Source organism: Streptomyces sp. NPDC045778, from assembly GCF_056431945.1.
Window position 1 is genome coordinate 56,244 of record NZ_JBWKJZ010000012.1, and the last position, 56,744, is coordinate 112,987.

46 protein-coding genes (2 of these 46 cut by a window edge) are annotated in these 56,744 nt (G+C 73.7%); 27 read left to right on the forward strand and 19 right to left on the reverse strand.

Translation table 11 applies throughout. The annotated features are described in order from the left end of the window. Positions 1-554: the start of a DUF2252 domain-containing protein gene (locus AC07GB_RS17370; protein ID WP_478846188.1), read on the reverse strand. It extends 787 nt beyond the left edge of the window; the window shows 554 of its 1,341 coding nt (coding positions 1-554); its start codon is at positions 552-554; its stop codon lies off the left edge, out of view. 89 nt (positions 555-643) lie between these two features. Continuing rightward, positions 644-1,009 (reverse strand): hypothetical protein, encoded by a 366-nt coding sequence (locus AC07GB_RS17375; protein WP_478846190.1) that lies wholly within the window; start codon positions 1,007-1,009, stop codon positions 644-646. A gap of 161 nt (positions 1,010-1,170) precedes the next feature. Here AC07GB_RS17375 and AC07GB_RS17380 point away from each other — a divergent pair, with 161 nt between their 5' ends. The 5 genes from AC07GB_RS17380 (at position 1,171) to AC07GB_RS17400 (ending at position 5,421) form a co-directional block, all read left to right on the forward strand. Next, positions 1,171-1,539: an arsenate reductase family protein gene (locus AC07GB_RS17380; protein WP_478846192.1), complete on the forward strand. Its 369-nt coding sequence runs from the start codon at positions 1,171-1,173 to the stop codon at positions 1,537-1,539. Between the two features lie 151 nt (positions 1,540-1,690). Further along, positions 1,691-2,161 carry a hypothetical protein gene (locus AC07GB_RS17385; protein ID WP_478846194.1) on the forward strand — a complete coding sequence of 157 codons (471 nt, stop codon included), beginning with the start codon at positions 1,691-1,693 and terminating at the stop codon, positions 2,159-2,161. A 179-nt stretch (positions 2,162-2,340) separates the two neighbouring features. Next, positions 2,341-3,369, forward strand: coding sequence for a glutamine synthetase (gene glnII, locus AC07GB_RS17390; protein WP_478846195.1), 1,029 nt, complete (start codon positions 2,341-2,343; stop codon positions 3,367-3,369). Between the two features lie 374 nt (positions 3,370-3,743). Beyond that, positions 3,744-4,346, forward strand: coding sequence for a winged helix-turn-helix domain-containing protein (locus tag AC07GB_RS17395; RefSeq protein WP_478846197.1), 603 nt, complete (start codon positions 3,744-3,746; stop codon positions 4,344-4,346). A 91-nt stretch (positions 4,347-4,437) separates the two neighbouring features. Beyond that, positions 4,438-5,421 (forward strand): NAD-dependent epimerase/dehydratase family protein, encoded by a 984-nt coding sequence (locus tag AC07GB_RS17400; protein ID WP_478846199.1) that lies wholly within the window; start codon positions 4,438-4,440, stop codon positions 5,419-5,421. A 32-nt stretch (positions 5,422-5,453) separates the two neighbouring features. On the opposite strand, the gene AC07GB_RS17405 is transcribed toward AC07GB_RS17400, so the two are convergent. Then, complete coding sequence (locus AC07GB_RS17405) at positions 5,454-7,637, reverse strand: MMPL family transporter (RefSeq protein WP_478846201.1); 2,184 nt, start codon at positions 7,635-7,637, stop codon at positions 5,454-5,456. Between the two features lie 290 nt (positions 7,638-7,927). On the opposite strand from AC07GB_RS17405, the gene AC07GB_RS17410 reads away from it, so the two are divergent. The 3 genes from AC07GB_RS17410 (at position 7,928) to AC07GB_RS17420 (ending at position 11,391) form a co-directional block, all read left to right on the forward strand. Then, entirely contained in the window at positions 7,928-9,205 is a 1,278-nt protein-coding gene (locus AC07GB_RS17410) for a sensor histidine kinase (protein ID WP_478846203.1), read from the forward strand. Next, the gene (locus tag AC07GB_RS17415; RefSeq protein ID WP_478846205.1) at positions 9,190-9,840 is read left to right on the forward strand and encodes a LuxR C-terminal-related transcriptional regulator; all 651 of its coding nucleotides are present in this window, start codon (positions 9,190-9,192) and stop codon (positions 9,838-9,840) included. The genes AC07GB_RS17410 and AC07GB_RS17415 overlap by 16 nt, the downstream gene beginning before the upstream one ends. 75 nt (positions 9,841-9,915) lie before the next feature. Next, positions 9,916-11,391, forward strand: coding sequence for a DUF1996 domain-containing protein (locus AC07GB_RS17420; RefSeq protein ID WP_478846207.1), 1,476 nt, complete (start codon positions 9,916-9,918; stop codon positions 11,389-11,391). Between the two features lie 80 nt (positions 11,392-11,471). Here AC07GB_RS17420 and AC07GB_RS17425 read toward each other — a convergent pair whose 3' ends face one another. Next, positions 11,472-11,891: a hypothetical protein gene (locus AC07GB_RS17425; RefSeq protein WP_478846209.1), complete on the reverse strand. Its 420-nt coding sequence runs from the start codon at positions 11,889-11,891 to the stop codon at positions 11,472-11,474. 112 nt (positions 11,892-12,003) lie between these two features. Between AC07GB_RS17425 and AC07GB_RS17430 the strand changes: the two genes are divergently transcribed. The 5 genes from AC07GB_RS17430 to AC07GB_RS17450 all read left to right on the forward strand — a co-directional run bounded on the left by AC07GB_RS17430 (position 12,004) and on the right by AC07GB_RS17450 (position 20,229). Further along, positions 12,004-15,132: an alpha-N-acetylglucosaminidase gene (locus AC07GB_RS17430; protein ID WP_478846211.1), complete on the forward strand. Its 3,129-nt coding sequence runs from the start codon at positions 12,004-12,006 to the stop codon at positions 15,130-15,132. A gap of 239 nt (positions 15,133-15,371) precedes the next feature. Next, positions 15,372-17,318 (forward strand): hypothetical protein, encoded by a 1,947-nt coding sequence (locus tag AC07GB_RS17435; RefSeq protein ID WP_478846213.1) that lies wholly within the window; start codon positions 15,372-15,374, stop codon positions 17,316-17,318. 129 nt (positions 17,319-17,447) lie between these two features. Beyond that, complete coding sequence (locus tag AC07GB_RS17440; RefSeq protein WP_478846215.1) at positions 17,448-18,362, forward strand: metal-dependent hydrolase; 915 nt, start codon at positions 17,448-17,450, stop codon at positions 18,360-18,362. A gap of 2 nt (positions 18,363-18,364) precedes the next feature. After that, positions 18,365-19,447 (forward strand): PDR/VanB family oxidoreductase, encoded by a 1,083-nt coding sequence (locus AC07GB_RS17445; protein ID WP_478846217.1) that lies wholly within the window; start codon positions 18,365-18,367, stop codon positions 19,445-19,447. Between the two features lie 74 nt (positions 19,448-19,521). Then, on the forward strand, positions 19,522-20,229 hold the full coding sequence (locus AC07GB_RS17450; RefSeq protein ID WP_478846219.1) for a TetR/AcrR family transcriptional regulator: 708 nt from the start codon (positions 19,522-19,524) through the stop codon (positions 20,227-20,229). Between the two features lie 23 nt (positions 20,230-20,252). Here the strand turns inward: AC07GB_RS17450 and AC07GB_RS17455 are convergent, their stop codons facing one another. Beyond that, entirely contained in the window at positions 20,253-22,061 is a 1,809-nt protein-coding gene (locus tag AC07GB_RS17455) for a SpoIIE family protein phosphatase (RefSeq protein WP_478846221.1), read from the reverse strand. 261 nt (positions 22,062-22,322) lie between these two features. Between AC07GB_RS17455 and AC07GB_RS17460 the strand changes: the two genes are divergently transcribed. From AC07GB_RS17460 to AC07GB_RS17470, 3 genes are all read left to right on the forward strand, one after another. After that, positions 22,323-24,029, forward strand: coding sequence for a glycoside hydrolase family 13 protein (locus tag AC07GB_RS17460; RefSeq protein WP_478846223.1), 1,707 nt, complete (start codon positions 22,323-22,325; stop codon positions 24,027-24,029). Between the two features lie 25 nt (positions 24,030-24,054). Beyond that, positions 24,055-25,152, forward strand: coding sequence for a LacI family DNA-binding transcriptional regulator (locus AC07GB_RS17465; protein WP_478846225.1), 1,098 nt, complete (start codon positions 24,055-24,057; stop codon positions 25,150-25,152). A gap of 75 nt (positions 25,153-25,227) precedes the next feature. Next, positions 25,228-26,079: a phosphatase PAP2 family protein gene (locus tag AC07GB_RS17470; protein ID WP_478846227.1), complete on the forward strand. Its 852-nt coding sequence runs from the start codon at positions 25,228-25,230 to the stop codon at positions 26,077-26,079. Positions 26,080-26,089: 10 nt separating this feature from the next. Here AC07GB_RS17470 and AC07GB_RS17475 read toward each other — a convergent pair whose 3' ends face one another. Further along, on the reverse strand, positions 26,090-29,098 hold the full coding sequence (locus tag AC07GB_RS17475; protein WP_478846229.1) for a bifunctional [glutamine synthetase] adenylyltransferase/[glutamine synthetase]-adenylyl-L-tyrosine phosphorylase: 3,009 nt from the start codon (positions 29,096-29,098) through the stop codon (positions 26,090-26,092). 267 nt (positions 29,099-29,365) lie between these two features. Here AC07GB_RS17475 and AC07GB_RS17480 point away from each other — a divergent pair, with 267 nt between their 5' ends. Both AC07GB_RS17480 and AC07GB_RS17485 read left to right on the forward strand, forming a co-directional pair. Then, positions 29,366-29,800, forward strand: a complete 435-nt coding sequence (locus AC07GB_RS17480) for a VOC family protein (RefSeq protein ID WP_478846231.1) — start codon at positions 29,366-29,368, stop codon at positions 29,798-29,800. An 84-nt stretch (positions 29,801-29,884) separates the two neighbouring features. Further along, positions 29,885-30,307 (forward strand): VOC family protein, encoded by a 423-nt coding sequence (locus tag AC07GB_RS17485; RefSeq protein WP_478846233.1) that lies wholly within the window; start codon positions 29,885-29,887, stop codon positions 30,305-30,307. Here AC07GB_RS17485 and aac(3) read toward each other — a convergent pair. From aac(3) to glnA, 3 genes are all read right to left on the reverse strand, one after another. Further along, the gene (gene aac(3) / locus AC07GB_RS17490; RefSeq protein ID WP_478846235.1) at positions 30,300-31,148 is read right to left on the reverse strand and encodes an aminoglycoside 3-N-acetyltransferase; all 849 of its coding nucleotides are present in this window, start codon (positions 31,146-31,148) and stop codon (positions 30,300-30,302) included. The two genes, AC07GB_RS17485 and aac(3), sit on opposite strands and share 8 nt — an antisense overlap. Positions 31,149-31,318: 170 nt before the next feature. Beyond that, on the reverse strand, positions 31,319-31,792 hold the full coding sequence (locus AC07GB_RS17495; RefSeq protein WP_478846237.1) for a F0F1 ATP synthase subunit B family protein: 474 nt from the start codon (positions 31,790-31,792) through the stop codon (positions 31,319-31,321). Between the two features lie 75 nt (positions 31,793-31,867). After that, the gene (glnA, locus tag AC07GB_RS17500; RefSeq protein ID WP_478846494.1) at positions 31,868-33,229 is read right to left on the reverse strand and encodes a type I glutamate--ammonia ligase; all 1,362 of its coding nucleotides are present in this window, start codon (positions 33,227-33,229) and stop codon (positions 31,868-31,870) included. Positions 33,230-33,541: 312 nt separating this feature from the next. Here glnA and AC07GB_RS17505 point away from each other — a divergent pair, with 312 nt between their 5' ends. Continuing rightward, complete coding sequence (locus AC07GB_RS17505; protein ID WP_478846239.1) at positions 33,542-34,834, forward strand: globin domain-containing protein; 1,293 nt, start codon at positions 33,542-33,544, stop codon at positions 34,832-34,834. On the opposite strand, the gene AC07GB_RS17510 is transcribed toward AC07GB_RS17505, so the two are convergent. Beyond that, entirely contained in the window at positions 34,729-35,199 is a 471-nt protein-coding gene (locus AC07GB_RS17510; protein ID WP_478846241.1) for an Rrf2 family transcriptional regulator, read from the reverse strand. The two genes, AC07GB_RS17505 and AC07GB_RS17510, sit on opposite strands and share 106 nt — an antisense overlap. Positions 35,200-35,540: 341 nt before the next feature. Here AC07GB_RS17510 and AC07GB_RS17515 point away from each other — a divergent pair, with 341 nt between their 5' ends. Together AC07GB_RS17515 and AC07GB_RS17520 are read left to right on the forward strand one after the other, a co-directional pair. Next, entirely contained in the window at positions 35,541-36,215 is a 675-nt protein-coding gene (locus AC07GB_RS17515) for a DUF3105 domain-containing protein (protein ID WP_478846243.1), read from the forward strand. Then, the gene (locus AC07GB_RS17520; RefSeq protein ID WP_478846245.1) at positions 36,215-36,850 is read left to right on the forward strand and encodes a DUF305 domain-containing protein; all 636 of its coding nucleotides are present in this window, start codon (positions 36,215-36,217) and stop codon (positions 36,848-36,850) included. The genes AC07GB_RS17515 and AC07GB_RS17520 overlap by 1 nt, the downstream gene beginning before the upstream one ends. Positions 36,851-36,867: 17 nt before the next feature. Here AC07GB_RS17520 and AC07GB_RS17525 read toward each other — a convergent pair whose 3' ends face one another. The 4 genes from AC07GB_RS17525 to gadC are packed head-to-tail and all read right to left on the reverse strand — an operon-like array spanning position 36,868 to position 40,418. Further along, positions 36,868-37,296, reverse strand: a complete 429-nt coding sequence (locus AC07GB_RS17525; protein ID WP_478846246.1) for a DUF5990 family protein — start codon at positions 37,294-37,296, stop codon at positions 36,868-36,870. Positions 37,297-37,355: 59 nt separating this feature from the next. Next, complete coding sequence (locus AC07GB_RS17530) at positions 37,356-38,183, reverse strand: alpha/beta fold hydrolase (protein WP_478846248.1); 828 nt, start codon at positions 38,181-38,183, stop codon at positions 37,356-37,358. Then, positions 38,153-38,875, reverse strand: coding sequence for a DUF998 domain-containing protein (locus tag AC07GB_RS17535; RefSeq protein WP_478846250.1), 723 nt, complete (start codon positions 38,873-38,875; stop codon positions 38,153-38,155). The genes AC07GB_RS17530 and AC07GB_RS17535 overlap by 31 nt, the downstream gene beginning before the upstream one ends. A 13-nt stretch (positions 38,876-38,888) precedes the next feature. Next, the gene (gene gadC / locus AC07GB_RS17540; RefSeq protein WP_478846252.1) at positions 38,889-40,418 is read right to left on the reverse strand and encodes a glutamate/gamma-aminobutyrate antiporter GadC; all 1,530 of its coding nucleotides are present in this window, start codon (positions 40,416-40,418) and stop codon (positions 38,889-38,891) included. A gap of 70 nt (positions 40,419-40,488) precedes the next feature. Here gadC and AC07GB_RS17545 point away from each other — a divergent pair, with 70 nt between their 5' ends. From AC07GB_RS17545 to AC07GB_RS17555, 3 genes are all read left to right on the forward strand, one after another. Then, entirely contained in the window at positions 40,489-41,097 is a 609-nt protein-coding gene (locus tag AC07GB_RS17545; RefSeq protein WP_478846254.1) for a hypothetical protein, read from the forward strand. 128 nt (positions 41,098-41,225) lie between these two features. After that, positions 41,226-42,869, forward strand: coding sequence for a multicopper oxidase family protein (locus tag AC07GB_RS17550; protein ID WP_478846256.1), 1,644 nt, complete (start codon positions 41,226-41,228; stop codon positions 42,867-42,869). Between the two features lie 91 nt (positions 42,870-42,960). Continuing rightward, positions 42,961-44,715, forward strand: coding sequence for an NAD+ synthase (locus AC07GB_RS17555; protein WP_478846258.1), 1,755 nt, complete (start codon positions 42,961-42,963; stop codon positions 44,713-44,715). 580 nt (positions 44,716-45,295) lie between these two features. On the opposite strand, the gene AC07GB_RS17560 is transcribed toward AC07GB_RS17555, so the two are convergent. The 4 genes from AC07GB_RS17560 to AC07GB_RS17575 form a co-directional block, all read right to left on the reverse strand. Further along, complete coding sequence (locus tag AC07GB_RS17560; RefSeq protein ID WP_478846260.1) at positions 45,296-46,513, reverse strand: MFS transporter; 1,218 nt, start codon at positions 46,511-46,513, stop codon at positions 45,296-45,298. Positions 46,514-46,682: 169 nt separating this feature from the next. Then, positions 46,683-47,705 (reverse strand): endonuclease/exonuclease/phosphatase family protein, encoded by a 1,023-nt coding sequence (locus tag AC07GB_RS17565; protein ID WP_478846262.1) that lies wholly within the window; start codon positions 47,703-47,705, stop codon positions 46,683-46,685. A gap of 241 nt (positions 47,706-47,946) precedes the next feature. Continuing rightward, positions 47,947-48,552 (reverse strand): TetR/AcrR family transcriptional regulator, encoded by a 606-nt coding sequence (locus tag AC07GB_RS17570; RefSeq protein WP_478846264.1) that lies wholly within the window; start codon positions 48,550-48,552, stop codon positions 47,947-47,949. A gap of 171 nt (positions 48,553-48,723) precedes the next feature. Beyond that, positions 48,724-50,328, reverse strand: coding sequence for an MFS transporter (locus AC07GB_RS17575; protein ID WP_478846266.1), 1,605 nt, complete (start codon positions 50,326-50,328; stop codon positions 48,724-48,726). A gap of 218 nt (positions 50,329-50,546) precedes the next feature. On the opposite strand from AC07GB_RS17575, the gene panB reads away from it, so the two are divergent. The 3 genes from panB (at position 50,547) to AC07GB_RS17590 (ending at position 53,600) form a co-directional block, all read left to right on the forward strand. Then, positions 50,547-51,428 carry a 3-methyl-2-oxobutanoate hydroxymethyltransferase gene (gene panB / locus AC07GB_RS17580; protein WP_478846268.1) on the forward strand — a complete coding sequence of 294 codons (882 nt, stop codon included), beginning with the start codon at positions 50,547-50,549 and terminating at the stop codon, positions 51,426-51,428. Between the two features lie 283 nt (positions 51,429-51,711). Then, the gene (locus tag AC07GB_RS17585; protein WP_478846270.1) at positions 51,712-52,749 is read left to right on the forward strand and encodes an ATP-binding cassette domain-containing protein; all 1,038 of its coding nucleotides are present in this window, start codon (positions 51,712-51,714) and stop codon (positions 52,747-52,749) included. Further along, on the forward strand, positions 52,746-53,600 hold the full coding sequence (locus AC07GB_RS17590; RefSeq protein WP_478846272.1) for an ABC transporter permease: 855 nt from the start codon (positions 52,746-52,748) through the stop codon (positions 53,598-53,600). The genes AC07GB_RS17585 and AC07GB_RS17590 overlap by 4 nt, the downstream gene beginning before the upstream one ends. Before the next feature lie 28 nt (positions 53,601-53,628). Here the strand turns inward: AC07GB_RS17590 and AC07GB_RS17595 are convergent, their stop codons facing one another. Then, positions 53,629-56,744: the 3' portion of a BTAD domain-containing putative transcriptional regulator gene (locus AC07GB_RS17595; RefSeq protein WP_478846274.1), read on the reverse strand. The gene runs 211 nt beyond the window's last position; 3,116 of the gene's 3,327 nt are visible here — the last part of the coding sequence; its start codon lies beyond the right edge, outside the window; the stop codon is at positions 53,629-53,631.

Consider the following 56,744-nt stretch of genomic DNA (forward strand, 5'->3'; position numbering starts at 1 on the left):
AGCAGGCCGTCCGCGCCGACACGGGCGTACCAGACGTCCAGCTCGCCCTTGCGCGCCAGGCGCCGGACGCCGGTGCGGTAGGCGGTGACGGTGGCGAGGGCCGCGTCGTGGGCCCCGCCCTCGCCCCCGCCCCGCTCGCGGACGGCCACGGCGACGCTGGCAGCGAGGCGCTTGACGTCCCATTCGAAGGGGCCGGGGCAGGTCTCGTCGAAGTCGTCGAGGTCGAACAGGAGGCGGCGCTCGGGCGAGGCGAACACGCCGAAGTTCAACAGGTGCGCGTCGCCGCAGAGCTGGACGGTGAGGCCGGTGTGGCGCTGGGCGGCGAGGTCGCCCGCCATGACGGCGGCGGACCCGCGCAGGAACGCCAGCGGGGACGCGGCCATGCGGCCGTAGCGGACCGGGAGCAGGTCCTGCACGCGGTCGGCGGACTGCCGCTCCAGGACGGTCACCGGGTCGGGGCGGTCCGCCGAGGGGATCCAGGCCCCGTGCGAGGACCGGGAGGCCCGTTTGCGGGCGGCCTTGCCCCGCTCCGCGCGCTCGGCCGCGGTGGTCATGGGCGGTCCCCTCTCGGCGGGCGGGCGGGCCCGGGACACCCCGGGCCCGCCCCTCTGCCGTGGTCGGGCGGTGCTCTCCCCCTGGGCCGTCAGCGGTTGTAGCGCATGAAGGCGCGCACCATGTGGCACGTGGTGCCCGACGGGGGGTGGATGCCCACCGTCTCGGCCATCGTGCGTATCCGGACGTTGCTCGCCTGGTTCGGCACGTACACGCCCGCGTCGAGCAGGGCGATGGCCAGGCGCATGGCCTTCAGGCGGCGGTTGTGCGTGATGTACCACTCGCGGGGGCGGCCGGGCGGCAGGGGGTGCTTCTCCATCGGGACGTACGGGACGTCGAACAGCGGCTGCTTGACCGCGCACGGGGTGCGGCGGGACGAGCGGGACGAGGTGCGGTCACGGGAGCGGGCGGTCGGCTTGGCGGGCGCGGACGGGACTGCGGCAGCGGGCACGGACATCCTCCTGTCGCGGTTCGGGAACCCTCGCGGGCCCCTTCGAACATTGCTTCCATTCTACGTGCCGGCACTGACAACCGCCTGCGCCCAGAATCGCAATCTCCCCTGGCCAGAGGGGGTTTGAGGGGGCGTGGGGCGGATGGTTCGGAGGTAGCGTGTGCGGCATGGAGATCTGGATCAACCCCGCCTGTTCGAAGTGCCGCAGCGCCCTGACGCTGCTCGACGCGGAGGGCGCCGCGTACACGGTGCGCCGCTACCTGGAGGACGTGCCCACCCCCGACGAGATCCGCGAGGTGCTCGGCAGGCTCGGCCTCGAACCCTGGGACATCACCCGCACCCAGGAGGCCGCCGCCAAGGAACTCGACCTGAAGGACCGCGCCCGCTGGCCCCGTGACGCCTCCGGCCGCGAGGCGTGGATCGAGGCGCTGGCCGCGCACCCCAAGCTCATCCAGCGGCCGATCATCACCGCGGACGACGGCACGGCGGTGGTGGCCCGCACGGAGGAGGCGGTACGGGACGCGCTCGGCCGCTAGCCGCCCGACCGAGCGGCAGACCGGTCGAGCAGCCGCCCGACCGAGCAGCAAGAGCGGGCAAATCTTTACAAATCCCTGCACATCGGTACGTAGGGTGGAGCGCTCCACCCGGGCCGGTCCGGCGGCGCGGGAGAAGTGAAGGGAGCGCGCCGTGCGGAGCTGGCTGGCCGGAGGCGTGTACGGCACGGTGCTCGCGAGCGCGCTGCTCGCCGCGCTCCAGTCCGAGGGCGAGCGCTTCACGCCGTACTACGACGCCGCCTGGGTCATGGTCACCGCGGGCACGGCCGCGCTCGCGCACGGCTACGCCCACCACATGGCCACGCACCGGCCGGGCAGCGGCAGCCACCGCTGGCGCCAGCTCGGCTGGGCGCTCGCCGACGAGTGGCCGGTGGTCATCGCCTGCTGGCCGACCGTCGCACTGCTCGTGCTCGCCGGGGTCATGGGCTGGCCCGAGCGGAGCGTCACCTACACGGGGCTCGTCCTGAACGCGGGGCTGCTCTTCGGCTGGGGCACCTTCGCCGCCCTGCGCTCCGGCTACCGCAGGCGCTCGGCCGTGCTGATCGGCGTCGCCGACGCGGCGATCGGGCTGCTGATCGCCGCGGCCAACGCGGTGATCAAATAGCGCCCCGCCCCGGCCGGGACCGGCCCCGCGGGGTGATCCGCGCCACTCCCGCCCCAGGTAACACGGGGTTCACACATGGGCAACGGTCGGGAAATCGCGTGTTGACAGGCTGCCGTCATCGCCACGGCCCGCAGCACCCGCACGACTGCGCCGTACCAAGTGTTCTTAAGGATGAGCCCGTGACCTTCAAGGCTGAGTACATCTGGATCGACGGCACCGAGCCGACCGCCAAGCTCCGTTCCAAGACCAAGATCCTCACCGATGACGCGAAGGGCGCCGAACTGCCCCTGTGGGGCTTCGACGGCTCGTCCACCAACCAGGCCGAGGGCCACGCCTCCGACCGCGTCCTGAAGCCGGTCTTCACCTGCCCGGACCCGATCCGCGGCGGCGCCGACATCCTGGTCCTGTGCGAGGTCCTGAACACGGACATGACCCCGCACCCTTCCAACACGCGGGCCCTGCTCGCCGAGGTCGAGGAGCGGTTCGCGGCGCAGGAGCCGATCTTCGGCATCGAGCAGGAGTACACGTTCTTCGAGGGCGACCGCCCGCTCGGCTTCCCCGTCGGCGGCTTCCCCGCCGCGCAGGGCGGCTACTACTGCGGCGTCGGCTCGGACGAAATCTTCGGCCGTGACATCGTCGAGGCTCACCTGGAGAACTGCCTCAAGGCCGGTCTCGGCATCTCCGGCATCAACGCCGAGGTCATGCCGGGGCAGTGGGAGTTCCAGGTCGGCCCGCTGTCCCCCCTCGAGGTCTCCGACCAGCTGTGGGTGGCCCGCTGGCTGCTCTACCGCACGGCCGAGGACTTCAAGGTCTCCGCCACCCTCGACCCCAAGCCGGTCAAGGGCGACTGGAACGGCGCGGGCGCGCACACCAACTTCTCCACCAAGGCCATGCGCGAGGGCTACCCCGCCATCATCACCGCGTGCGAGTCCCTCGGCGAGGGCTCCAAGCCGATGGACCACGTCAAGAACTACGGCGCGGGCATCGACGACCGCCTCACCGGCCTGCACGAGACCGCTCCGTGGAACGAGTACTCGTACGGCGTCTCCGACCGCGGCGCCTCCGTCCGCATCCCCTGGCAGGTCGAGAAGGACGGCAAGGGCTACATCGAGGACCGCCGCCCGAACGCGAACGTCGACCCGTACGTAGTGACGCGGCTGCTCGTCGACACCTGCTGCGCGGCCCTGGAGAAGGCCGGCCAGGTCTGACCGTTCCGTACGCCGTGCCGGTTTTCGTGAGGGGCGCCCGCCGCTGTGGTGGGCGCCCCTTTCGTGCCGCTCAACGTCCCTTGTCAAGGGCGCCACTTCACGCCATCCACATGCCGAGACGGCGTATCAACGTACGAGAGGGGTCCGCCGGACCCGCTCCCATCTGCTTCAATGGGGCCATGGGCAGCTTCCAGAACACCGCGACGGGTCATCATGACCTCGAGCCCTTCTGGCCTTCCCGGCAGCACCACGACTTCGACCGGGTGTGTTGCCGCGCGCTGAACGCGCGGGCCCTCTAAAGCCGTTCCCCGGCCTCCGGCCTGACGCGCACGACGTACGTCCTCGACGACTCCTTAGCGCGAAAGAGCTGACTCATGGCGAACTCCCGTACCTTCACCGCCGCCAACGCCGCCACCACCGCCACCGCCCCCCGTCCCGCCGCGCCCTCCGCGCGGGGACGGCTGCGGGCCGTCGCCCCCGACGAGGTGGCGCGGATCTCCGACCTCGCCGACTTCTCCGGCTTCCTGCCGCCGGGCGCGACCCTGCTGCCCGCGCCGCAGCACACCCTGCCCACGCTGCCGGGCCAGCCGCCGATGATCGGCTATCTGGTCCTGCTGCCCGCCGGGCAGGAGCACCTCGCGGCCGTCGCGGCCGAGCCCGAACAGGCCGCCGGGGCGAGCGGCGAGGGGCCCGTACGGATCGACACCGCGCGACGCTCCGCGCACGTCGACGGGCGCCATCTAGACCTCACGTACCTGGAGTTCGAGCTGCTCGCGCACCTCGTCGCGCACCCGCACCGGGTGCACACCCGCGATCAGCTGGTGACGACGGTGTGGGGCTACGGCCACGTGGGCGACGGGCGGACCGTCGACGTCCACGTCGCCCGGCTGCGGCGCAAGCTCGGGGCCGAGCACCGCAGGACGATCCAGACGGTGCGGCGCGTGGGCTACAAGTACGCGCCGCCGACGGCGGGCTGACCCGACCACCCCGTTCCGCCCGCCGCACCGCTTTTCTCCTGCTGGCGGAATCCTGTTCCCGCGCGGCGGGCCGGGCGTGCAGAGTCGGATCATGAGACTTCTGATGCTCGGTGGTACGGAGTTCGTGGGGCGGGCCGTCACGGAGGCCGCGCTCGCACGCGGCTGGGACGTGACGGTCTGCCACCGCGGGCGGCACCCGGCGCCTGCCGGGACGCGGGCCGTCCACCTCGACCGCACGGACCCCGACGGGCTCGGCGCGCTCGCCGAGGGCGACGGCTCCTGGGACGCCGTCGTCGACACCTGGTCCGGCGCGCCGCGGGTCGTGCGGGACGCCGCCCGGCTGCTCGCGGGGCGCGCCGGGCGGTACGTCTATGTGTCCAGCGGCTCGGTGTACCGCTACCCCGGCGAGGCGGGCTCGGACGAGTCGTTCCCCGTCGTGGACGGGGATCCGGACGGGGACGCGGTGGCGTACGCGCAGGACAAGCGGGGCGGTGAGCTGGCCGCCGAGGCCGCCTTCGGGCCGGAGCGGACGCTGCTCGTGCGGGCCGGGCTCATCCTCGGCCCGTACGAGAACATCGGACGGCTCCCGTGGTGGCTGAACCGCGTCGCGCGGGGCGGCCCCGTGCTCGCGCCCGGGCCGCGGGCGGCCGGCATCCAGTACATCGACGTACGGGACCTCGCCCGGTGGACGCTCGACGCGGTGGCGGCCGGCCTTCACGGGCCCTACAACCTCGTGTGCCCCCAGGGCCACGCCACGATGGGGGACCTGCTCCAGGCCTGCGTGGACGTGGCCGGGGGGCCTGGTGCCGAGCTGCGGTGGACGGCGCCGGAGGCCGTCCTGGCCGCGGGGATCGAGCCGTGGTCGGAGCTGCCGGTGTGGCTGCCGCCGGGTGAGCTGTACGACACGATGCACGACACGAGCGTGGCCAAGGCCGGGGTGCGCTGCCGCCCCCTGGCCTCGACCGTGGCCGACACGTGGGCCTGGCTCCAGGACCTCGGTGGGGTGGCCCCGCGCCGCCCCGACCGGCCGGAGGTGGGCCTCGCCCCGGCCAAGGAGGCGAAGGCCCTGGCGTAGCCCCGCGGGACCCGCCTCCCCGCCCGGAGGGGTTACGCCGGGATCCTGACCCGGGCCGGGGCCTCCGCCGGGGTCTCGCCGTGGGAGACCTGGGGCAGCCAGCCGAGGCCGCGCGGCGTACGCCAGTTCCGCTCGCCGAGCAGCGTCATGAGGGACGGCAGCAGGATCATGCGGACCACCGTGGCGTCGAGGAGGACAGCCACCCCGAGTCCCACGCCCATCTGCTGCATGTCCTGCATGGACAGCATGCCGAACACCGCGAACACGGCCACCATGATCACCGCGGCCCCGGTCACCGCGCCCGCGGTCCGCGAGATGCCCTCGCGGATCGCGGCCCGGTTGTCGAGGCCCTGGTCACGCGCCTCACGGATCCGGGAGACCACGAACACGTGGTAGTCCATCGACAGGCCGAAGAGGACGACGAGCACGAACAGCGGCATCCAGCTCTCGATGGCGCCGACCTTCTCGGAGCCGATGAGCGAGGCGCCCCAGCCGTGCTGGAAGACGGCCGTCATCACGCCGTAGGCCGCGCCCACGGAGAGCAGGTTGAGGGCGATCGAGGTCACCGCGATGACCACCGAGCGGAAGCTGAGGAGCATCAGCAGGAAGGTGACGGCGGCGATGAAGAGGAAGACCGGCACGATGCCCTTGCCGAGCTGGTCGCTGAAGTCCTGCGACCCGGCCAGCTCCCCGCCGACGTAGGCCTGGAGGCCGTCGGCCCGGGTGTCGGCGCGGAAGTCCCGTACGTCCGTCCCGAGGTCGTCCAGGGCCTTCTTCGCGGCCGCGTCGCTGCCGGTGCCCGGCAGCGGCACCTCGATCACGGCCACGTCGGCGGCCTTGTGCAGCGTCAGTTCGGCGCCCTTGCCCGCCTTCGCGGTGAGCGCGCGCAGACCGTCCGCGACCGGCGCGGCCCCGATGTCGTCGGCGCGTACGACGACGCGGGCGGGGGCGGGGCCGCCGGGGAACTCGTCGGTGATCTCCCGGTACGCCACGGACAGGCGCGCGCCCGAGCCGAACTGCTTCTCCAGGCCGAGCTGTTCGGTCTTCATGCCGAGCGCGGGCGCGGCCAGGGCCAGCAGCAGCCCGGCGGAGGCGACGGCGAAGAGCTTCGGCTTGGCGAGGACCGGCTTCACCAGGGTGCCGGCGAGGGTGCCGCTGGCGTGGGCGCCCTTCTTGGAGCGGCGGTTGAGGAAGGGGATGCGCCCGGCGTCGATCCGGTCGCCCAGCCAGGAGAGCAGCGCGGGCAGGACGGTCACGGAGCCGAGCATCGCCACGCACACCACCAGGATCGTGGCGACGGCGAAGCCCTTGAAGAGCAGCAGGCCCGACAGGAACATGCCCGCCATGGCCACCATCACGGTGAGCCCGGAGACGAGGACCGCGCGCCCGCTGGTCGCGGCGGCGATCCGCAGGGCGGTCTCGGCGTCGTGGCCCGCGGCCCGCTCGTCGCGCTCACGCCGCAGGTAGAACAGGCAGTAGTCGACGCCGACGGCGAGGCCCATCAGGAACATGACGGAGTACGTCGTCTCGGCCATGTTCACCGCGTGGCTGGCGATGCCGAGCAGGCCGAAGGCGGCGACGCAGGCGGTCAGCGCGAGCCCCACCGGGAGCAGCGCGGCGACGACCGCGCCGAAGGCGACCAGGAGGATGGCGAGCGCCAGGGGCACGGCCATGAACTCCGCCTTCTTCAGGTCGTCGGCGAGCAGGTCCTTGAGGAACTTCTCGGAGCTGGCGTCGCCGAACTGGTGGACGGCGATCCCTTGCGCCTTCCCCGCTTCCCTTGCCTCGTCGACGGCCGCGAGCACCGGGCCGACCCGGTCGGTGGCCTTGTCGGAGGCGCCCTTGAGCTGGAAGCGGAGCAACGCGTCCTTGCCGTCCTTGGAGGGCAGCGGCGGCCGCACCTTCGTCGTCTCGCCCGTCTTCTCGATCGCCGTGGCGAGGTCCGCGGCCGCCTCCCGCCAGCCGCCCGCGGTGCGTGCGCTGACCATGACCAGCTCGGCCGCGGGCTCGTCGATGTCCGCGTCCTTGAGGATCTTCGCGGCCCGCGCCGGGTCGCCGGTGCCCATCTCGTCGTCGTCCGCGGTGACGGTGCCCATGGCGCCGCCGACGACGGTGGCGAGCACCACGAAGAGCAGCCAGCCGATGATCGCCTTCTTGCGGTGGTGCGCGCTCCACACCCCGAGTCGTGCCGCGAGGTTCAGCCTCTTGGCGCTCATGACCTTCGCCCCCATTGGTAAGCGTGAGTTAAGCGAGTTGACAGGGATCACGCTAGGAAGCGGCGGCGTCCGGCCCCAGCCGCCGAACCCCCCTCTCGGTGAAGCACAGGGCGAGGCCCGGGGGTGTCCTCAGGTACACCCCCGTTCCGGGGGCGGGACCGCATGACCCGGACCGCCCCGACCAGGGAAACTGTTGTGGTGTCCGGTGGTTTCACACACCACGGACACAGCGGGCCACGGGCGGACACATCCGGTCGCGGCCGGTCACGGCAGCCGATGAGAGGGAGACCATGAAGACGTCGAGGGTGCGCGAGAGCCTGCTCGCGGGAGCGCGCGGCCTGTACATGACGGTCCTCTCGCTGGTCGGATCGATCACGCTCTTCGTGCTCTCGGTGGTGTCGATCGTGCTGATCCCGATCGGGATCGGCGTGTTCACCACCCCGCTGGTCCTGACCGCCGTACGCAAGTACACGACGCTGCACCGCCTGCACGCCGGGGAGTGGGCGGACGTGCCGATCCCGGTCCCGTACCGGCAGGAGCCCGCGCGCCCCGCCCGCGGCGTGGTCGGGCAGGTGGAGCGCTGCCGCCGGATGCTCAAGGACCCGGCGACCTGGCGGGACCTCCAGGGGCTCCTGGTGAACATGTCCTTGGGCGTCGTCCCCGCGATCATTCCGCCCGCCCTGATCCTGTACATGGTGTACGGCTGGGTCCTCGCCTGCGGCGTCTGGAAGCCGATCTACGACGCGGGCGGCGGCGAGTGGTTCGCCTTCATCCACGTCACCTCGCAGAGCACCGCGTTCGCCGCCGCCGCGCTCGGCAGCGCCTTCTTCGTCCTTGGCCTGTACGTCAATCCGGCGCTGCTCCGCGCCCACTTCCAGCTCTCGCGCACCCTGCTCGCCCCGACGGCCACCATGCGGGAGCGGGAGCTGGCGCGGCGCGTCGACCGGCTGGAGGAGACCCGGCACGACGCCGTCGACAGCTCCGCCGCCGAGCTGCGCCGCATCGAGCGCGATCTGCACGACGGCGCGCAGGCCCGCCTCGTCGCCATGGGCATGGACCTCGGCACCATCGAGGCGATCGTGGAGAAGGACCCGGCCAAGGCCAAGGAGATGATCGCCAAGGCCCGGCAGAACTCCGGCGAGGCGCTGACCGAGCTGCGCGACCTGGTGCGCGGCATCCACCCGCCGGTCCTGGCCGAGCGCGGCCTCGGCGACGCGGTGCGGGCCCTCGCGCTGCGCCTGCCGGTGGCGACGGACGTGGACGTGGACCTGGCGGGCCGGGCGGACGCCTCGGTGGAGGCGGCGGCGTACTTCGCGGTGAGCGAGGTCCTGACGAACGCGGTCAAGTACGCCCGTGCGGACCGGATCTGGGTGGACGTCCACCACGCGGACGGCATGCTCCGCATCGCGGTCACCGACAACGGCAAGGGCGGGGCGAGCATCGGCTCGGGAACGGGCTTGAGCGGGATCGAACGGCGGCTCGGTACATTCGACGGCATACTCGCCGTCAGCAGTCCTGTTGGCGGCCCGACCATGGTGACCATGGAGATCCCTTGCGAGTTGTCCTAGCCGAAGACCTCTTCCTGCTGCGCGACGGCCTGGTGCGGATGCTGGAGGCGTTCGACTTCGAGATCGCGGCCGCCGTGGAGACCGGGCCTGAGCTGACCAAGGCGCTGGCGGAGCTCGAGCCGGACGTCGCCGTCGTCGACGTCCGGCTGCCGCCGTCGCACACCGACGAGGGGCTCCAGTGCGCCCTCGCGGCGCGCCGCGCGCGCCCGGGCCTGCCGGTGCTCGTCCTCTCCCAGCACGTGGAGCAGCTGTACGCGCGCGAGCTGCTCGCCGACGGCAACGGCGGCGTCGGGTACCTCCTCAAGGACCGGGTGTTCGACGCCGAGCAGTTCGTCGACGCGGTACGCCGGGTCGCGGCGGGCGGCACGGCGATGGACCCCACGGTCATCCAGCAGCTCCTGTCGCGGCGGTCCGCGAACGAGCCGCTCGGCGCGCTGACCCCGCGCGAGCGGGAGGTCCTGGAGCTGATGGCACAGGGCAGGTCCAACGCCGCGATCGCCGCGCAGCTCGTGGTGACGGAGCGGGCCATCGCCAAGCACACCTCCAACATCTTCGCCAAGCTCGGTCTCCCGGTCTCGGACGACGACAACCGCCGTGTCCTCGCGGTTCTCGCCTTCCTCGACCAGGGCCGCTGATCAACTCCCCTGCGCCGTACGGGATTCACCCGTTCCGCGTTGAACACGGCGGGCGCCTGACGCGTACGTCATCCCATGGGACGCACCACACGACGCACGTCACGAAAACGATCAAAACTGGCCGGTCGGGCGATCGCCGCGTCGGCGGCGCTCGTCCTGGGCGCCGGCGGGCTCGTCGCGGTGAACGTCTACGCGAGCGCCGAGGACAGTCCGCCGCCCCAGGCCCAGCCCCGGGACGGCGGACTCCGGGCCACCACCATCAGCTGCCCGGACGTGGGCAACCAGCTGCCGGAGGTACCCGACGACGCGCGCGCCGATGTCGACCGCGAACTCGCCGCCCTGGACAGCCAGATCACCGAGGCGTACACGCGCTTCGCCGAGGCCGGTGACCCCGAGGGGCAGAGAGCCGTCCTCGACCCGCTCGAGGAACAGCGGCGGCCGACCATCGAGGCCATCCGGACCGCGATCGACCGCAGTGGCCAGGCGCCCGGGAACCTCGGCGGCATGGCGCCGTGCACCATGCGCGCCGACGACGACGGCCCGCCACCGCAGGACGGCACGGGCCAGGACCAGGGGCCAGGCCAGGACCAGGACCAGGAGCCGGGCGAGGGCCAGGACCAGGAGCCTGGGCAGGACCAAGGCCAGGGCCAGGGCCAGGCGGGCAACGGCCCCGAGGCCGGGGACTTCGTCGACATCACCTCCGTACGCCCCAACGTCCGAAAGCCCCGCAACCAGCGCGGCGCGTCACGTGGCACCTTCACCACACGCTGCGGCACGAACGAGAACGGCAAGTTCAACCCGGACAACGTCATCGTGGCGCCCGGCGTGAGCAACGGCGCGCACCACATGCACGACTACGTCGGAAACCAGGAGACCGACGCGTTCTCCAGCGACCAGGAACTCGCGAACGGCCGCACCAGCTGCCGCAACCAGGGCGACAAGTCGACGTACTACTGGCCCGTCCTGCGGCTCCAGAACGGAAACGACGAGAACGACTCCGACGCGGACGGCGGCGGCCGGGACAAGAACGTCGGCGAGATCCAGACGCCGGACCAGGTCACCCTGAAGTTCGTCGGAAGTCCCGTCGGCAAGGTCACCGCGATGCCACGGTTCCTGCGCGTGATCACCGGCGACGCCAAGGCGTTCACCAACGGCGACGCGAATGCCAACGCATCCTGGAGCTGCACCGGTTTCGAGAACCGGCAGCTGAAGGACAAGTACCCGATCTGCCCCGAGGGCAGCAAGGTCGTCCGCACCTTCAATTTCCAGAGCTGCTGGGACGGCCGGAACACCGACAGCGCCAACCACCGCACACACGTCGCGTTCGCCGACCCGCGCAGCGGCCGCTGCCCCCGGGGCTTCCGCGCCGTGCCGCAGCTCGTGCAGCGCATCGTGTACGACGTGCCGCCGGGCCCCGGCTTCGCCGTGGACTCCTTCCCCGAGCAGCTCCACAAGCCCGTCACCGACCACGGTGACTTCATCAACGTGTTCGACCAGAGGCTGATGCGGCGTGTCGCCGCGTGCCTGAACGAGGGCCGTCGGTGTTCTTGACGCCGCGTTCTTGACGCCGCGTGCCTTCGGTGGCCGGCTGATCGCGCGGTGCCCCGCGCCCTTGCGGGTGCGCCGCGCGGTCAGCCCGTCGACGTGTGGTGCGAGGACCGCTCCACCGTCCCGCCGAGGTGGCCGCGCAGCGCCCTGAGCACGCCGGGCTCGCCCACCGCGACCCACTTGCGGCCCACGAGGTACGTGCCGCCGTAGTCCTTGGCCTGGTTGAGCCACTCGCGCTCGCCGCGGTCGGTGGCGAAGGTCGCGAGCACGAAACGGCCGTCCCCGTTCTGGCAGTTCGCCTGGCGCAGTTCCGCCGCGTCCGTCTGGACGTCCGGCGCGCACTCTGCCATCGCCGCGAGCTGCTCCAGGGTGCCGGTGGCCACGGGCCGCGCAGGGCCGGCCCCCGAACCGCCGCCGTCGCCGTCGCCCGCGAGCCCGGCCGCGATCACCAGGCCGACCGTGGTGGCCGAAACGGCCCCGGCCGCCCACACCATGCCCCTCATCCGTCACTCCTGTCTCGTCAGGCGATGTGAACGCGCCGTGTCCGTACGTTCCATCGCGCCTCGTCGGCCGCCCGGATACCGTGCGCCGCAGCCAACGACGCAGGGGGTACACGTGTACGAACCATCGCGACGCTCTGTCCTCGGCACCGCGGGCGCCCTCGGCCTCACCGGCCTGGGCACCGCCTTCGGCACCGCCCCTTCGGCCCACGCGGCCGACGGGCCCACGAAGGGCCCCGCCTTCGATACGGACGCGGCGCGCGCCGTGCTCAATCGCCGGCTCCCGCACCACGCGGACCAGTTCCGCCTCAGACTCGTCCCGGCGCACGGCGGCCGTGACCGCTTCCGCGTGACCGGGACCACCGGGCGCGTCGAGGTGTCCGGCACCACTCCCGCCGTGCTGCTCGCCGGGGTCCACTGGTACCTGAAGTACGTGTGCGGCGCGCACCTCGCCTGGAACGGCGGCCAGCTGAACCTGCCGCGCCGCCTGCCCGCGCCCGCGCGCCCCCTCACCCGATCCACCGCGCTCCCCCACCGGTTCGCGCTCAACGACACCAACGACGGCTACACCGCCCCGTACGCCGACTGGCCGTACTGGGAGCGCATGATCGACCTGCTCGCCCTGCACGGCTGCAACGAGGTCTTCGTCATCGCGGGCACCGAGGCCGTCTACCACCGGGTCCTGCGCGAGTTCCAGTACTCCGACGCCGAGTCCCGCGCCTGGCTGCCCGCGCCCTCGCACCAGCCCTGGTGGCTGCTCCAGAACCTGTCCGGCTACGGCGGCCCGCTCTCGCCCGAACTCCTCGCCCGGCGGGCGCAGCTGGGGCGCCGCATCATGGACCGGCTGCGCGCGTTAGGGATGGCGCCGGTCCTGCCCGGCTACTACGGACACGTCCCCGACGGCTTCGTCGCCCGCAACGGCGGTGACGCCCGCGTCGTCCCGCAGGGCACCTGGCACGGCTTCAAGCGCCCCGACTGGCTCGACCCGCGCACCGACGCGTTCGCGCGGGTCGCCGCGTCCTTCTACCGCCACCAGCGCGATCTGTTCGGCGCGGCCGGCCACTTCAAGATGGACCTGCTGCACGAGGGCGGCACCGCGGGCGACGTGCCCGTCCCCGACGCCGCGCGCGGCGTGGAGAAGGCCCTGCGCGCCGCGCACCCGGGCGCGACCTGGGTGATCCTCGGCTGGCAGGAGAACCCGCTGCCCGAGCTGCTGGACGCCATCGACCGGAAGAAGATGCTCATCGTCGACGGCGTGTCCGACCGCTACCGCGGCGTCACCGACCGCGAGAAGGACTGGGGCGGCACGCCCTACTGCTTCGGCTCGATACCGAACTTCGGCGGGCGCACGACCCTCGGCGCCCGCGCGCACATCTGGCAGGAGAAATTCTTCGCCTGGCGCGACAAGCCCGGCAGCGCCCTCGCGGGCACCGCGTATCTGCCGGAGGCCACCGACCGCGACCCGGCCGCCTTCGAGCTGTTCTCCGAACTGGCCTGGCGCGATGAGGAGGTGGACCGCGCCGCGTGGTTCTCCGCCTACGCCGGCTTCCGCTACGGCGGGCACGACCGCGCCGCGCGGTCCGCCTGGCGCGCCCTGCACGACACCGCGTACCAGCACACGGCGGTGGAGCGCAGCGACCCGCACGACTCGCTGTTCGCGGCCCGCCCCGACCTCGCCGCGAACCGCGCCGCCGAGTACGCGCCCCGCGCCCTCACCTACGACCCCGCCCGCTTCGACGCGGCGCTCGCGGGCCTGCTCGGCGTCGCGCCGCGCCTTCGCCGCAGCGCCGCGTACCGCTACGACCTGGTGGACGTGGCCCGGCAGGCCCTCGCCCACCGCAGCCGCCAGCTCCTGCCCCAGCTCGCGTCGGCGTACCGGCGCAAGGACCAGGACACCTTCCGGGCCCTTGCCACGCTGTGGCTGCGCCTGATGCGCCTCGCGGACGACGTGACCGGCGCGCACGAGGCGTTCCTGCTCGGCCCCTGGATCGACGACGCGCGGCGGCTCGCCACGAACGACACCGAGCGCGCCGAGTTCGAGCGCACCGCCCGGGTCCTCATCACGGTGTGGGGCGACCGGCCCACCTCCGAGGGCGGCAACCTGCACGACTACGGCAACCGCGAGTGGCACGGCCTGCTGCGCGACTTCTACACGCCGCGCTGGCAGCGGTGGCTGGACGAGCTGGCCGACGCCCTCGCGGCGGGCCGCCCGCCCGAGGCCGTCGACTGGTTCGGCGCCTTCGAGGAGCCGTGGACCCGCCGCCGCGACGACCATCCGCTGCGGCCGGTCACGGACGCGTACCGTACGGCCTCGCGGGTACGGGACACGCTCGCCCGCGCGCCCTACCAGGGCTCCCTGGAGGTCACCGCCGAGCCGCCCGCGTTCCCGCCCGGCGGCGGCGCGCGCGTCGAGGCCCGCTTCCGCAACGTCAACGGGCTGCGCGCCACGGGCCGCGTCGACTTCGCCCTGACCGGCGTCGACGCCGAGCCCGACGGGCCGACCTCGCTGCCCCGCGTGCCCGCCGGGGGCTCCGGTACGGTCGCCTGGCGCGCGCACACCCCCGACACGCCCCTCGACCGGCCGCTCCGGCCCCACCCCTACACGATCACCGTGGAGTACGGCCCCCAGGGCGAGCGGCGGGTGCGGGCGGTCCACGAAGGCACGCTCTTCGAAGCCGGGCCGCTCGGTCCCGGCTTGCGGACCTACACCAACAACTCCGCCGTCTTCGGCGAGCTGGACGGGCGGTACGCCATCGACGGCGCCGGGGCCGACCTGTGGCGCGGCACCGCGGAGTTCGGCACGCTCTTCCGGCCCGGGGCCCTGCGCGACGGGGTCGCCGTGACCGTGCGGGTCGACTCCCAGGCGGCCACAGGGCCCTGGGCGCGGGCGGGCGTCATCGCCCGCAACTCCCTGTCCACACCGGGCTCCCCGGGCTTCCTGAACCTCGCCGTCACGCCCGCCAACGGGGTCGTCCTCTCCTACGACACCAACGGGGACGGCACCCTGGACACCTACCGCCGCGTCACCGGCGTCAAGGCGCCGGTGCTGCTGCGCCTCACCCGGGCGGGAGGCACCTTCACCGGGGAGCTGTCCACGGACGACGGCGCCTCCTGGCGGGTGGTGGCCACGGTGCCGCTGCCCGGGGTGGCCGCCGCTCAGGACGTGGGCCTCTTCATGACCGCGGCCAACGGCGGCACGGGGGCCCGGGGGGCCGTTCAGTTCAGCGCCTGGCACCTGACCTGACCCCTCGCGGGTGCGCCCCAGGCCCGCCCCTTCCCGATCCTGAGGGCTCCGCCCCCAGACCCCCGGTCCTCAAACGCCGGAGGGGCTGAAAACTCTGCCGCAAGCGGCACCATCCAGCCCGTCCGGCGTTTGAGGACGAGGCGCGAAGCGCCGACAGGGCCGGGGCCCCCGGGGGGTGCCAGCCCCCGGGGAGGCCCGGTGTGAAGTGACCGCAGGGGCATTCGCTCGTTCTGCTGAACGTGTCGTCATCGCAGTCCACGCAAGCCGCCGCGCCGACCGGAGAAGCCGGGGAGACCGGGGAGACCGGGCCCGCCAGGTCCTTCGTCGACGTCGAGCAGGCCGAAGCCGCCCTCGTCGAGCACTACCCCCGCCTGGTCCGCCTCGCCTACCTGGTCCTGCCGCCCGGCCTCGGCCGCAACCGCCGGGTCCTGACCGCGCACGCGCTCGTCCAGCGGGCGCTGCCCCGCGGCCGCGCGCGGGCGGCGGTCGTGCCGGACCAGCGCGGCCCCGGCCGGGGCGCGGGCCCCGGCTACGCCTACGTACGCCGCCACGTGCTGCGCGCCGCCCTCGAAGCGGGACTCCCGCTCAAGCGCAGGGCCTGGCCCAAGCGGGCCCAGCTGCCGCCGGTGCTGCCCCAGGTGTGGGGCCTCAGACTGTTCCCGCGCTCCGGCGGGGCCGACGAACTCGCCCTGGACCAGCGGCTCTCCACCCTGTCCGCGCCCGCCCGCGCGGCCTATGTGCTGCGCGGCCTCGAACGGCTCGCGGACGACGAGGTGCGCCGCGCCCTCGACGCCGCCGGGGTCGCCGACACGGACGCCGCCCTCACCGAGGCCGACGGGGTCGAGGCCCTGTACGCGCTCCTGGAGTCCCCCGAGTTCGACCCGTGCTCCCTCCAGGCCAGGCCCACCGACCTGATGCGGCGCAGGCAGCACCTGCGGGCCGCGGCCGTCGCCGCCGCGGCCGCCCTGGTCTGCGGGGCGCTGCTCGGCATGCCGGGCGACGGCTGGGGCCCGGACGGCGCCGCCGCGCCCCCGTACGCGAAGAACCCGGCCGCCGAGGCCGCGCTGGACCCCGGCAAGCTCACGAAGGCCGCGCCCGCCGCCTGGAAGCGGTCCCCGCGCACCGACTTCACGGTGTGGCCCGCCCGCGGCGAACTCGTCGGCGACAGCGCCCTGTTGCGCCGCGCCCTCGCGGTGTGGGCGCGTCCCGGCGAGAACGTACGGGTGTCGGCGACGCCCGGCACGGCGGCCGGGGCGCCGCCCGGGCCCGCCCAGCTGCTCTTCGCGGGTGAGGTCGACGCCGCGCGCGTCGTCCTCCTCCACGACGGCCTGCGCGTCGTGCGGTACGCCGAGCCCGACAACGATACCGACGGCACCGGCGGCGCCGCGCTCGACTTCGCTCGGGTCGACGGCGCCACCGCCGCCGACTCCGGCGCGGTCGTCCTCGGCCGCTCCGACGGCAACGTCCGCTATCTGACCGCCCCGTGGGTGCGGTCCGCCGCCGTCCGCGACCTGCTCGATCCTGACGGCGCCGCCACCGCCCTGCGGCGCGGCCCCGACGGCGTCACCGCGCCCTTCGCGAGCCCCGCCCTCGCGGGCGACTGCCGCTCCTGGAACGCGCTCCAGCTGCGCGAGGCGGACGGTGCCACGCGCCTGTCCACCGACCTCGGCGAACTCACCCCCGCCCGCCTCACCGCGGGCCGGCCCGCCGCGCCCCGCGACGCCCGCGCCGCCGACTGGCAGCGCACCGCGTGCTCCCTCGCCGCCGCGCGGTCGCACGGCGTCCGGTCCGTCAACGCCTGGCAGTACGCCCGCCAGGACCTGCCCGACGGCAGCGGCCCTGCGCGGTGGGTGTGCACCCGCGCGGAGACCTGGCAGGGCGGCGGGAGCCGGACCCTCGCCCAGGTCCTGACGCCCGGCGCCGCCGCGGGCGCCGTCGCCGCCAAGGCGGAGAACTCGCCCGCCTGCGGCGAGCGGGAGCCGCGCGTGCTCGCGGGCGTGCTGTGGAAGGCGCGTACGGGCAAGTGGTACGTCCTCGCCGCGGGCAGCGAGGACGTGGCATCGGTGCGGGTCTCCGGGCGAGGGCCTGTTGCCGGTCCCGTGGCCGCGCTGCCCGCGAGGCGAGGGGAACGGCTTCAGCTGAGCGCGAGGCTCGCGGACGGCTCGGAACTCAGCCTTCTTCACTGAGTTCCGCCGTCGATCGTCTGCGGACCGTCGTGGCTTGTCGCGCAGTTCCCCGCGCCCCTATGGGGCGCGGGCCGAAAAGCCCCCGCCGAGGGGTGTACCCGTGGGGTTACTCAGCCGTACATTGACGCCATGTCTAACACGAAGGCCCGGCTCCCCCAGCCCGTCGCCTCCGAGCACATACCGCTCAAGGCCCGCAACGTCTCCTTCTCCTGGGAGAAGACGCCCCTCCACTGGCTCCCGGGCGACCCCTTCACCACGCACACGATCAACGTCCTGCACCTCCTGCTGCCCGCGGGCGAGCGCTGGTTCGTGCACGTGTACAAGCAGGTGCTCCCGCTCATCCGCGACGAGGAACTGCGCGCGGACGTCATCGGGTTCATCGGGCAGGAGGCCATGCACTCCCAGGCCCACGACGAAGTCCTGCCGCACCTGCGGGAGCAGGGCCTGGACCCCACCCCGTACACCGCGCAGGTCGACTGGCTCTTCGAGAAGCTGCTCGGCGACCGCACCCTGCCGCCGGGCCGGGCACGGCGCTGGTGGCTGCTCGAACGCGTCGCGATGATCGCGGCCATCGAGCACTACACCGCCTTCCTCGGCGACTGGGTCCTGAACGCGCGGGAGCTGGACCGGCGCGGCGCCGACCCCACGATGCTGGACCTGCTGCGCTGGCACGGCGCCGAGGAGGTCGAGCACCGCTCCGTCGCCTTCGACCTGTTCCTGCACGTCGACGGCTCCTACCGGCGGCGGGTGCGCACCTGGGCCACCGCCTTCGGCGCGCTGGTGTTCCTGTGGCAGCGCGGCGCCCGCTTCTTCATGGAGAACGACCCGGCGCTGCCCGGCGGGAAGGCGACCTTCAGGGACTTCCACCGGAGCGGGCGCGCGGGCACGCTGCCCACCACCGGCGCCATGATCCGCTCGATCCCCCGGTACCTGAGCCGCTCCTACCACCCCTCCCAGGAGGGCAGCACCGCCCAGGCCGTCGCCTACCTCGCCTCCTCCCCCGCCGCCACCGCCGCCGAGGCCCGCGCGAACGGAGCCGCGTGACCATGCCGCTGCCCCGCGCCGCCCGCACCGCCCTCCTCCTCACCGGCGCCGCCCTGGTCGCGGGCCGCACCAGGCGAGCGCTGCGCCGCCGCATCGGCGCCTCGCCGCTGTGGCCGCTGCCCGCCCTCGACACACCCCTCTCCGGGCAGCCGCGCTCGCGGGCGCTGCGGCTGCGCGTCACCCGGCACGAGACGGTCGCTGACGGCGTCGTCCAACTGCGCCTGGAAGGCCAGGCGTTGCCCGCCTGGGAGCCGGGCGCCCATCTCGACCTCGTGCTGCCATCGGGGCTCGTACGGCAGTACTCGCTGTGCGGCGACCCCGCCGACCCGTCCTCGTACACCATCGCCACCCGGCTGATCGGCGTCGACGAGGGCGGCAGGGGCGGCTCGCGCGAGGTGCACGAGGTGCTGCGCGAGGGCGCGGAGGTCGAGGTGCGCGGGCCGCGCAACCGCTTCCCGCTGGTCGCGGACGCCCCCGCGTACGCGTTCGTCGCGGGCGGCATCGGGATCACCCCGGTCCTGCCCATGATCCGCGCCGTCGAGGCCAGGGGCGGCGCCTGGCGGCTGCTGTACTGCGGCCGGAGCCGGGCCTCCATGCCCTTCCTCGACGAGGTCGAGAAGGCCGGCGGGGGCCGGGTCACCGTCGTCGCCGAGGACGAGGACGGGCGGCCGGACGTCGCCGGGTTCCTCGGCGGCGCCGCGGCCGGGGGCGCCGCCGTGTACGTGTGCGGGCCCGAAGGCCTCATGGACGCCGTCGCCGCGGCGCTGCCCGAGGAGAGCCCGCCGCACCTGGAGCGGTTCGCGCCCCGCGCCACGGCGGACGGCGGCGCCTTCGAGGTCGAACTGCGCCGCACCGGCCGCACGGTGTCCGTCGGCGGGGGCACCACGGTGCTCGCCGCCGTCCGCGCGGAGCTGCCGAGCACGCCGTACTCCTGCGAGCAGGGCTTCTGCGGCACCTGCCAACAGCGGGTCCTGGAGGGCGAGATCGACCACCGGGACGAACTCCTCACCGACGGCGAGCGCGGCGACTCCATGCTGATCTGTGTGTCCCGGGCACGAGGAGAGCGGATCGTCCTCGACCTGTGACCGCGCGCCACGGCGGCGAACGGGCGGAGCGGGGGCCTCCGTTCACCCGCGGGCCGGATCGGTAGAGTGTTCGCATGACTACGGGGACGCGGCGCAGGATGGGCGTGGAGGAGCGGCGGCAGCAGCTGATCGGGGTCGCGCTCGAACTGTTCAGCCACCGCTCGCCCGAGGACGTCTCCATCGACGAGATAGCCTCGGCCGCCGGCATCTCGCGTCCGCTCGTGTACCACTACTTCCCCGGCAAGCTCAGCCTGTACGAGGCCGCCCTGAAGCGGGCCGCGGACGAACTGGCCGAGCGGTTCGTGGAGCCGCGCGAAGGGCCGCTCGGCGCCCGCCTCCTGCGGGTGACGGGCCGGTTCTTCGGCTTCGTCGACGAGCACGGGCCCGGCTTCTACGCGTTGATGCGCGGCGGCCCCGCCGTCGGCTCCTCCACGACGAACGCCCTGATCGACTCGGTGCGCCAGGCGGCGTACGACCAGATCATCGCGCACCTGGACATCGCCGCGCCGCCCGCCCGCCTTGAGCTGGTCGTGCGTTCCTGGATCTCCCTCGCCGAGTCCACCGCCCTGATCTGGCTGGACGGCCGCCGCATTCCGCGTGCCGACCTCGAACTGCAACTCGTGCACGACTTCGCGGCGTTGGCCGCCGTCAGCGCCGCGTACGACACGGAGATGGCCGGGCTGCTCGGCCGGGTCCTGGCCGACGAGCCGTCCGACGGCCCGTTCGCCGACCTGCTGTCGCGCCTCGCCGCGCTCGCCCCGCCCGCCGTGCTGCCGTCCTAGCCGCCCGCCCGTCCGGCGGCGGGTCAGTCCTCGTCGGTGAGGCGCAGCGCCAACAGCGCGATGTCGTCGTCCCGTTCGCGGCCGAAGCACTCGATGAGCGTGTCGCACAGGGCCGTCGCGCCGCGCGGCGCTCCGGCGGCGGCGAGGCGCAGGTGCTCCATCGACACGGCGAGGTCGGTGCCGCGCGTCTCGATCAGGCCGTCGGTGACCATCAAAAGGCGGTCCGCGCGGGTGAGGCGCACCTCGGCGGTCTCCGGGCGCGACAGGCCGAGGCCGAGCAGCGGGCCCCGCGCCCTGACGTACTCGGCCCCGCCGGCGTCGTGGACGATCAGGGGCGGGATGTGACCGGCGTTGGCGACCCGGGCGCGGCCCGTCGCCGGGTCGACGAGCACCAGGCACAGGGTGGCCGTGACGTCCGGGTGGTAGCGCTGGAGCATGCGGTCCAGGCGCTCGGCGAGCACGCCGGGGTCCGGGTCCTCCACGCAGTAGGCGCGCAGCGCGTGCCGCAGCTCCACCATCACCGTGGCCGCCTCCAGCGAGTGCCCCGCGACGTCGCCGATGCCGGTGAGCACGCCCGCGGCGGTGGGCAGCGCGGCGTAGAAGTCACCACCGATCTCGGCCTGCCGCGAGGCCGGTTCGTAGCGGACGACGACCTCCGCGCCCGGGGTGTGCGGCAGCCGGGCCGGCAGGAAGCTGCGCTGGAGAGTGAGGGCGACGTGGCGTTCCTTCTCGTACATGAACAGTTGCTCCGCTACGCGTGCGGTGGCGTGGGCGAGGCGCGTCAGCTCGGCGGCGTGATCGCGCGCGTGGGCCGGGGTCGCCAGGCACACGGGGGCGTGGTCGTCGCGCGTGCGGGCCAGGGCGAGCAGCGCGCCGTCGGGCTGGGTGAGGGGGGTGCCGTCGGGGACGAGCAGCATGCCGTCGTACGCGCCCGGCGTCGCGGGCGCGCCCTCGTCGCCGCGGTGTCCGCCGGGCCCCGCGCCGTTGCCCCCGGGGGCGGCGGGGGCGGTGTGGGCGGCCTGCGCATCGGAGAACGGCTCGATGATGTCGGGGCCCGGCTCGAAGGGGCCCGCGCCGAAGAACCCGGCGGGCCAGACCGGCACGGGGATCACCGTGCTGTGGGCGCCGGTCCTGCCGGACATGAGGCTGCGCATCAGCCGGGCCACGGCGTCGTGGGCACCCAGGTCGGGCAGCGCCGTGGCGGCCCGGCGGCGGGAGAGGCCGCGGTGCATCTCGCCCTCGTCGTCGAGGACGAAGGCCACGGCGGGCGTGCCGCTGAGCCGGGCGGCCTGGGTGGCGGCGGTCTCGGCCAGCTCGCTCGGGCAGCCCGCCGACTGGATGTCCAGGACGGCCTCGGCGAGCAGCGTGAGGCGGCCCGCCCGGGTCGTGGCCGCGCTGCGGCGCCGGGCTCCGCGAGCGGCGGCGCGCACCACCGCCTGGATCTCCTCCGGCTCGGCGGGCACGGTCAGAAACGCCTCGGCGCCGGCGTCGAGGCCCCGGCAGCGGTCCAGGGAGCCGTGCGCGACCGCGGAGAAGTGCACCACGGGCAGGGCCGCGGTCGTCGGTGACTCCTTCATGCGGCGGCACAGTTCGTAGCCGCTCATGTCGGGCAGGCCGACGTCGACGAGCGCCACGTCGGGCAGTTCGCCGGCGCGCAGCCGGGCGTCGAGCGCGTGCAGGGCCTCGCCCGCGCTCCCCGCGAGCAGGACCCGGTGGCCGGCCCGGCGCAGGACCGCGCCCAGGGCGTACCGGCTCGCGGGCACGTCGTCGACGACCAGGACCGTGGTGATGCCCGGTCTGGTCGCTTCCTCGTAGCCCTTGACGTTTTCCATGACGCCCAAGTGGACGGCCCCCCGGAGCGATGGACGGCAGCGAGCCCGTCGGCACGCTCGGATCGCCCGTCCACGCTAGCGCTTCGGCACGCTCCTGGGGAGCGCACGGCACCTGTGCGCCCCGTACAGGTGACGTCGCGCGGGCCGCGCCGCGTGCTCCCCCTCGTGACCTTCGCCTCCCGCCGGGCGTTCACCAAGGCGTCCGGTGCCCCCGGTGCGACGCCGGGGGCGCGCTCGCTCCCCGTACCGGCAAGGGACTTCATGACCCAGGACCTCACCGACGCACCGGCCGACGACGCCGACCGCACCACCGCCCCCGCGCGCGCCGAGTGGTGGCGCGACGCGGTGATCTACCAGGTGTACCCGCGCAGCTTCGCCGACTCCGACGGCGACGGCATGGGCGACCTGCCGGGCGTCACCGCCCGGCTCCCCCATCTGAGACGGCTCGGCGTCGACGCCGTGTGGCTCTCGCCGTTCTACGCGTCACCGCAGGCCGACGCCGGGTACGACGTGGCGGACTACCGCGCGGTCGACCCCATGTTCGGCACCCTCGCCGACGCCGACGACCTGGTGCGCGCGGCCCACGGGCTCGGCCTGCGCGTGATCGTCGACATCGTGCCGAACCATTGCTCGGACCAGCACGAGTGGTTCCGCCGTGCGCTCGCGGAGGGGCCCGGATCGCCGTGGCGGGAGCGGTTCCACTTCCGTCCCGGCAAGGGCGGGGGCGGCGAACTGCCGCCGAACGACTGGGAGTCGGTGTTCGGCGGCCCGGCCTGGACCCGGACCGGGGACGGCGAGTGGTATCTGCACCTCTTCGCGCCCGAGCAGCCCGACTTCAACTGGGAGCACCCGGCGGTGCGCGAGGAGTTCCGCTCGGTGCTGCGGTTCTGGCTCGACCTCGGCGTCGACGGCTTCCGCGTCGACGTGGCGCACGGCCTGATCAAGGCGCCGGGCCTGCCGGACGTCGGCCACGGCGAACAGGTCAAGCTGCTCGGCTCGCGGCCCACGCCGTACTTCGACCAGGACGGCGTGCACGAGGTCTACCGCGACTGGCGTGCCGTCCTCGACTCCTACGACGGCGACCGCGTCGCCGTGGCCGAGGCCTGGACGCCGACGGTGGAGCGCAGCGCCCTGTACCTGCGCCCGGGCGAGCTGCACCAGGCCTTCAACTTCGCCTATCTGACGACGGAGTGGGACGCGGCGGCCCAGCGTGCCGTGATCGACCGCTCACTGGCCGCCATGGACGCCGTGGGCGCCCCCGCGACCTGGGTGCTCTCCAACCACGACGTGGTCCGGCACGCCACGCGCCTGGCCCCCGGCGACCCGGCCCGCGGCCTGCGCAGGGCGCGCGCCGCGACGCTGCTGATGCTGGCGCTGCCCGGCTCCGCGTACCTCTACCAGGGCGAGGAGCTGGGCCTGCCCGAGGTCACGGACCTGCCCGACGAGGTGCGCCAGGACCCGGCGTTCTTCCGCGGCTCGGGCCAGGGCGGCGCGGGGCAGGAGGGCACCCGCGACGGCTGCCGGGTGCCGCTGCCGTGGTCGGGGAGCAGGCCGCCGTTCGGCTTCGGACCCGTCGACGGCGGCCCGAGCTGGCTGCCGCAGCCCGCCGCCTGGAGCGAGCTGACCGTCGAGGCGCAGGAGGCGGACCCGGGCTCGACGCTCGCGCTGTACCGCGCCGCGCTCGCCGCGCGCCGGGCGCATCCCGCCCTGGGGGCGGGCGGCGGCGTGGAGTGGCTGGAATCCCCCGAGGGCGTGCTCCTGTTCCGCAGGCGCGCGGGGGAGGGTCCCGGCGGTGCCGGCGCCTGTGTCGTCGTCGCCGTGAACCTCTCGGACCGCCCGGTGACGCTTCCCGCACCCGGCCGGTTGCTCCTGAGCAGCGCCAACTCGGACCTCTCGGGGGCCGAGTTGGACTGCTCCGCCGCGGGCACCGTCGTACCTCCCGACACGACGGTCTGGTGGGCAGCGTGAGACTCGCCCGGTACAGTCCAATCCTGTGACCGCGCGACTGGCCGACATCGCAGCCCAGGCGGGGGTCAGCGAGGCGACCGTGAGCCGGGTCCTGAACGGCAGGCCGGGCGTCGCTGCGGCCACCCGCCAGTCCGTGCTCGCCGCGCTCGACGTCCTCGGCTACGAGAGGCCCGTACGGCTGCGCAGGCGCAGCGCGGGCCTCGTCGGCCTGATCACGCCCGAGCTGGAGAACCCGATATTCCCCGCGCTCGCCCAGGTGATCGGGCAAGCCCTCACCCGGCAGGGGTATACGCCCGTCCTGGCCACCCAGTCCCCCGGCGGCTCCACCGAGGACGAGCTGACGGAGATGCTGGTGGACCGGGGCGTCGCGGGCATCATCTTCGTCTCGGGCCTGCACGCGGACACCACGGCGGACACGGAGCGCTACGAGCGGCTGCGCGCGCAGGGCGTCCCCTTCGTGCTCGTGGACGGCTTCTCGCCCGCGGTGCGGGCGCCGTTCATCTCGCCCGACGACCGCGCGGCCATGCGCCTCGCGGTCACGCACCTGTCCTCGCTCGGCCACACCCGCATCGGCCTGGCCCTCGGGCCGCGGCGCTTCGTGCCGGTGCAGCGGAAGATCGAGGGCTTCACGCGCACCATGAGGGAGCGTTTCCAGCTCGCGCCGGACACCGTCGAGACGGACCTCGTCGAGCACTCCCTGTACACGCTCGAAGGCGGTCAGGCGGCGGCGTCCGCGCTGTTGGACCGCGGCTGCACGGCGCTCGTCTGCGCCAGCGACATGATGGCGCTCGGCGCGGTGCGGGCCGTGCGGGACCGGGGCCTTCAGGTGCCGGACGACGTCTCCGTGGTCGGCTTCGACGACTCGGTGCTCATCGCCTTCACGGATCCGCCCCTGACGACGATCCGCAAGCCCGTGCCCGCGATGGGCCAGGCCGCGGTCCGCACCCTCCTGGAGGAGATCGCGGGCACTCCGGCGCCGCACAGCGAGTTCGTCTTCATGCCGGAGCTGGTCGTGCGCGGCTCCACGGCGATGTGCCCGGACGGGCGCCCCGGCGCCGGGGGCACCCCCCAGGAAAGCCGGGAGCACCCCCTGGGAAACAGGCCTGAAGCACCTCGTCCCTGAGGCGTAGGGCGTGCGCCCGGAACCCATCGGGGGGATGATCTGAGGTGAGGTGGGTATCTGGCAGACTCTGTCCCTATGGGTGAGATGACTGTGACGACACTGGAAGGCCGCCGCCGGCCCACCACATCACCCATCGCGGGCGAGCCGGATGACCGCTTTGGGCGGAATTTTCTGCGCCGCTTGCGGACGCCCCGGCGACCACGGCTGTGGTTCGAGATCCTGTTGATCGCGGTGAGTTACTGGACGTACTCACTGATCCGCAACGCGGTGCCGGAGCAGAAGGCGCAGGCGCTGCGCAACGCCGACTGGATCTGGGACGTGGAGGGCACCCTCGGCATCGCCGTGGAGCGCTCGGTCAACCACGCGGTGGATTCCGTGACATGGCTCGTCGTCGGCATGAACTACTACTACGCGACACTGCACTTCGTCGTCACGCTCGGTGTCCTCGTGTGGCTGTACCGCAGTCATCCCGGGCGGTACGCGGCCTCGCGCCTGGTCCTCTTCGCGACGACCGCGGTGGCCCTGCTCGGTTACTACCTGTATCCGCTGGCGCCGCCCCGCCTGATGCCCGGCGGGGACTTCATCGACACCGTCATCGTGCACAACACGTGGGGCTCGATGGCGTCCGGCGACCTCAAGAACATGTCGAACCAGTACGCCGCGATGCCGTCCATGCACATCGGCTGGTCCCTGTGGTGCGGCCTGACCATCTTCGCCCTCGCCTCGGTGCCCTGGGCGAAGGTCCTCGGCCTGCTGTACCCCGTGGCGACGCTCGTGGTCATCGTCGCCACCGCCAACCACTTCTGGCTGGACGCGGTGGGCGGCATGATCTGCCTGGCCTTCGGCTACACGGTCGTCCGCCTCTGGTACGGGGCCCTTCCGCACGCCCTCCCGCAGCAGATCCCACCCCTGCCCGCCGGGCGCTGAGGCCCGGCGGCTAGGCCCCGTAGAAGCGGCGCTCCATGACGGCCCGGGCCCGGCGCGTCGTGCGGCGGTAGTCGTCCAGCATGTCCCCGACGTGGCCGGTCTCGTACCCGAGGTAACGGGCGACGGCCGCCAGCTCGCGGCCGTCGGACGGGAAGGTGTCGCCCGCCCGCCCCCGCACCAGCATCACCGCGTTGCGCACGCGGGTGGCGAGCACCCACGCCTCGTCGAGGGTCTCCGCCTCGTCCCCGGGGATGAGGCCCGCCGCGCAGGCCGCGGCGAGGGCCTCGCGGGTGCGCGTGGTGCGCAGGCCGGGCTCGGCCCAGCCGTGGCCGAGCTGGAGGAGCTGGACGGTCCACTCCACGTCGGAGAGGCCGCCGCGGCCCAGCTTGGTGTGCAGGGTGGGGTCGGCGCCGCGCGGGAGCCGCTCGGACTCCATGCGGGCCTTGAGGCGGCGGATCTCGCGGACCGCCTCGTCGCCGAGGCCCTCGGCGGGGTAGCGCAGCGGGTCGACAAGGTCGACGAAGGCCCTGCCGAGGTCCGCGTCGCCCGCGACGGGATCGGCGCGCAGGAGCGCCTGGGACTCCCAGACCAGGGACCAGCGGCGGTAGTAGGCGGCGTACGACTTCAGGGTGCGCACCAGTGGGCCGCTCTTGCCCTCGGGGCGCAGGTCGGCGTCGATGAGGAGCGGCGGGTCGGCGGAGGGCAGCTGGAGCAGCCGCCGCATCTCGGCGACGACCTTGTTCGCGGCCTTGGCCGCCTCCTGGTCGTCGACGCCCTCGCGGGGCTCGTGCACGAAGATGACGTCGGCGTCGGAGCCGTAGCCCAGCTCGCGCCCGCCGAAGCGGCCCATGCCGATGACGGCGAAGCGGGTGGGCAGCTCGTCGCCCCAGCCGTCGCGGACCACGGCGCGCAGGGCGCCCGCGATCGTGGCGGCGGTCAGGTCGGACACGGCGGTGCCCACGCGGTCCACGAGCGCGCCCGCGTCGCCGCCCGCGCTGCCGTACGAGGCGATGAGGTCGGCGGCGGTGGTGCGGAACAGCTCGCGCCGCCGCACCCCGCGGGCGGCGGCCACGGCCTGCTCGGGCCCATCCGCGCGGCGCACGGCGGCCAGGACCTCCTGTTCCAGGGCGGCGCGCCCGCGCGGCTCCAGGCCGCGCTCGTCGCCGAGCAGGGCGACCGCCTCGGGGGCGCGCAGGAGCAGGTCGGGGGCGAGCCGGCCCGCGGAGAGCACCCGGGCGAGGTTCTCCGCCGCCGCGCCCTCGTCGCGCAGCAGGCGCAGGTACCAGGGGGTCTTGCCGAGCGCGTCGGACACCTTGCGGAAGCCGAGCAGGCCCGCGTCGGGGTCGGCGGAGTCCGCGAACCAGCCGAGGAGGACCGGCAGGAGCGTGCGCTGGATGGCGGCCTTGCGGGTGACGCCGGAGGCGAGGGCCTCCAGGTGGCGCAGGGCGGCGGACGGGTCGGCGTACCCCAGCGCGACGAGCCGCTCGCGGGCCGCCTCGGTGCTCAGCCGGCTCTCGCCGGGGGCCAGTTGGGCGACGGCGTCCAGCAGCGGGCGGTAGAAGAGCTTCTCGTGCAGCCGGCGCACGACGGTGGTGTGCCGCTTCCAGGCGCGGCCGAGGTCGGTGAGGGGCTCGGTGCGCATGCCGAGGGAGCGGCCGATGCGGCGCAGGTCGGCGTCGCCCTCGGGGACGAGGTGGGTGCGGCGGAGGCGGTAGAGCTGGATGCGGTGTTCGAGGGAGCGCAGGAAGCGGTACGCGTCGTCGAGCTGGGCGGCGTCGACGCGGCCGACGTAGCCCCCGGCGGCGAGCGCGGCCAGGGCGTCGAGCGTCGTACCGCTGCGCAGCGAGGCGTCCGCGCGGCCGTGCACCAACTGGAGGAGCTGTACGGCGAATTCGACGTCGCGCAGGCCGCCGGGGCCGAGCTTCAGCTCGCGGTCGACCTCGCCCGCCGGGATGTTCGCCACCACGCGGCGGCGCATCTTCTGCACGTCGGCGACGAAGTTCTCGCGCTCGGCGGCCTGCCAGACCAGGGGCTCGACGGCGGCCACGTACTCCGCGCCGAGTTCGATGTCGCCGGCGACGGGCCGGGCCTTGAGCAGTGCCTGGAACTCCCAGGTCTTGGCCCAGCGCTGGTAGTAGGCGAGGTGCGAGGACAGGGTGCGCACGAGCGGGCCGTTGCGGCCCTCGGGGCGCAGGTTGGCGTCGACGGGCCAGATGGTGCCCTCGACCGTCGTGTCGGAGCAGATCCGCATCATGTGCGAGGCGAGCCGGGTCGCGGCCCGCAGCGCCTTCGCCTCGTCCGCGCCGTCGGCGGCCTCGCCGACGAAGATGACGTCGACGTCGGACACGTAGTTCAGCTCGTGGCCGCCGCACTTGCCCATGGCGATCACGGCGAGGCGGCACTGCGCGGCGTCGGCGGGCGCGTCCGCGCGGGCCATGGCGAGCGCGGCGCGCAGCGTCGCGGTGGCGAGGTCGGCCAGTTCGGCGGCGGCCTGGGCGACGTCCGTCGTGCCGCACACGTCACGGGCGGCGATGGCGAGCAGGCAGCGGCGGTAGGCGACGCGCAGCGACACCGGGTCGGTGGCCCCGGCGAGGCCGCGCTCGAAGTCCTCGACGCCCGGGTGCAGATCGGCCGCCTCGTACGTGACCAGGGCCCGCCAGTCGCGCGGGTGCCGGGCGAGGTGGTCGGCGAGCGCCTCGGACGCCCCGAGGACGCCGAGCAGGCGGTCGCGCAGCGGCTTGGAGCTGACGAGGGTGTCGAGCAGCTCGCGCCGGGCGGTCGCGGCGGTCTTTTCGGGCTTGGCGGGCTCGGCCGGCTGCGCCTCCACGAGGCGGACGAGGCCGAGCAGCGCCAGGTCGGGGTCGGCGGTGGCGCCGAGCGCGTCGAGGAGCACCGGGTCGTCGCGCACGGCGTCGAGACCGGGCGCGGCGAGCAGCCGCTCGGCGGCCGACGGGTCGGTGAATCCGTGCCGCAGCAGCCGCGTGAACGTGCTGCTCCTGCGCCCTTGCGGCAGCGTCATCCGCACGCCTTTCGCTCGCCTGTCCTGGCCAGAGCCTACCGAGCGGTGACGCGGTGGGGCTCGACGCGTTCCCCGCGCGTGCGAGGTCCGCCCCGGGACGCAAGCATGGAGCGGACAGGAGGACGACGGGACGCGGCGGCGGTTCACGTGACCGCGGGCCGGCCGGGGCCGCCGAAACCCCCCGCAATCGAACAAGTATCCGTACGATGAGCGCGCCGGAGCGGTACGCGGACCCGTACCGCACCCCGTGAAGGAAGGGATCAAGCCATGGAGTGGACGCTCGAAGTCGTCACGCTGCCCGTGTCGGACCTGGACCGGGCCAAGGAGTTCTACGAGAACAAGTGCGGCTTCAAGGCGGACCTGGACAGCGAGGTCGCGCCCGGAGTGCGCGTCATCCAGATCACGCCGCCCGGCTCGCGCTGTTCCTTCGCGATGGTGACCGGACTGCCCCTGGCCCCCGGCCAGGAGTCGATGGCGCCCGGCTCGCTGCACGGCCTCCAACTGTGCGTGACCGACATCGAGGCGGCCCGCGCGGAACTCGTGGGGCGCGGCGTCGACGTCACGCCGGTACGGACGCTGGGCGCGCGCGGCTGGGAGGACGGCAAGGGCGAGGCGGAGTGGAGCACCTTCTGCTTCTTCAAGGACCCGGACGGCAACGGCTGGACCGTGCAGGAGGCCCCGGCGCCGCTCTCGGAACGCTGACGACCCGACCCGACCCGGGGCGTCCCGGGCGCCGAGGCGTCCCGGCCCCCGCCGCGCGGACGCCCCGACCACGAGGAGAAGACGATGGACTACACGCTCGAAGTGATCCCCCTGCCCGTCAGCGACATCGACCGGGCCAAGGACTTCTACACGACCAAGTGCGGCTTCCACCTCGACATCGACCAGGAGGTCGTGCCCGGCATCCGCCTGGTCCAGCTCACGCCGCCCGGCTCCGGCTGTTCCGTCATGCTCGGCGACTCCGTCTGGGAGTCGACGCCGGGCCCGACGCCCGAGCCCGGCTCGTACCAGGGACTCCAGCTCGTGGTCGCCGATCTGCAACAGGCCCGCGAGGAGCTGACCGCCCGCGGCCTCGAACTGTCCGAGACCGTCTCGTACGCGGAGGCGGACGGCGCCTCCTTCATGTACTTCACCGACCCGGACGGCAACGGCTGGTCGATCCAGGAGTACAAGGTCCGGGCCACGCGACCGCTGCGGGAGGTCATCTGAGCTTCTTCTCCATCCAGGCCACGCCGAACTCCACGACGTCCCGGGCCTCCAGGAGATGGCTCTCGGCGGCGCCGACGAACCCCCGCACGCCCTTGCCCGTGGCCAGCAGATCGCGGGCGATGACCTCGAACGGCCAGACGCCTTCCGGCACGACCGGGGAGTAGTCGAAGGCGCCGTCCGCCGAGTCGATGTCGTGGAAGCGCCGCCAGACGCGCTCGCCGCCCTCCAGGACGGGCTGTTCGTAGTCCACGAACCGCTTGCCGGGGGCGTCGGCGAGGGCCTCGGCGTGGTGCAGCAGCGTGAGCGAGTCGAGCGGCGCGCCGAGGAGCAGCACCCGGCCGCCCTTCGCCACGAGCCGGGCGAGGGGGCTGTCCGGGCCGTGCGGGTCGTCCCAGGGGTGGTCGGCCATCAGCGCCTCCGCGTCGGCGCCGAGCGCGGCGAAGCTGGCGTCGGGGTGGCGGCTGCGCACGGCGCCGGGCCAGCGGCGCAGCGCCTCGGGCAGCCGCCCGTTGTTGTGGTCTGCCTCGCTCAGCTCCGGGTCGTACGCCGGGTGCTCGGCGCGCAGGGCGTCCTGCCACTCCTTGGGCCACTGGGTGCTGAACTCGTACGGCGGCGCGTCGTTCCACCCGCACGTCACCATCAGCGTGCCGCGCTCCCCCACCGCGTCGCCGAGGGCCCCGATGAGCGTCTGCGGGCCGCCCGCCACATACCCGATGGCGGACATCTGGGTGTGGAACATGACGATGTCCCCGTCACCGAGCCCGAGCGCCCGCAGCTCCCGGACGAGCCGCCCACGGGTCACCGGCCCGCCGGAGCGCTTCAGCAGTTCCTGTTCATCCATGCCGTCGACGCTATCCGCGTGGCGGCGGACGGAGGCAACTCATTTACCGGGGCGGGTCGTTCGGAACGCGGGGCGGCCTCCTGGCCCGGGCTCGGGCCCGGGGCGCACCCGCCGGACCAGACGTGCGGCTCACCGGCCCAGGCGGGCGGCGCCCCGGCCCTGCGCGCGGCTCAGCGGTCGGTCGCGGCGCCCAGGGGTTCGCCGAGTATGCGCTCGGCGAGGCGGGCCGCGAAACGCTCGGCGTCCCGCTCCAGCTCGGCCCGCGCGGCGGCGCGCTCGGCCGCGAGGCGGGCGGTGCCGGCGGCCACGACCTCGTCCCGCTCGCGCAGCCCGGCCTCCCGGGCGGCCCGTATCTTCTCGGTACCCTCCTCCATGGCGCGCTGCCGGATCAGGGCGGCCTCGTGCCGCGCCTCGGCCAGGATGCCCGCGCGGTCCGCACGCGCCCTGGCCGCCTCCGCGAGGGTCTCGTCCGCCTCACGGGCACGCCCCGCCGTCAGCCGCTCGCGCTCGGCCAGCACTCGCGTGAGGCGGGGCAGCAGCACCCCGGCGAAGGTCCAGAGGACGGCTGCGAACAGCACGACGCCGATGAGCAGGTCGACGGGGCGCGGCCGGAGCGGGCCGATGTCGAGCGCGAGGACGTCCATGTCGGACGATCTACCCACACTCCACCCGGAACGAACGCGTTTTCGAGCAAACCTGTGGCCGAATCACCGCACTCGCTACAGCACCGGCAGGTTCTTCCGCAGCTCGAACGCGGTGACCTCGGAGCGGTACTCCTCCCACTCCTGCTTCTTGTTGCGCAGGAAGAAATCGTAGACGTGCTCGCCGAGGGTCTCCGCGACCAGTTCGGAGCGCTCCATGAGGTGGATCGCCTCGCCGAGGTTCTGCGGGAGGGGCTCGATGCCGAGGGCGCGGCGTTCGGCGTCGCGGAGGGCCCAGACGTCGTCGTCGGCGCCCGGCGGGAGTTCGTAGCCCTCCTCGATGCCCTTGAGGCCCGCGGCGAGCAGGACCGCGTAGGCGAGGTAGGGGTTGGCGCCGGAGTCGAGGGAGCGGACCTCGACGCGGGCCGAGCCGGTCTTGCCGGGCTTGTACATGGGCACGCGGATGAGGGCGGAGCGGTTGTTGTGGCCCCAGCAGATGTACGAGGGGGCTTCGCCGCCCGCGCCGGCGGTGCGCTCGGAGCCGCCCCAGATGCGCTTGTAGGAGTTGACCCACTGGTTGGTGACCGCGGAGATCTCGGCGGCGTGCTTCAGCAGGCCCGCGATGAAGGAGCGGCCGACCTTGGAGAGCTGGTACTCGGCGCCGGACTCGTAGAACGCGTTGCGGTCGCCCTCGAAGAGGGAGAGGTGGGTGTGCATGCCGGAGCCGGGGTGCTCGGAGAACGGCTTCGGCATGAACGTCGCCTGGACGCCCTGCTCCAGCGCCACCTGCTTCATGACCAGGCGGAACGTCATGATGTTGTCCGCCGTGGAGAGCGCGTCCGCGTACCGCAGGTCGATCTCCTGCTGGCCGGGGCCGCCCTCGTGGTGGCTGAACTCGACCGAGATGCCCATGGATTCGAGCATCGTGATGGCCTGGCGGCGGAAGTCCATGCCCACGTTCTGCGGGGTGTGGTCGAAGTAGCCGCTGGTGTCGGCGGGCGTGGGCCGCGAGCCGTCCAGGGGCCGGTCCTTCAGGAGGAAGAACTCGATCTCTGGGTGCGTGTAGAAGGTGAAGCCGAGGTCGGAGGTCTTCGCGAGGGCCCGCTTGAGGACGTAGCGCGGGTCCGCGAAGGACGGGGAGCCGTCCGGCATCAGGATGTCGCAGAACATGCGGGCCGTGCCGGGCGCCTCCGCGCGCCAGGGCAGCACCTGGAAGGTGCCCGGGTCCGGCTTGGCGATCATGTCGGACTCGTACACGCGGGCGAAGCCCTCGATGGCGGAGCCGTCGAAGCCGATGCCCTCGTCGAAGGCCTGCTCCAGCTCGGCGGGGGCGACCGCGACCGACTTCAGGAAGCCGAGTACGTCCGTGAACCACAGGCGTACGAACCGGATGTCGCGCTCCTCCAGAGTACGGAGCACGAACTCCTGCTGCTTGTCCATCTCGACTTCCACCCATCCTTGCTGGTCGGAACCGGCTGCTCCCAAGCCATGGGACGTCGCCCCGGCACACGAGCATCCCACCACACGGTTTCACGCGCGTTGCGGCCGCTCATCGCCCATACTGCACGGTTCTCCGGAGGCGGTGACAGCCGCGTCGGACCATCGACTTAAAGTGGTATCCAAGATGCAAGTTTTACGCGGGCCGTGCTCCGGCCCCCGCGGAGCCGTGCCCGGGTGCCGTGCCCGGGTGCCGCGGGAGGCGGGGCAGCGCGCCGCGCACGCCGGGACGCCGGTCCCGCGAGAGGAGGCACCTTGCTGTCCGACCAGTCCGCCGCCACCGTCCGCGCCACGCTGCCCGTCGTCGGCGCGGCCGTCGAGGACATCACCGCCCGCTTCTACGACAGGCTCTTCACCGCCCACCCGGAGCTGCTCCGGGACCTCTTCAACCGCGGCAACCAGGCCGCGGGGACCCAGCGCCGGGCCCTCGCCGGGTCCATCGCCGCGTTCGCCGCGCACCTCGTGGAGCACCCGGACGAGCGGCCCGACGTGATGCTGGCCCGCATCGCGCACAAGCACGCGTCGCTGGGCGTCACGCCCGAGCAGTACGAGACGGTCCACCGGCACCTCTTCGCCGCCATCGCCGAGGTGCTCGGCGACGCCGTCACACCCGCGGTGGCGGCCGCGTGGGACGAGGTGTACTGGCTGATGGCCAACGCCCTCGTCGCGATCGAGGCGCGCCTTTACGCCGAGCGGGGCATCACGGCGGGCGCGGACGCGCTGCGCGCGTGGGAGGTGGTGGAACGGATCGAGGAGACGGCGGACGTCGCCACGTTCCTGCTGCGCCCCGCCGACGGGACGCCCCCGCCCGCCTTCCGCGCGGGCCAGTACGTGTCCGTGCAGGTCCAGCTCGCCGACGGGGCCCGGCAGATACGCCAGTACAGCCTGTCAGGCGCGCCCGGCGCGGACGTGCGGCAGATCAGCGTGAAGCGGGTCCGGGGCGGGGCGGGCCCCGACGGCGAGGTCTCCGCGCACCTCCACGCGCACACGCGCGTGGGCGACCGGCTGCGGGTCTCCGCCCCGTACGGCGACCTCGTCCTCGACAGCGGTGTCCTGCGCGGCCCGGACGGTCCCGCGCCGCTCCTGCTCGCGTCGGCGGGCATCGGCGTCACGCCCATGGTCGCGATGCTCCAGCAGCTCGCGGGCGCCGGGCACGAGGGCCCGGTCACCGTCGTGCACGCCGACCGCTCCCCCGCCGACCACGCGCTGCGCGCCGCCCACCGCGCGTACGCGGACGAACTCCCGGGCGCCACGGCCCACTTCTGGTACGAGCGTCCGGAGCCGGGCCGTCCACGACTCGACCTCGTCCGCACGGGCCGCGTGGACCTGGCCGGGCTGCCGGTGCCGCCCGGCACGCACGCGTACCTGTGCGGGCCGCTGCCCTTCATGAAGGCCGTACGCTCCCAGCTCCTCGCCAAGGGGGTCGCGCCCGCCGCGGTCCACTACGAGGTCTTCGGCCCCGACCTGTGGCTCGCGAGCCCGAGCAGCAGCGGTCCCGTCGGCGAGGCCACGATGTCCTCGACGGTCACGGGGTCGAGGGCGGCGTAGAACGCCTCCTGCGCGCGGCGCAGCGCGCCCCGCAGCCGGCACCCCGAGTTCAGCGGGCAGGGCGTCGCGCCCTCGCACTCCACGACGTCCCCCTCGCCCTCGAACTCGCGCACCAGCGCGCCGACGGACGCGGTGCGCCCCGCGTCGGTGAGCGCGAGCCCGCCGCCCCGGCCGCGCCGGGCCTCGACGAGGCCGAGGTGCGTCAGGCGCGCGGCGACCTTCGCGGCGTGCGTGTAGGGGACGGCCATGTCGGCGGCCACCTGCCGGGTGGAGGGGGCGGGGCCGTGGCCGCGACCCGGCGCGTCCGCGACGGCGAGGCGCATGAGCATGCGCAGCGCCAGGTCGGTGGAGTGCAGGAGCCGCATGCCGCGCAGCGTAGGGAATGCGCATGTGAGGTTCAAATTTCGGAGGTGGGCGGACGCAGAGGCCCGGGCCCCTGCGCAGGCGGCCCGGACAGCCGGCGCAGGCGGCCCGGACGCGGGGCCCGGGTCGCCGGATGGGGGCCCGGGCGGCCGGATGGGGCCCGGGCGGCCGGATGGGGGCCCGGGCGGCCGGATGGGGGCCCTCAAGGGCCGCCGGGCCCGGTGGATTTGGCAGATTGGAAGTGGGGCCCTTCCGCTCGGCGGCACGCGGGCTACGATCAACGCACTCGCAACGCCCCCTGTTCGACCCATCCGATCCGTCCCTTTCCGCAGAAGGACACACCATGGGTTCCGCCAAGAAGACGAGCAGCGCCGAACGCAAGGCCCGAATAGCGGAGATGCGGCGTGCCGAAGCCGCCCGCGAGCGCCGCGCCCGCGCGCTCACCATCACCTTGAGCGCGGTGATCGTCGCGGCCCTCGGCATCGGCGGCTACTTCCTGGTCTCGCAGGCCGACGACGGCGACGACGAGTCGGGCAAGTCGGGCGACGCCGCGGCCGTGGCCGAGTTCACCAGGACCAAGGACGGCGAGAAGGTCTGGGACGCCAAGAAGCTGGGCCGCACGCACGTCGAGGGCAAGGTGAAGTACCCGGTGACGCCGCCGGTGGGCGGCAACCACAACCAGGTGTGGATGAACTGCAACGGCGACGTCTACCAGAACGAGATCCCGAACGAGAACGCCGTGCACTCCCTCGAACACGGCTCGGTGTGGGTGACGTACAACGACCAGGCGAAGCCCGCCGACCTGAAGAAGCTCGAAGCGAAGGTGAAGAAGACGCCGTACTCGCTGATGAGCCCGGTCAAGAAGCAGAAGGAGCCGCTGCTGCTCACGGCCTGGGGCCACCAGCGGGCGATCACGGGCGCGGACGACGCGAAGGTCGGCTCGTTCTTCTCCACGTTCGTGCAGGGCAAGCAGACCCCCGAGCCGGGTGCCGCCTGCACGAACGGCAAGGGGCAGTGATGAAGCGGACCGACTGGCTGACCGGCGCCGTCCTCGGCGCGGTGCTCGCGGCGGGCGGCATCACGGCCGCCGTGGCCGCCGACGACGAGCCCTCCGGCGCGGGCTCGGGCGCCGACGGCGTGCCGTCGAGCACCTCCGCCGACGCCGGGTTCGCCCGTGACATGTCCGTGCACCACCAGCAGGCCGTGGAGATGTCGTACATCGTCCGCGACCGCACGAAGAACGAGGAGATCCGCAGGCTCGCCTACGACATCGCGCAGACCCAGGCCAACCAGCGCGGCATGATGCTCGGCTGGCTCGACCTGTGGGACATGCCGAAGGTGTCCGAGGACCCGCCCATGAAGTGGATGGGCATGGCGGACGCCCCCGCCGGCGACGACGGCGCGCTGATGCCGGGCATGGCGACGAACGCGCAGATGAAGCGGCTCGGCGAGCTGGACGGCCGCAAGGCGGAGGTCTATTACCTGCGTCTGATGACCACCCACCACAAGGGCGGCATCCACATGGCGCAGGGGTGCGTGGAGCGCTGCGCGGTGCCGGTCGAACGGCGGCTCGCGCAGGGGATGGTGGAGTCCCAGGAGTCGGAGGTCAAGCTGATGGCGGACCTGCTGAAGGCGCGGGGCGCGAAGCCGTAGCGCGGGCCGGGCCCGGGTCAGTCCGCCCGCCACCTCACGTGCGGCGGGCGCACCGCCGCGCACAGCGGCATCCCCGCCCCGTCCGTGAGCCCCAGCTCGGCGACGCCCGCCCCGGCCTCGAGGACCTCGTCGGGCAGGTCCGCGAAGAACAGCTTGGCCCGGCGGAACATCGCGAAGCCGCCGCCCGGCGGCAGCTCGCCCCACGTGAGGTAGAAGAACCGCGCGCCCCGCTTGCCCTGTGCGTACGGACCCTTGAAGTCCGGCGTGCCGTCGGGCGCGGCGGCCACCGTCACCTCGAACTCCCACACCGCGTCGGGCGCGTCCGCGCGGACCAGGCCGTCGGGCTCCGCGCCCCGCTGCACCCCCACGTGCACGTCCCGGAACTCCCCGCACTCGGCCCCCGGCAGCTCCCGTCCCACCACCCGCAGCTTCAGCTTCTGAGTCATGCCCTCCATAGCACCACGAGCCTCTGACAACGCCCGCCGGGCGGCGGGCCCCCGCCCGGCTACCGCGTGGCCAGGATCGTCTCGGCGACCTCGTGCGGGCGGTCGCGCATCAGGAGGTGACCCGCGGGGCGCAGGGCCTGGAAGGACGCCCCGAGGGACACCGCGAGGGCGTGCTGGCGGGAGATCCAGCGGCTCGCGCCCGCGGGGCCCGCGGCGAGCACCGCGACCGGCACCCCGGGCAGCGCGGCCTCTCGCCTGAGCAGGGCGAGGTCGTGCGCCACGTCGCCGTACGTCACGTACTCGACGAGCCCGGCCCGCCACACCCGGCTCAGCCCGTACGCCGCCCGCAGCGGGCGGGGCACGCCCCCGCCCCGCAGCAAGGGCCCGAGCGCCCGTGGCAGCCCCGCCGCGCCGAGTACGGCCCCGCACACGCGCGCCCCCGCGACCCGTGCCCCGCGCGCGGGCAGGGCGCGCGTGCGCTCCTCCACGCTGGAGTCGACGAGGACGAGCCCGGCCGTCCGCCGCGGGTACCGCCGCGCGAACGCCTCCGCGTGGAACCCGGCGAGCGAGTGCCCGACGACCGTCACGGCCCGCTCCCCCAGGCCCACGGCGTCCAGGACCCGGGCGACGCGCTCCGCCTCCCCCGCCAGCGTGGGCACCCCGCGCGCGGGCGCGCTGCGGCCGAGCCCCGGCCGGTCGAAGCGCACGACCGTGCGGGCGGGGGCGAGCAGCTCGGCCACCGGGTCCCACTCGAACCACGCGAGCCCGAGCCCCGCGCTGAGCACGCACACCGGGCCCCGCCCGGTCACGTCCACGTGGTGCGGCACCCCGTCGATCCGTACGAACACCCCGCCGGTCACCTCCGTCGTCGTACGAGCACGAGCCACGCCAGGCCCACCAGCCACAGGGCGATCGCGAGCACCTGGAGCCGCTGCCCGATGCCGAGCCCCCACGTGCCGTGCCCGGCGTCGAGGGCGAAGACGGCGGCGAGGGTCCAGACGGTGGCGGCGAGTTCGACGGCCACGAGCACCGCGAGCACCGCCCGCTGCCGCGCCCCGCCCGCGCCCGCCCGGCGTACGGCCGCCGTCAGGAGCACCATCCCCACCAGCGCCCCGGTCACCGCCACGCTGCTGCTGACCGTGTGCGCCGCGTGCGTGGCGGGCACGTGCCCGGCCTGCTCGCGCGCGAGGCACGCCGCGTCCACGGTGGGCGCGCAGCTCAGCGGAAGGCGCGCGTCGGCGGCCGTGGCCGCGCCGAAGAGGACGAGCCCGGCCCAGCCGAGGGCGGACAGGGCGCGCACGCGGGGCACGGCGGCCCGGCAGCGCAGCCGCGCCAGGCCGCCCGCGGCCCCCGCGCACACCAGCACGCCCGCGGCGAAGTCCACCGCCCGGAAGAAGGCCCCGTACGGCTGGTCCTCGGCGGCGAGTTCACTCACGTACGTCCGCGTCGGCGGGAGTCCGGTCGGCAGGACCGCTTCGAGGGCCCACGAGGTGTACGCGGCGGCGCCGAGCACCAGGAGCGCGGCCACGGCCACGCGGACGGCGCGGGGCGCGCCGGGGCCTCGGGGCGTGGGGGACATATGCGTTGTGACGCTAGTTGACGGCATGCGCGCCTTGGTGGTCGGGGTGGACCCATTCCGGTTTGCGGAACTTGAGGAAGGCGGCGGGCGCGGCCACCCCGATGGCGAGCAGCCCGCCCCCGACGATCAGCAGATAGCGCCACAGCGGCGCGTCGCCGAACTGGTCCGGCGGCACGAAGCCGATGCACAGCGCGCACGCCGAGGCGACGAAGCCGACGCCGGCGACGAGCGTGACGGCGGGCACGACGAAGCCGCGCTGCACGTGCGGCTGGGTGCGGCGGAGCCGCACCACGGCCACGAACATCAGCAGGTACGCGATGAGGTAGATCTGCACGGTGATCACGGAGAACATCCAGTACGCGCTGGAGACGTCGTCGCTGAACGCGTACAGGACGCCGATCAGGGTGGTGATCACGCCCTGCGCGACCATGATGTTCAGGGGCACGCCGTGCTTGTTGAAGCGCTGGAGGAACGGCGGCAGATAGCCCTCCTGCCGGGCGAGCGTCACCAGGCCCTTCGCGGGTCCCGCGAGCCACGTCAGCATGCCGCCGAGCGCGGCCATGACGAGCATGATCCCGACGACCTTCGTCATCCAGCCGACGTGGAAGTGGTCGAAGAACGCCTGGAAGGCCTGCATGAGTCCGGCGGTGAGGCTCAGTTCCTCGGACGGCATGACCCAGCTGATGGCCAGGGCCGGAACGATGAAGATCAACAAGACGAGGCCGGTGGCCAGGAAGATCGAGCGCGGGTACTCCGCGCGCGGGTGCCGCAGCGACGACACGTGGACGCCGTTCATCTCCATACCGGCGTACGACAGGAAGTTGTTGACGATGAGCACGAGGCTGGCCAGGCCCGTCCACGGCGGCAGCCAGTGGTCGGCGGTCATCGGCGCGGCGGGCTCGTTGCCCTGCCCCAGGAAGACGATGCCGAGGGCCACGAGCACGACGCCCGGGACGAGCGTGCCGATCACGAGCCCCCAGGACGAGAGGCCCGCGACGGTCTTGGTGCCGCGCGAGGTGATCCACACGCCGGTCCAGTAGATGACGACGATGACGATGGCTACGTAGAGGCCGTCCTCGGCGAGGCTCGGGTGGACGACGTACGCGAACGTCGAGGCCACGTACGCGAGCAGGCTCGGGTAGTACGCGATGGTCATCGCGAACTGGCACCACACCGCGACGAATCCGAGGGGCTTGCCGAGCGCCTCGCTGACCCACCGGTAGATGCCGCCCGTCCAGCCGGAGGCCAGCTCCGCGCCGACGAGGGCCGTGGGCAGCAGGAAGACCACGGCGGGCAGGAGGTACAGGAAGACGGCGGCGAGGCCGTAGATGGCCATGGCAGGCGAGGGCCGCAGGCTCGCCACGGAGGCGGTGGTCATCAGGGCGAGCGTCACCCAGGAGATGAACTGCCGTGAGGTCCCGGCGTCCTGCCCGAACTCCGCTCCCCCGCTCTCACTGGCCTTCATGGCCGCCGCGGCCGCAGCGGCCGCCGCGGTTGTCGTCGCGTCGCCCGCGCTCTGTCCGGGCTTGTCCGTAGTCGTCATGGGTTCATGATCAATGTTTCTCGCGGGCCCCGCACATCGCCGCATACGGGGGAGGGGTAGGCTCCCGCCCATGGCCCCGAAGCAACAGCCCACGAGCGCGAGCGGATTCCTGCTCCTCGTGGCGCTGCTGTTCGGCATCGTGACGATGCACACGTTGGGGCATCCCCAGGAGCACGGGAGCGGCGCGGCGCCCACGGACCACGCGCGCGTGGCGGACGCCACGGCGCCCGGGGCGGCCCACGCGGCCGCTCGGCGCACCGGGGCGGGGGCCCTCGCGCACGCGGGGGCCGGGCCCGTGACCGGGCATCAGGCCCTCGCGCACGCGGGAGCCGGGCCCGTGACCGGGCATCAGGCCCTCGCGCACGCGGGCGCGGAGCCGCCGGCCGCGAGCCGAGCTGACGCGCACCCGGGGGCCGGGCCCGTGGCCGGCGCGGGGCATGCCGTCGCCCGTACGGCCGCCCCGCCCGAACCGCCTGCCCACGACACCGGCATGGATCCGATGTCCGTGTGCCTGGCCGTCCTGGGCGGCGCCCTCGTGCTCGCGCTGTTCGGCGCGGTGGCGGCGCGGCCCCCGGCGGCCGAGCCCGTCCGGCTGCCCGCCGGGCTCCGGGCCGCCCCGTGGCCCGAGCCGCCCCCGCCGCGCGCGCTCCTCGCCCGCCTCTCCGTGCTGCGGATCTAGGCCGCCGTACCGGCTGCTTCGCGCTGCCCGCGCCGCGGTGGGAACCTCCGGGGCCGCAGCGGTGTACCAGAAGCAGCAGACGCGCCCTTCTGCACGCACCACTCAGTACGGACGAGGTGTTCTCACTCATGCGCACCCACACCACGCGCACCCCGCGCACATCGCGCCGCGCCCTGCTCGGCGCCGCGCTCGCCACCGCCGGGACCGGGCTCGTCGCGGCCTGCTCCAGCGGCCCCGGCGGCTCGCACTCCGGCCACGGCGGCGCGGGCGGCCCGTCGGCCGACTCGAAGGGCTATGTGTCGCCCACCGGCCCCGAGGTCGCCGCCGCCGAGAAGAAGCGCCCGGGCGGCGGCCGCCTCCGGGAGCTGAAGCTCATGGCCATGCCGGCGACGCTCGACCTGGGCGGCCGCACGGTCAAGTCCTGGGCGTACGGCGACGCGCTGCCCGGCAAGGAGATCCGCGCGACGGCGGGCGACACCCTGTCGCTCACCCTCGCCAACCACCTCCCGCGCCCCACGAGCCTGCACTGGCACGGCCTGGCCCTGCGCAACGACATGGACGGCGTCCCCGCCCTCACCCAGCGGGAGATCAAGCCCGGCGCCGCCTTCACGTACCGCTTCAAGGTCCCGCACCCGGGCACGTACTGGTTCCACCCGCACTCCGGCACCCAGCAGGACCGGGGGCTGTACGCACCCTTGATCATCGACGACCCCCAGGAGCCCCTGGCGTACGACAAGGAGTGGGTGGTCGTCCTCGACGACTGGGTCGACGGCGTGGACGGCTCCACCCCCGACGCGGTGCTCGCGGAGCTGCGCGGCGGCATGGACATGGGCGGAGGCATGGACCACGGGGATTCAGGCGGCTCCGGCGGCGCGGGGCACGAGGGGCACATGTCCCGCACCGCGTCGAAGGGCTCCCCCGAGCCAGAGCCCAAGGGACCTTCCCGCATGCTCATGGGATCCACCAGCGACCTCCTCGGCCGGGACGCGGGCGACGTGGCCTATCCGTACTACTTGATCAACGGCCGCACCCCCGAGACCCCGGCCTCCTTCCGCGCCCGCCCCGGCGACCGCATCCGGCTGCGCCTGATCAACGCGGGCGGTGACACGGCCTTCCGGGTGGCGCTCGGCGGCCACGAGCTGACGGTCACGCACACGGACGGCTTCCCGGTGCGGCACCAGAAGGCCGACGCCCTGCTCATCGGCATGGGCGAGCGGTATGACGTCCTGGTCACCGCCAAGGACGGCGTCTTCCCGCTGACCGCCGTGGCGGAGGGCAAGAAGGCGGCGGCCCAGGCGGTGCTCCGCACGGGCGGCGGCAGCGCGCCGTCACCGTCGGCGCGGCCCGAGGAGCTGAAGGGCCGCGTCGTGCTCGCCGAGCGGCTCACGGCGGACGAATCGGTGGCCCTCAAGCCCGGCGACCCCGACCGCACCCTCAAGATCCGGCTGACGGGGGGCATGCGGAAGTACGACTGGGCCTTCGACAAGAAGCCGTACGCGCCGAACCAGCGGCACCCGGTGCGCGCGGGCGAGCGCGTGCGCCTGGAGTTCAGCAACTCCACGTCGATGTGGCACCCCCTGCATCTGCACGGCCACACCTTCGCCCTGGCGAGCGCCCCCGGCCGCCCCCGCAAGGACACCGCGATCGTGCTGCCGAACGGCAGGCTGACGGTGGACTTCGAAGCCGACAACCCAGGCCTGTGGATGCTCCACTGCCACAACGTGTACCACTCGGAGGCAGGAATGATGACCGTCCTCGGCTACCGCTCCTGACCCAGGTCAGCGCCCTTTCACGCGGCTCCCGGGCGGCCTGGCGCCGGCCGTCCCGGGGGCATCGCGTCGGGTTGACGATTACACTGGGGCCGTGCCTCAACTACGCCTTGCGCTGAATCAGATCGACTCCACCGTCGGCGACCTCACCAAGAACGCGGACTCGGTACTCCGCTGGACCCGGCACTCCGCCGAACAGGGCGCGCACCTCGTCGCGTTCCCGGAGATGGCACTCACCGGCTATCCGGTGGAGGACCTCGCCCTGCGTTCCTCCTTCGTGGAGGCGTCCCGCCAGGCCCTGCGTGCGCTCGCGGGCCGCATCCACGAGGAGGGCCTGGGCGACCTGCCCGTCGTCGTCGGCTATCTGGACCGCTGCGACGAGGCCAAGCCGCGCTACGGCCAGCCCGCGGGAGCCCCGCGCAACGCGGCGGCGGTGCTGCACCGCGGCGAGGTGGCGCTCACGTTCTCCAAGCACCACCTGCCCAACTACGGCGTCTTCGACGAGTTCCGCTACTTCGTCCCCGGCGAGACGCTCCCCGTCGTCCGCGTGCACGGCGTCGACGTGGCGCTCGCGATCTGCGAGGACCTGTGGCAGGACGGCGGCCGCGTCCCGGCGACCCGCACGGCCGGGGCGGGCCTTCTGCTGTCCATCAACGCGTCCCCGTACGAGCAGAACAAGGACGACCAGCGGCTCGAACTGGTCCGCAAGCGGGCGCAGGAGGCGGGCTGCACCACCGCCTACCTCGCGATGACCGGCGGTCAGGACGAGCTGGTCTTCGACGGCGACTCGATCGTCGTCGACAAGAACGGCGAGGTCGTCGCGCGGGCCCCGCAGTTCACCGAGGGCTGTGTGGTCCTCGACCTGGAGCTGCCCGCGGCCGCCGCGCGGCCGCCGTCGGGCACCGTGGACGACGGCCTGCGCGTCGAGCACGTCACGCTCTCCGCCGAGCCGCTGCCGCCGTACGAGGCCGAGCACACCGGCACGTACGCGGAGCGCCTCGACGACGACGAGGAGGTCTACTCGGCCCTCGTCGTCGGCCTGCGCGCGTACGTGCAGAAGAACGGCTTCCGCTCCGTGCTCATCGGCCTCTCCGGAGGCATCGACTCGGCGCTGACGGCCGCCCTGGCCTGCGACGCGCTCGGCGCGGAGAACGTGTACGGGGTCGCGATGCCCTCCCGCTACTCCTCCGAGCACTCCATCGCCGACGCGGCGGAGCTGGCGCGGCGCACCGGGCTCAACTTCCGTACCGTACCGATCGCGCCGATGTTCGACGCGTACATGGAGTCCCTCGGGCTCACCGGGCTCGCCGAGGAGAACCTCCAGTCCCGGCTGCGCGGCACGATGCTGATGGCGCTCTCCAACCAGGAGGGCCACATCGTGCTCGCGCCGGGCAACAAGTCCGAGCTGGCGGTGGGGTATTCGACGCTGTACGGCGACTCCGTCGGGGCGTACGGGCCCATCAAGGACGTCTACAAGACCTCGGTCTTCCGGCTCGCGAAGTGGCGCAACCGGGCCGCCGCCGAGCGCGGCGGGACCCCGCCGATCCCCGAGAACTCCATCAGCAAGCCGCCGAGCGCGGAGCTGCGGCCCGACCAGGTGGACACGGACTCGCTGCCGGACTATCCCGTCCTCGACGCGATCCTGGAGCGGTACGTCGACCGGGACGAGGGCGCGGACGCGGTCGCCGCGGCGGGCTTCGACGCGGGGCTCGTCGTGAAGACGCTGCGGATGGTGGATACGGCCGAGTACAAGCGGCGGCAGTATCCGCCGGGGACCAAGATCTCGCCCAAGGGCTTCGGCAAGGACCGGCGTCTTCCCATCACCAACGCCTGGCGCGAACACCTCTGAGCCCCGGGGGCCCCTCCCCCTGGCGGAGGCCCTCCCTCGCCGGGGGCCTCCCCACGCGGGGCGGGGCCTTCCTTAGCGAGGCGGGGCCCTTCCCCCGCCGGGGCCTCCCCGCCCGCCCACCCGCGCGGCCCCGGCTTCGCGTCCCCGGCCCCGACGCACGGCGCCGCCGATCCGGTGGTCCGCTCCCGCCGCTACCGCGGCGGATTCCTCCCACCCGCCCACCCGGAACTCCCCTGCTTCGCCGGGTGGGCCCCGACGCGGAGCGCTGCGGGCGGGTGGTCCGTCCCTCGCTGAGGGCTTCTCCCCCCCGGAACTCCCCTGCTTCGCGCAGCCGCGCCCGGGCGGAGCGCTGCGGGGGTAGGAACGCGAGACGTGGGCGCCGCCTTCGCCGGGGGCGCTGCCCCCGTCACCTATTGAGCGCCGGCGGGCGGGGCCACTCCGGCAGCGCGAGGCGCAGGCACAGCCCGAGGCGCCGCCCGCCCAAGCCACCGGGCCCCGCCGGGCCCCCAACCCGGCCCCCAATCAAGGGCGGGTGGGTGGGACCACCCCGGCGCCGCGCCAAGGGGCAGGGGGCGGGGCCTCAGTGGGGGGTCGGCTCGGGGGTGGGGGTGGGGGTGCCCGTGATGATGCGGCCCGAGCCCTCCGCAGGGCCCCGCCGGACGTCCTCGGCGTAGGCGATCGCCGCCACCCCGAGCCCGAGGACGGCAAGGGCCGCCCCGGCAAGCGCGGGGGACGTGACGCCGAAGCCCGCCGCGAGGGCGAGCCCGCCGATCCACGCGCCACCGGCGTTCGCGAGGTTGAACGCGGCCTGGTTGGCCGAGGAGGCGAGCGACGGCGCCGCGGCCGCCTTCTCCATGACCATCAGCTGGAGGGGCGAGCCCGTCGTGAAGGCGGCCGTGCCGAGGAGGGTCACCCCGACGGCCGCGCTCCACTCGGCCTTCATGAAGAGGGGGAAGAGGAGCAGGACGAGGACCAGCGCGGCGAGGCCGCCGAAGAGGGTGCCCCGCAGGGAGTGGTCGGCGAGGCGGCCGCCGAGCAGGTTGCCCGCGGTGGCGCCCACGCCGAAGAGCGCGAGCAGCAGCGTCACGCTGGCTTCGGCGAACCCCGCGGAGTCGGTGAGCATCGGCGTGACGTAGCTGTACGCGGCGAAGAGCGCCCCGAAGCCCGCGACGGTCGTACCGAGGGCGAGCCAGACCGGCAGGGACCCGAGCGCCCGCAGTTCGCCGCGCAGGCCCACGGACTCGCCGTGGCCGTGGTCGGCGGGGACGAGCAGGGCGAGCGCGGCGATGGCGGCGAGGCCGATCGCGCTCACGGCGAGGAAGGTGGCGCGCCAGCCGAGCTGCTGCCCCATGAGCGTGGCGATGGGCACGCCGACGACGTTGGCGACGGTGAGCCCGAGGAACATCAGGGACACCGACCGCGCCTTGCGCTCGGGCGCGACGAGCCCGGTGGCGACGACCGCGCCCACGCCGAAGAAGGCCCCGTGGGGCAGGCCGCTGAGGAAGCGGGCGGCCAGGAGCAGGTGGTAGTCCGACGCCGCGGCCGACAGGGCGTTGCCGACGACGAAGAGGACCATGAGGCCGATCAGGACGCGGCGGCGGGGCAGCCGCGCGGTGACGGCGGCGAGCAGCGGGGCGCCGATGACGACGCCGAGGGCGTACGCGGACACGAGGTGTCCGGCGGTGGGGATGGATATGTGCAGGTCGTCGGCGACGTTGGGCAGCAGGCCCATCATCACGAACTCGGTCGTGCCGATGCCGAAGGCGCCCACGGCGAGGGCGAGCAGGGCCAGGGGCATGGAGACGTACTACCTTCCGAACAGCCCGGACGAGGGCAGGGTGCGATCAGGGGAATCGTTAAGTTTAAGTCCGGAACAATGAGCCCTGCGCTCCTATTCCGCCCGAGCGCCCCCGAGCCCACGGACACGCGCCCGGCGGCGGCACACCCACGCGACGGGCCGAGCCCCCTCAGAGGTCGACGCTCGCCGCCACCGGCAGATGGTCGCTGTCCGTCCGCGACAGCGTCCAGGACGACACCGGCTCGACTCCCTTGACCATGATCTGGTCGATGCGGGCCATGGGGAACGACGCGGGCCAGCTGAAGCCGAAGCCGTTGCCCGCGGCGCCCTGCGTGGAGCGCATCTGGGAGGTGACGGCGTTCAGGGCGCGGTCGTTCATCGTGCCGTTCAGGTCGCCGAGCAGGACGACCTTGCCGATCTTCTCGTGGGCGATGGCCTCGCCGAGGGCGTCGGCGCTGGCGTCGCGCTGCCCCGCGGTGAAGCCCGCGTCGAGCTTGACCCGCACGGACGGCAGGTGGGCGACGTAGAAGGCCACCTCGCCCTTGGGGGTGCTGACGGTGGTCCGCATGGCGCGGGTCCAGCCCAGCTTGATGTCGACGGGCTTGGTGCCGGTCAGCGGGTACTTGCTCCACAGCCCGACGGTTCCCTGCACCGAGTGGTACTTGTACGTGCCCGCGAGGGCCTTCTCGTACGTGGGGACCGCGGCGGACGTCAGCTCCTCCAGGGCGATGACGTCCGCGCCGGACGCGGCGACGTCACGGGCGGTCGAGGCCGGGTCGGGGTTGTCCGCGTTGACGTTGTGCGTGGCCACCGTGAGGTCGCCGCCGCTGCCCGACTTGTCGGTGACGAGGCCGCCGAAGGCGTCGAGCCAGACGATCACCGGGAGCAGCAGCGCGACCAGGGCGGTCGCGGACTTGCGGACGACGGCGATGACGAGGAGCACCGGGATGAAGATGCCGAGCCACGGCAGGAACGTCTCGGTGAGACTGCCGAGGTTGCCCACGCCGTTCGGGATCTGGGCGTGCAGGAGCATCACCAGACCGATCACGACCGCGAATCCGGCCGTGACGAGTCCGCGCCGCCAGATGTCCCGGTCGCCTCGCCAACCGTCGACGAAACGCCGCAGCGGGGAGCCCTGGCGCTCGGGCCGCGAGCTGCCGCTGTCCGTCTCCGCCTTGTACGCCTGCGCCATACTCTCGTCGCCTCACTGACTGCCGTGCACACCGTCCCCCGCCCCTGAACCCTAGGCGATGATCCGGTGTCGTCCCCGCCGTCCGCTGACGGCCGTACGGACCCGAGGACGAGTGGGGGCGTGCGACAGGTTCCGGTTGCGCCCCCAAGGTCCGCACTCTGTGACGAAACGCGCATATTGCCCGCGAGTTCGGGGCTGTTCGGGCGGCGCCACGCTAACATCCCGCGCCCCCTTCAGGGGCTCACTCGGGGGGTCGCAGTCCTTCGAGGACGAAGTCGACCACGCGCTCCGGAAGGTCCTCGTCGAGGGGGGCGTCGGAGCGCATCACGGTGCGTACCAGCATGGGTCCGAGGAACAGCTCGTGGGCGAGCGCGATGTCGACGTCGGCGCGCAGCTCGCCGTTCTCCTGCCCCCGGCGCAGGACGTCCTGGGTACGGCGGCGCTGCGGCTCGATGACCGTCGCGTGGTACGCGTCCCAGAGCTTGGGCAGAGTCTTCATTTGCGCGAACACGTTGTGCAGGATCGCCGACGCGCGCAGGTTCAGACCGCGTCGGCGGATCTGTTCGAGGAGGGCGACGAGGTCGTCGCGCATGGAGGTGCCGGGCAGGACGGCGAGCGGCGCCTCCACGGTGCGCAGGACGTCGACGAAGATCTCTTCCTTGCTGCTCCAGCGGCGGTAGATGGTGGCCTTGCCGACGCCCGCGGTGCGGGCGATGCGCTCGATGGACAGCTCGGCGAGGGGGGTGCCCTCCTCGATGAGCCGGATGACGCCTTCCAGGATCGACCGCTCCACGGCCTCGCTGCGGGGGCGCCCGCGGGCGGCTCGGACGGTGGGGCTCGGCTCCACGGTGTCGACTCCTCTGCGGTGGGGCGGCTGACCCCATTTTCCCCTGGCCCGGCGGCCGGGGGCGCCCCCGGGCGGTGCTCGTCGTCCGGCTCCTCCGCCAGGCGGTGCGGGGCGGCCCTGCCCACGGCGGGACATCTCGCCCGCCGTGCCCCCGGCCGCCCCGCGCCGGCGCTACCTGCCCGCCGTGGCCCGCTCGCGGTCGGCCGGTTCCGCGGGCTCGGGGGCCGCGTCGGCCGAAGGCTTGCCGGGGAGGAACAGGGCCACGACCAGCACGCCCACCAGGGCGACGCCCGCGCCGCACAGGGCGGTGACGTGCATGGCGTGCAGGAAGGAGTCGTTGGCCGCGGAGACCAGGCCGTCGCCGCGCGGCCCGAGCCGCGCCGCCGCGCCGAGCGTCGCCTCGATGGACTCGCCCGCCGTGTGCCGTACGCCCTGCGGCAGGAGCCGCAGCTCGTCCTCCACGCCGCCCCGGTACGCCGTGGAGAGCACGGACCCGAGCACCGCGATGCCGAGCGCGCCGCCGACCTGGCGGAAGGTGTTGCTGAGCGCGGACGCCGAGCCCGCCTTCTCGCGCGGCAGCGCCTGCATGATGACGACGCTGGTGGGCGTCATGATGTGCGCCATTCCGGTGCCCATGAGGAAGAAGACGACCTCCAGGACCCAGATCGGCGTGTCCGCGTCGAAGATCGTGAACGCGGCGAGGGTCGCGGCGATGACGGAGAGCCCGCCCACGCAGGTCGCCCGCACCCCGAACCGGTCGACGACGAGCCGCGCCCGCGGCGCGAAGATCAGCTGCGCGGCGGCGAGCGGCAGCATCAGCAGACCGGTCTGGAGCGGCGTGTAGCCGCGCACGCTCTGCGTGTAGAAGACCGAGAAGAACGTGACGCCCATCAGCGCGAAGAAGACGAGCGCGATCGCGGTGATCGCCGCCGAGAAGACGCGGTTCTTGAAGTACGAGATGTCGATGGACGGATGCTCCGCGCGCTTCTCGTACCAGACGAAGCCGACGAGCACCGCGAGTCCGCCGAGGACGGTCGCGAGCACGGCCGGGTCGGTGAAGTCGGCCAGCTGGCCGCCCTTGATGATGCCGTAGACGAGCAGCACGAGGCCGATGACGGACAGGCCGACGCCGACCAGGTCGATGCGGCCGGGCTTGGGGTCCCTGGAGTCCGGTACGAGGACGACCATGAGGATCACCGCGACGATCACGATCGGCACGTTGATGAGGAAGACGGAGCCCCACCAGAAGTGGTCGAGCAGGACGCCGCCGGTGATGGGGCCGATGGCGACGGCGAGGCCGACGCCGGCCGCCCAGATGCCGATGGCCTTGGGCTGCTCCTCGCGCTCGAAGACGTGCATGAGGACGGCGAGCGTGGCGGGCATCACGAAGGCGGCGCCGAGGCCCATCACGCCGCGGAAGGCGATCAGCTCGGCGGGCGAGCCGGACTGGGCGGCGAGCGCGGAGCCGATGCCGAACACCACGAGCCCGCCGAGCAGCACCTTCTTGCGGCCGACGCGGTCACCGAGCAGGCCCGCGGTGAAGAGCAGGCCGGCGAAGACGAGCGTGTAGGAGTTGATGGCCCACTCCAGCTCGCCCTGGGTGGCGCCGAGTCCGGTGGGTTCGGGTGTGGAGATGGTCTTGATCGCGACGTTCAGGATGGAGTTGTCCAGGACGACGATCAGCAGGCTGAGCATCAGGACGCCGAGGATCGCCCAGCGGCGCCGGTGGACGGCCTCTGGAATCCGGGGGGTGCCGGGGACGGCAGGTGTGGTCATGCGGTCGACCTTAACCTCATTTCGATACGAGACCGTCTCGTATTGGAAAGCCTTTGCCAGGCCTTTCCCGGACGGACACCCAGGAACACGCGCGTCCGCACGCGCCCCGGAAACGGCTGAAAAGAACCCCTCTAGCGCCCGAGCGGCACGCGATGCCACCATGGACGTGATCCGGGGACGCCGTCAGGGCGCCTCGAGACACAGAAGGAGCCGTTGCGATGACGCAGCTTTCGGCTGCCCAGAGCCCTGCCCAGAAGGGGCAGAAGACCGACAGCAGCAAGGCGCTGTACGGCGGCAAGGGCACACGCCGCATCACGGTCCGCGACATCACCGCCGCCAAGGAGCGCGGCGAGAAGTGGCCCATGCTCACCGCGTACGACGCGATGACCGCGTCCGTCTTCGACGAGGCCGGGATCCCGGTCATGCTCGTCGGGGACTCGGCGGGCAACTGCCACCTGGGGTACGAGACCACCGTGCCCGTCACCCTCGACGAGATCGCCATGCTCTCCGCGGCCGTCGTACGGGGCACGAGCCGCGCCCTGATCGTCGCCGACCTGCCGTTCGGCTCGTACCAGGAAGGGCCGGTCCAGGCCCTCAGGTCCGCGACCCGCCTGGTCAAGGAGGCGGGCGTCGGCGCGGTCAAGCTGGAGGGCGGCGAGCGCTCGCTCGCCCAGACCGAGCTGCTCGTGCGGTCCGGCATCCCCGTCATGTCCCACCTGGGCCTCACCCCGCAGTCCGTGCACACCATGGGCTACCGGGTCCAGGGCCGCAGCGAGGAAGCGGCCCACCAGCTGGTGCGCGACGCCAAGGCCGCCGAGGCGGCGGGCGCCTTCGCGGTGGTGCTCGAACTCGTACCGGCCGACCTCGCCGCCGAGGTCACGCGCTCGCTGCACATCCCGACCGTCGGCATCGGCGCGGGCGTCGACTGCGACGCCCAGGTCCTGGTGTGGACGGACATGCTGGGCCTGACCGGCGGGAAGATGCCGCGTTTCGTGAAGCAGTACGCCGATCTGCGCGGGGTGATGGGCGACGCCGCGAAGGCGTTCGCCGAGGACGTGGTCGGCGGGGCGTTCCCGGCCGCGGAGCACTCCGTCCACTAGCCCCGGACCCCTGGTACCGGACGAGAGGCGCCCGGACAGCGCTTCTTTCGAGCCACTGTGGCACTGACGGCAGCCCGCCGACCGTCCCCCGTCGGCGGGCTGCCGGGCCCGGCGGAACGGGCGCTTTCCAGCGCTTCGCCCCCTTCGCCCTGGCCGTCCGTCCCCGCTCGCTCACGCTCCGGCACCGCCCGTCGGCGGCTGTCGGCGGCCGTCGGTGCCGCTGTCGTCCGCCTGTAGGAAATCTGTCGGTGGGTTGTCGGTGGCGGCTGCTCTCATGTAGGGCATGACACGCATCGAGAACAACCCCCGACGGGGAGCGAGCGGCGAAGTGAGTGCCGTCTCGGTACGGGGGCTGGTCAAGCACTACGGCGAGACCAAGGCGCTGGACGGCGTCGACCTGGACGTCCGCGAGGGCACGGTCCTCGGCGTCCTGGGGCCGAACGGCGCCGGCAAGACCACGCTCGTCCGCTGCCTCTCCACCCTGATCGCCCCCGACTCCGGCAGCGCCGTCGTCGCCGGGTACGACGTGCTGCGCCAGCCGCGCCAGCTGCGCCGCGTCATCGGCCTCACCGGCCAGTACGCGTCGGTGGACGAGAAGCTCTCGGGCTACGACAACCTGTACATGATCGGTCGCCTGCTCGACCTGCCCCGCAAGGAGTCCCGCGCGCGGTCCCACTCCCTCCTGGAGCGCTTCTCGCTCACGGAGGCCGCCAAGCGCCCGGTGCGGACGTACTCCGGAGGCATGCGCCGCCGTCTCGACCTCGCGGCGTCGATGATCGGCAGCCCGGCCGTGCTGTATCTGGACGAGCCCACCACCGGCCTCGACCCGCGCACGCGTAACGAGGTGTGGGACGAGGTCCGGCGCATGGTCCGCGAGGACGGCGTGACCGTGCTCCTGACCACCCAGTACATGGAGGAGGCCGAGCAGCTCGCCGGCGAGCTGACGGTCATCGACCGCGGCCGCGTCGTGGCGGGCGGCAGCATCGGCGAGCTGAAGGCGAAGGTCGGCGGGCGCACCCTGCGGATCCGCCCGGCCGACCCGCGGCAACTGCGTCCGACGGCCGACGCGCTCGACGAGGCGGGCCTGACCGGCCTCGCCAGCTCGACCGTGGACGCGGAGAACGGCACGGTCCTCGTGCCGATCCTCAGCGACGAGCAGCTCACGGCGGTCGTCGGCGTGCTCACCGCGCGCGGCATCACGCTCGCCGACATCGCCACCGAACTGCCCAGCCTGGACGAGGTGTTCCTGTCCCTGACCGGCCACAAGGCCGGCCTCACGGAGGACGCCGCGACCACCGAGTACGAGGAGGTCGCCGCATGAGCGCGACCGCAGTCAAGGCGCCCCCCGCGCCCCCGAGTCAGGCCGTTCCGCTCACGGACCAGGCCGACACCCGCATCGGCCCGCGCGCGTTCGCGCGGCACACCGGCGCCCTGGTGCGCCGCAACCTGCTGTGGATCAAGCAGGACGTGGAGTCGATGTTCGACGCCGTCCTGATGCCGATCGTCTTCACGCTCCTGTTCGTGTACGTCTTCGGCGGCTCGGTCGGCCAGGCGCTCGGCGGCGGCCGCGAGGAGTACATCCAGTACGTGGTCCCCGGCCTGATGGCCATGATGGGGATGAACATGGCCATGGGCGTGGGCACCGGCTTCAACCAGGACTTCCAGACCGGCGTGATGGACCGCTTCCGGTCCCTGCCGATCGGCCGCTCCTCGGTCATGATCGCCAAGATCGTGGTCGAGCTGATGCGCATGCTGGTCGCCACCGTGATCCTGTTCGTCGTCGCCCTGTGCATCGGCTTCTCGGTGGAGAGCGTGCCCGGCCTGTTCGCGGCCGTCGGCCTCGCCATGGTCTTCGGCATCGGCCTGATGTGGATCTTCCTCACCATGGGCGTGGTCATGAAGAGCGCCCAGGCCATTCAGGGAATGGGGTTCCTGGTGCTGCTGCCGTTGCAGTTCGGCTCGTCGATCTTCGCGCCGACCGACTCCATGCCCGGCTGGCTCCAGGCGTTCACGGACTACAACCCGCTGTCGTCCCTCGCGGACGCCGCGCGCGGCCTGATGAACGGCGGCCTGCCGGTGGCCCACGACATCTGGGTGACGCTGATCTGGTCGGTGGCCCTGACGGCGGTCATGGCTCCGATCGCGATCCACAAGTTCCGTACGAAGACGTGACGCCGAAGGCCCGCGCCCGGCGGGGGCGTCACAGCCCCGCCGCGGCGACGGCCTCCTCCCAGCCGAGGCCGTCGCCCTCGGCGTACGCGGCGGCGTAGGCCTCGTCGCTCAGGGCCGCGCGGGCGGCGGCCTCCGCGGCCTCGCGGACCTCCCGCTCGAAGACGGTCCGCACATGGCCCGGCGGAAGGCGTCCGTCGGCCACCCCGATCAGGCGCGCGGCGGCGGCCGCGCGGCCAGGGTCGCTGTGGGCAAGGGCCCGGGCCACGGTCCCCAGGTGGACGGCGAGCAGCTGCGGGGCCACGATCAGCGACAGCGGGTCGGAGGCCTTCTCCAGGATCGAGCGGGCGCCCTCGAGCACGCTCTCGTAGTGGCCTTCGACGGTGTCGAGCCAGGCGGTGACGGCGAGCACCGTGCCGTCGAACACGGCGAAGCCGACGGCCTTGAACTCCTTGCGCAGCAGCACCAGCTGTTCCCGCGCCTCACGGACCCGGCCGTCCAGGCCGAGCAGCCCGACGAGGAAGATCCGGGCGGCGGGCAGCGCCCCGTCCAGGCGTCCCGCGCCCTCGGCCACGACGGTGCGCAGCAGCCGCTCGCCGCGCTCGCTCTCGCCCAGCTCCACGTGGACCGCGCCGAGCCGGGCCGTCAGGAGGGAGACCTGGGCCTTGGCGCCCAGCTGCTCGGCGTGGGCCATGGCGGCCGCGAAGTCCTCGGCGGCGAGCCGGAAGGCGCCGCGCCGCTCATGGGCCTCGGCGCGCGAGGACAGCGCCTCGGCCATGCCCCAGGTGTCGCCGAGCCGGGTGAAGATCTCCAGGGCCTCGTCGGCGTCGCGCCAGGCGTCGCCCGCCCAGTCGACGCGGTTGGCCAGGAGGTTGGCGCGCCACTGGAGGGCCCCGGCCAGCTCCCAGGTGTAGCCGAAGTCGCGGCAGGCGGCGACGGTGGTGTCGACGATCTCCCGGATCCGGCCGACGTCGCCGCCGAGCAGGACCGCGTAGAACCACAGGCTTCCGGGGTTCCGGCAGGTCTGCGGCAGGCCCGGCCGGTAGGCGTCGCGGATGGCGCGCAGCTTCTCCTCGGCCCGCGGGGTCTGCCAGGTGTCCGGGTCCATGTCCATGCAGGACATGTGCACCAGGTGCACGCCGCGCCGGGCCTCCTGGAGGACCTCGGGCCGCATCGGCGGCGGCATGTCCGTGCAGCGCTCGTGCAGCGGCTCCACCGGCGCGACGGGCGACGCGAACGGGTCGGGCCCGAGCGCCATCACCTCGCGGGACCAGTGCCTGGCCTCGGCGCGCAGGTTCCGCATCAGCCAGAACCACGACAGGGAGTGCACCAGGCACAGGGCCTCGTGTTCCTCGCGGGCGGCGACGGCGCGGCGCAGCGCGGTGCGCACGTTCTCGTACTCGTTCTCCAGGAGCGAGACGGCCGCGCGCTGGCCGTGGCCACGCAGCTCGGGCTCGGCGCGCCGGGCCAGCTCGCGGAAGTACGTGAGGTGCGCGCGCTCGGTCGCGACCCGCTCCCCCGACTCGTCGAGCCGCTCGGCGGCGTACTCGTGGACGGTTTCGAGGAGCCGGTAGCGCATCCCGCCGCCGACGGCCGAAGGGGCGGCGACGACCAGGGACTTGTCGACGAGCGAGCCGAGCAGGTCGGGCACGTCGCGCGGGTCGACCTCGACGTCCGCGAGGCCGGGGGCGGCGCACACCGCCTCCGCGGCGGCCAGGTCGCAGCCGCCCGCGCACACCGCGAGGCGGCGCAGGACGGCCCGCTCGGCGCGGTCGAGGAGGTCCCAGGACCAGTCGACGACGGCGCGCAGGGTCTGCTGGCGGGGCAGGACGGTGCGGGCCCCGTTCGTCAGGAGGCGGAAGCGGTCGTCGAGACGGTCGGCTATCTGGCGCGGGGTGAGCATCCGCAGCCGGGCCGCGGCCAGCTCGATGGCCAGCGGGAGCCCGTCGAGCCGCGCGCAGATCTCGGCGGCGGCCTCCGGGTCGTCCGTCACCCGGAAGCCCGGCCGTGCCGCCTGCCCCCGGTCGGCCAGCAGACGCAGCGCGAAGGGCCCCGGCAGCGGGCCGACGGGGCGAAGCGCCTCGCCGGGGACGCCGAGGGGTTCGCGGCTGGTGGCGAGGACGGTCAGGCCCGGGCAGGCCGCGAGGAGCCGCTCCGCGAGGTGGGCGGCGGCGTCCACCACGTGCTCGCAGTTGTCGAGGATGAGCAGCATCCGGCGGGGCGCGCAGTACTCGGTGAGCCTGAGGACCGGGTCGTCGCCGAGCCGCTCCGCCGCCGCGCGCAGCTCTCCCGCGCCCGCGCTGCGCAGCACGGTCTCGCGGGCGCCGAGCGCGGTGAGCACGGCCTCCGGTACGCCCTCGGGGTCGTCCAGGGGCGCGAGTTCGGCGAGCCACACGCCGTCCGGCGCGTCGATCCCCTCGGCGGCCTCCTGGGAGAGCCGGGTCTTGCCCGCCCCGCCCGGCCCGACCAGGGTGACGAGCCGGGCGCGGCCCAGGTCCTCCCGGATGGCGCCGATGTCGTCCGCGCGGCCGACGAAGGAGGTGAGCCGGGCGCGGAGGTTGCCGGGCGCGGCCCGCGCGCGCTCGCCCGCGGGCGGGTCCGGGACGGTGGCGGCGGGACCGGTGTCGTCCCCCGCCGGGCCGGGGCGCAGCAACTCCTCGTGCAGCACGCGCAGTTCGGGCCCCGGGTCGGTGCCGAGGCGGTCCGCGAGGACGCGGCGGACGTCGTCGTACGCGGCGAGGGCCTCCGCGCCGCGGCCCGCCGCGCGCAGGGCGCGCAGGCGCAGCGCCTGGAGCGGCTCGTCCAGCGGGTGCGTGTCGCACAGGGCGGTGATCTCGGGCAGGGCGCCCTCGGCCTGCCCGAGGGCGACGGCCGCGGCGAGGCGGGCGCGCCGGGCCTCCAGGTGCCGGGCCGCCCAGCGGGACGCGGGCGCGGCGTGGTCCGGCAGGTCGGCGAAGGCCTCCCCGTGCCAGAGGGCGAGCGCGTCGTCGAGGACGACGGCCGCCTTGGCCGGGTCGCCGTCGGCGAGGGCGCGCGTGCCCTCGCCGACGAGGCGCTCGAAGCGGTGCGCGTCCACGTCGTCCGGCGCCGCCCGCAGCTGGTAGCCGCCCTCCACCGAGGCGACGGCCGCCGCCCCGAGCGCCCGGC

Excerpts from the sequence above, each read along its gene's own strand:
- AC07GB_RS17375 (WP_478846190.1), bottom strand. The coding sequence starts at position 1,009 with ATGTCCGTGCCCGCTGCCGCAGTCCCGTCCGCGCCCGCCAAGCCGACC.
- AC07GB_RS17380 (WP_478846192.1), top strand. The coding sequence starts at position 1,171 with ATGGAGATCTGGATCAACCCCGCCTGTTCGAAGTGCCGCAGCGCCCTG.
- AC07GB_RS17395 (WP_478846197.1), top strand. The coding sequence starts at position 3,744 with ATGGCGAACTCCCGTACCTTCACCGCCGCCAACGCCGCCACCACCGCC.
- AC07GB_RS17400 (WP_478846199.1), top strand. The coding sequence starts at position 4,438 with ATGAGACTTCTGATGCTCGGTGGTACGGAGTTCGTGGGGCGGGCCGTC.
- AC07GB_RS17405 (WP_478846201.1), bottom strand. The coding sequence starts at position 7,637 with ATGAGCGCCAAGAGGCTGAACCTCGCGGCACGACTCGGGGTGTGGAGC.
- AC07GB_RS17410 (WP_478846203.1), top strand. The coding sequence starts at position 7,928 with ATGAAGACGTCGAGGGTGCGCGAGAGCCTGCTCGCGGGAGCGCGCGGC.
- AC07GB_RS17420 (WP_478846207.1), top strand. The coding sequence starts at position 9,916 with ATGGGACGCACCACACGACGCACGTCACGAAAACGATCAAAACTGGCC.
- AC07GB_RS17425 (WP_478846209.1), bottom strand. The coding sequence starts at position 11,891 with ATGAGGGGCATGGTGTGGGCGGCCGGGGCCGTTTCGGCCACCACGGTC.
- AC07GB_RS17440 (WP_478846215.1), top strand. The coding sequence starts at position 17,448 with ATGTCTAACACGAAGGCCCGGCTCCCCCAGCCCGTCGCCTCCGAGCAC.
- AC07GB_RS17445 (WP_478846217.1), top strand. The coding sequence starts at position 18,365 with ATGCCGCTGCCCCGCGCCGCCCGCACCGCCCTCCTCCTCACCGGCGCC.
- AC07GB_RS17450 (WP_478846219.1), top strand. The coding sequence starts at position 19,522 with ATGACTACGGGGACGCGGCGCAGGATGGGCGTGGAGGAGCGGCGGCAG.
- AC07GB_RS17455 (WP_478846221.1), bottom strand. The coding sequence starts at position 22,061 with ATGGAAAACGTCAAGGGCTACGAGGAAGCGACCAGACCGGGCATCACC.
- AC07GB_RS17460 (WP_478846223.1), top strand. The coding sequence starts at position 22,323 with ATGACCCAGGACCTCACCGACGCACCGGCCGACGACGCCGACCGCACC.
- AC07GB_RS17470 (WP_478846227.1), top strand. The coding sequence starts at position 25,228 with ATGGGTGAGATGACTGTGACGACACTGGAAGGCCGCCGCCGGCCCACC.
- AC07GB_RS17475 (WP_478846229.1), bottom strand. The coding sequence starts at position 29,098 with ATGACGCTGCCGCAAGGGCGCAGGAGCAGCACGTTCACGCGGCTGCTG.
- AC07GB_RS17480 (WP_478846231.1), top strand. The coding sequence starts at position 29,366 with ATGGAGTGGACGCTCGAAGTCGTCACGCTGCCCGTGTCGGACCTGGAC.
- AC07GB_RS17485 (WP_478846233.1), top strand. The coding sequence starts at position 29,885 with ATGGACTACACGCTCGAAGTGATCCCCCTGCCCGTCAGCGACATCGAC.
- AC07GB_RS17495 (WP_478846237.1), bottom strand. The coding sequence starts at position 31,792 with ATGGACGTCCTCGCGCTCGACATCGGCCCGCTCCGGCCGCGCCCCGTC.
- glnA (WP_478846494.1), bottom strand. The coding sequence starts at position 33,229 with ATGGACAAGCAGCAGGAGTTCGTGCTCCGTACTCTGGAGGAGCGCGAC.
- AC07GB_RS17510 (WP_478846241.1), bottom strand. The coding sequence starts at position 35,199 with ATGCGGCTCCTGCACTCCACCGACCTGGCGCTGCGCATGCTCATGCGC.
- AC07GB_RS17515 (WP_478846243.1), top strand. The coding sequence starts at position 35,541 with ATGGGTTCCGCCAAGAAGACGAGCAGCGCCGAACGCAAGGCCCGAATA.
- AC07GB_RS17520 (WP_478846245.1), top strand. The coding sequence starts at position 36,215 with ATGAAGCGGACCGACTGGCTGACCGGCGCCGTCCTCGGCGCGGTGCTC.
- AC07GB_RS17525 (WP_478846246.1), bottom strand. The coding sequence starts at position 37,296 with ATGACTCAGAAGCTGAAGCTGCGGGTGGTGGGACGGGAGCTGCCGGGG.
- AC07GB_RS17535 (WP_478846250.1), bottom strand. The coding sequence starts at position 38,875 with ATGTCCCCCACGCCCCGAGGCCCCGGCGCGCCCCGCGCCGTCCGCGTG.
- gadC (WP_478846252.1), bottom strand. The coding sequence starts at position 40,418 with ATGACGACTACGGACAAGCCCGGACAGAGCGCGGGCGACGCGACGACA.
- AC07GB_RS17545 (WP_478846254.1), top strand. The coding sequence starts at position 40,489 with ATGGCCCCGAAGCAACAGCCCACGAGCGCGAGCGGATTCCTGCTCCTC.
- AC07GB_RS17550 (WP_478846256.1), top strand. The coding sequence starts at position 41,226 with ATGCGCACCCACACCACGCGCACCCCGCGCACATCGCGCCGCGCCCTG.
- AC07GB_RS17560 (WP_478846260.1), bottom strand. The coding sequence starts at position 46,513 with ATGCCCCTGGCCCTGCTCGCCCTCGCCGTGGGCGCCTTCGGCATCGGC.
- AC07GB_RS17565 (WP_478846262.1), bottom strand. The coding sequence starts at position 47,705 with ATGGCGCAGGCGTACAAGGCGGAGACGGACAGCGGCAGCTCGCGGCCC.
- AC07GB_RS17575 (WP_478846266.1), bottom strand. The coding sequence starts at position 50,328 with ATGACCACACCTGCCGTCCCCGGCACCCCCCGGATTCCAGAGGCCGTC.
- panB (WP_478846268.1), top strand. The coding sequence starts at position 50,547 with ATGACGCAGCTTTCGGCTGCCCAGAGCCCTGCCCAGAAGGGGCAGAAG.
- AC07GB_RS17585 (WP_478846270.1), top strand. The coding sequence starts at position 51,712 with ATGACACGCATCGAGAACAACCCCCGACGGGGAGCGAGCGGCGAAGTG.
- AC07GB_RS17590 (WP_478846272.1), top strand. The coding sequence starts at position 52,746 with ATGAGCGCGACCGCAGTCAAGGCGCCCCCCGCGCCCCCGAGTCAGGCC.